The 43,505-nt window shown below is 58.5% G+C and carries 36 protein-coding genes (1 of these 36 running past the window's edge); 15 read left to right on the top strand and 21 right to left on the bottom strand.

Annotation, left to right across the window (positions count from 1 at the left end):
- Positions 1 to 104 precede the first annotated feature (104 nt).
- Complete coding sequence (locus B3Q33_RS05215; protein ID WP_273009874.1) at positions 105 to 1,187, top strand: glycosyltransferase family 9 protein; 1,083 nt, start codon at positions 105 to 107, stop codon at positions 1,185 to 1,187.
- A gap of 195 nt (positions 1,188 to 1,382) precedes the next feature.
- Here B3Q33_RS05215 and B3Q33_RS05210 read toward each other — a convergent pair whose 3' ends face one another.
- The 7 genes from B3Q33_RS05210 to bioB form a co-directional block, all read right to left on the bottom strand.
- Positions 1,383 to 3,494 (bottom strand): metallophosphoesterase, encoded by a 2,112-nt coding sequence (locus tag B3Q33_RS05210; protein ID WP_273009876.1) that lies wholly within the window; start codon positions 3,492 to 3,494, stop codon positions 1,383 to 1,385.
- The gene (locus B3Q33_RS05205; protein WP_035245068.1) at positions 3,491 to 5,215 is read right to left on the bottom strand and encodes an alkaline phosphatase D family protein; all 1,725 of its coding nucleotides are present in this window, start codon (positions 5,213 to 5,215) and stop codon (positions 3,491 to 3,493) included. Before B3Q33_RS05205 ends, B3Q33_RS05210 begins: the two co-directional genes overlap by 4 nt.
- 193 nt (positions 5,216 to 5,408) lie before the next feature.
- Positions 5,409 to 6,053 carry a dethiobiotin synthase gene (gene bioD, locus B3Q33_RS05200; protein ID WP_035245070.1) on the bottom strand — a complete coding sequence of 215 codons (645 nt, stop codon included), beginning with the start codon at positions 6,051 to 6,053 and terminating at the stop codon, positions 5,409 to 5,411.
- A gap of 107 nt (positions 6,054 to 6,160) precedes the next feature.
- Positions 6,161 to 7,000, bottom strand: coding sequence for a malonyl-ACP O-methyltransferase BioC (bioC, locus tag B3Q33_RS05195; protein ID WP_273009878.1), 840 nt, complete (start codon positions 6,998 to 7,000; stop codon positions 6,161 to 6,163).
- Positions 6,966 to 7,778, bottom strand: a complete 813-nt coding sequence (gene bioH / locus B3Q33_RS05190) for a pimeloyl-ACP methyl ester esterase BioH (protein ID WP_035245074.1) — start codon at positions 7,776 to 7,778, stop codon at positions 6,966 to 6,968. Before bioH ends, bioC begins: the two co-directional genes overlap by 35 nt.
- Before the next feature lie 135 nt (positions 7,779 to 7,913).
- Complete coding sequence (gene bioF / locus B3Q33_RS05185) at positions 7,914 to 9,074, bottom strand: 8-amino-7-oxononanoate synthase (protein ID WP_273009880.1); 1,161 nt, start codon at positions 9,072 to 9,074, stop codon at positions 7,914 to 7,916.
- 3 nt (positions 9,075 to 9,077) lie between these two features.
- Positions 9,078 to 10,241, bottom strand: a complete 1,164-nt coding sequence (bioB, locus tag B3Q33_RS05180; RefSeq protein WP_286827110.1) for a biotin synthase BioB — start codon at positions 10,239 to 10,241, stop codon at positions 9,078 to 9,080.
- Positions 10,242 to 10,445: 204 nt separating this feature from the next.
- Here bioB and B3Q33_RS05175 point away from each other — a divergent pair, with 204 nt between their 5' ends.
- From B3Q33_RS05175 to B3Q33_RS05135, 9 genes are all read left to right on the top strand, one after another.
- Positions 10,446 to 11,012 (top strand): ComF family protein, encoded by a 567-nt coding sequence (locus tag B3Q33_RS05175; RefSeq protein ID WP_286827108.1) that lies wholly within the window; start codon positions 10,446 to 10,448, stop codon positions 11,010 to 11,012.
- A 174-nt stretch (positions 11,013 to 11,186) separates the two neighbouring features.
- Positions 11,187 to 11,732, top strand: coding sequence for a hypothetical protein (locus tag B3Q33_RS05170; RefSeq protein WP_035245102.1), 546 nt, complete (start codon positions 11,187 to 11,189; stop codon positions 11,730 to 11,732).
- Positions 11,733 to 11,757: 25 nt separating this feature from the next.
- Entirely contained in the window at positions 11,758 to 12,441 is a 684-nt protein-coding gene (locus B3Q33_RS05165) for a 2-phosphosulfolactate phosphatase (protein WP_035245104.1), read from the top strand.
- Positions 12,442 to 12,546: 105 nt separating this feature from the next.
- Positions 12,547 to 13,788 (top strand): acyl-CoA dehydrogenase family protein, encoded by a 1,242-nt coding sequence (locus B3Q33_RS05160; protein WP_286827106.1) that lies wholly within the window; start codon positions 12,547 to 12,549, stop codon positions 13,786 to 13,788.
- A gap of 164 nt (positions 13,789 to 13,952) precedes the next feature.
- Complete coding sequence (locus tag B3Q33_RS05155) at positions 13,953 to 14,768, top strand: fatty acid desaturase family protein (protein ID WP_035245107.1); 816 nt, start codon at positions 13,953 to 13,955, stop codon at positions 14,766 to 14,768.
- Entirely contained in the window at positions 14,765 to 15,166 is a 402-nt protein-coding gene (locus B3Q33_RS05150) for a hypothetical protein (protein WP_035245109.1), read from the top strand. Before B3Q33_RS05155 ends, B3Q33_RS05150 begins: the two co-directional genes overlap by 4 nt.
- Positions 15,167 to 15,252: 86 nt before the next feature.
- Positions 15,253 to 15,963, top strand: a complete 711-nt coding sequence (locus tag B3Q33_RS05145; protein ID WP_035245111.1) for a hypothetical protein — start codon at positions 15,253 to 15,255, stop codon at positions 15,961 to 15,963.
- A gap of 174 nt (positions 15,964 to 16,137) precedes the next feature.
- Positions 16,138 to 16,470, top strand: coding sequence for a 4a-hydroxytetrahydrobiopterin dehydratase (locus B3Q33_RS05140; protein WP_035245113.1), 333 nt, complete (start codon positions 16,138 to 16,140; stop codon positions 16,468 to 16,470).
- A 215-nt stretch (positions 16,471 to 16,685) separates the two neighbouring features.
- Positions 16,686 to 17,144, top strand: coding sequence for a PaaI family thioesterase (locus B3Q33_RS05135; RefSeq protein WP_035245115.1), 459 nt, complete (start codon positions 16,686 to 16,688; stop codon positions 17,142 to 17,144).
- Positions 17,145 to 17,326: 182 nt separating this feature from the next.
- Here B3Q33_RS05135 and B3Q33_RS05130 read toward each other — a convergent pair whose 3' ends face one another.
- The 12 genes from B3Q33_RS05130 to B3Q33_RS05075 all read right to left on the bottom strand — a co-directional run bounded on the left by B3Q33_RS05130 (position 17,327) and on the right by B3Q33_RS05075 (position 33,840).
- A complete protein-coding gene (locus tag B3Q33_RS05130) occupies positions 17,327 to 18,109 on the bottom strand; it encodes a hypothetical protein (RefSeq protein WP_035245117.1) in 783 nt (260 codons plus the stop codon).
- 152 nt (positions 18,110 to 18,261) lie between these two features.
- Positions 18,262 to 19,323: a uroporphyrinogen decarboxylase gene (hemE, locus tag B3Q33_RS05125; protein WP_286827102.1), complete on the bottom strand. Its 1,062-nt coding sequence runs from the start codon at positions 19,321 to 19,323 to the stop codon at positions 18,262 to 18,264.
- A gap of 145 nt (positions 19,324 to 19,468) precedes the next feature.
- Positions 19,469 to 20,890: an FAD-dependent oxidoreductase gene (locus B3Q33_RS05120; RefSeq protein ID WP_272962928.1), complete on the bottom strand. Its 1,422-nt coding sequence runs from the start codon at positions 20,888 to 20,890 to the stop codon at positions 19,469 to 19,471.
- Between the two features lie 11 nt (positions 20,891 to 20,901).
- Complete coding sequence (gene gltB / locus B3Q33_RS05115; RefSeq protein WP_286827099.1) at positions 20,902 to 25,365, bottom strand: glutamate synthase large subunit; 4,464 nt, start codon at positions 25,363 to 25,365, stop codon at positions 20,902 to 20,904.
- 143 nt (positions 25,366 to 25,508) lie between these two features.
- A complete protein-coding gene (locus B3Q33_RS05110) occupies positions 25,509 to 27,095 on the bottom strand; it encodes an SPOR domain-containing protein (RefSeq protein WP_286827097.1) in 1,587 nt (528 codons plus the stop codon).
- The gene (aroB, locus tag B3Q33_RS05105; RefSeq protein WP_035245127.1) at positions 27,085 to 28,164 is read right to left on the bottom strand and encodes a 3-dehydroquinate synthase; all 1,080 of its coding nucleotides are present in this window, start codon (positions 28,162 to 28,164) and stop codon (positions 27,085 to 27,087) included. Before aroB ends, B3Q33_RS05110 begins: the two co-directional genes overlap by 11 nt.
- 130 nt (positions 28,165 to 28,294) lie before the next feature.
- Positions 28,295 to 28,828, bottom strand: a complete 534-nt coding sequence (aroK, locus tag B3Q33_RS05100) for a shikimate kinase AroK (RefSeq protein WP_035245129.1) — start codon at positions 28,826 to 28,828, stop codon at positions 28,295 to 28,297.
- Entirely contained in the window at positions 28,825 to 30,972 is a 2,148-nt protein-coding gene (pilQ, locus tag B3Q33_RS05095) for a type IV pilus secretin PilQ (RefSeq protein ID WP_272962153.1), read from the bottom strand. The genes aroK and pilQ overlap by 4 nt, the downstream gene beginning before the upstream one ends.
- 16 nt (positions 30,973 to 30,988) lie before the next feature.
- Positions 30,989 to 31,516, bottom strand: a complete 528-nt coding sequence (locus B3Q33_RS05090) for a pilus assembly protein PilP (RefSeq protein WP_052042465.1) — start codon at positions 31,514 to 31,516, stop codon at positions 30,989 to 30,991.
- A 7-nt stretch (positions 31,517 to 31,523) separates the two neighbouring features.
- Positions 31,524 to 32,210, bottom strand: coding sequence for a type 4a pilus biogenesis protein PilO (locus tag B3Q33_RS05085; protein WP_156964814.1), 687 nt, complete (start codon positions 32,208 to 32,210; stop codon positions 31,524 to 31,526).
- A complete protein-coding gene (locus B3Q33_RS05080; protein WP_035245131.1) occupies positions 32,207 to 32,776 on the bottom strand; it encodes a PilN domain-containing protein in 570 nt (189 codons plus the stop codon). The genes B3Q33_RS05085 and B3Q33_RS05080 overlap by 4 nt, the downstream gene beginning before the upstream one ends.
- Positions 32,773 to 33,840 carry a pilus assembly protein PilM gene (locus B3Q33_RS05075; protein ID WP_272962152.1) on the bottom strand — a complete coding sequence of 356 codons (1,068 nt, stop codon included), beginning with the start codon at positions 33,838 to 33,840 and terminating at the stop codon, positions 32,773 to 32,775. Before B3Q33_RS05075 ends, B3Q33_RS05080 begins: the two co-directional genes overlap by 4 nt.
- A 198-nt stretch (positions 33,841 to 34,038) precedes the next feature.
- On the opposite strand from B3Q33_RS05075, the gene B3Q33_RS05070 reads away from it, so the two are divergent.
- Entirely contained in the window at positions 34,039 to 36,618 is a 2,580-nt protein-coding gene (locus tag B3Q33_RS05070; RefSeq protein WP_272962151.1) for a penicillin-binding protein 1A, read from the top strand.
- A 128-nt stretch (positions 36,619 to 36,746) separates the two neighbouring features.
- Here B3Q33_RS05070 and B3Q33_RS05065 read toward each other — a convergent pair whose 3' ends face one another.
- Positions 36,747 to 38,021, bottom strand: a complete 1,275-nt coding sequence (locus tag B3Q33_RS05065; protein ID WP_035245137.1) for a malic enzyme-like NAD(P)-binding protein — start codon at positions 38,019 to 38,021, stop codon at positions 36,747 to 36,749.
- Positions 38,022 to 38,149: 128 nt separating this feature from the next.
- Positions 38,150 to 38,368, bottom strand: a complete 219-nt coding sequence (gene rpmE / locus B3Q33_RS05060) for a 50S ribosomal protein L31 (RefSeq protein ID WP_035245139.1) — start codon at positions 38,366 to 38,368, stop codon at positions 38,150 to 38,152.
- A gap of 158 nt (positions 38,369 to 38,526) precedes the next feature.
- On the opposite strand from rpmE, the gene B3Q33_RS05055 reads away from it, so the two are divergent.
- From B3Q33_RS05055 to hslV, 4 genes are all read left to right on the top strand, one after another.
- Positions 38,527 to 40,698 carry a primosomal protein N' gene (locus tag B3Q33_RS05055; RefSeq protein ID WP_272962150.1) on the top strand — a complete coding sequence of 724 codons (2,172 nt, stop codon included), beginning with the start codon at positions 38,527 to 38,529 and terminating at the stop codon, positions 40,696 to 40,698.
- 121 nt (positions 40,699 to 40,819) lie between these two features.
- Positions 40,820 to 42,574, top strand: a complete 1,755-nt coding sequence (argS, locus tag B3Q33_RS05050) for an arginine--tRNA ligase (RefSeq protein WP_286827091.1) — start codon at positions 40,820 to 40,822, stop codon at positions 42,572 to 42,574.
- Between the two features lie 21 nt (positions 42,575 to 42,595).
- Positions 42,596 to 43,225 carry an SPOR domain-containing protein gene (locus B3Q33_RS05045; protein WP_035245144.1) on the top strand — a complete coding sequence of 210 codons (630 nt, stop codon included), beginning with the start codon at positions 42,596 to 42,598 and terminating at the stop codon, positions 43,223 to 43,225.
- A 261-nt stretch (positions 43,226 to 43,486) separates the two neighbouring features.
- A protein-coding gene (gene hslV, locus B3Q33_RS05040) for an ATP-dependent protease subunit HslV (protein WP_035245145.1) crosses the window boundary here: on the top strand, positions 43,487 to 43,505 show its start. The gene runs 506 nt beyond the window's last position; only the first 19 of its 525 coding nucleotides appear in the window; its start codon is at positions 43,487 to 43,489; the stop codon falls past the right edge of the window.

The raw sequence follows: 43,505 nt of genomic DNA, 5'->3' as shown, positions 1-43,505 counted from the left end.
GGAACTTTCCAGACCTTCCCTATCCAACCAGCGTAGCTCGTAGCTCGTAACTGCCTGTTGTCATGTAACCGACACCCCATCCCTCTAGGCTGTTATGCCATGTTATGGATAACTACCAGCCTGTCATGTCTCGCCTGTTGATTCTGTTTCCCTGCAGCCACATGGGCAATCTGCTGATTGCTCTGCCCCATCTGCGTGCCATGCTGGCCGCACAACAGGACGCGTTGCTGGTGGTGAGTCAGCGCTATCAAGCGCTGGTGGAGCAAAGCCTGCCCGACGAAACGCGCCTGCTGTATTACCCGGAACAGTCACTCACCCGTCAGACGCCATTACTTCAGCGCGCGCGCAGTTACCTGCAACTGGTCATGGCCATGCGCCGCTTCAACGCGGAGGTAGCGGTGGATATCGAGGGGGAGCAAAAGTCCGCCACGCTGGCGCGGCTCAGTGGCGCCGGCGAGCGGATCGGCCCGCGCCGCCGCCATGGCCAGTGGCTCTACACCCGACAACAGCAAGCGGACTGGTCCGGCCATCGCTGGCAGGCCTATGCCAGCCTTAGCTGCCCCGCTGCGAAATCACCGGCACGCTACCTGCCACTGAAAGACACGGTGGCAGGCCAGGACGAAGCGAATCGCATCCTGGAGGGCACCCGCCAATCTGACACTCTGATCGTCATCCATGCCGGCGCCACCAAAACCTACAAGATCTGGCATGCGGAGCAATTCGCGGCCCTCTGCCAACGCCTGCGTCGTGCCGGCCTGACGCCCTTGCTGATTGGCGCCGGCCAGAAAGATCGCCAACAGATTGCCCGCATCCAGAGCTTTCTCTGCGAGCCGGTTATCGACCTGTGCGATCAGCTCAGCCTGAACGGACTGATCGCCTTGCTGAAACGCAGCCGCGGTTTTGTCGGCAACGACAGCGGTCCCATGCATCTGGCCGCAGCCTGCGGGCTTCCTACCGTGGCCCTGTTCGGGCCCACCGATGACACCCTCTGGCAACCACTCTCACCCGATGCACGGGTGCTGCGCTGGCAGCATTGTCATAAGAGTTGCGAACGCTGCAGCTGCGCCCTGGACAGTTACCCCTGCCTGCAGAGGATTACCGTGGACCAGGTGGTCAATACCCTGGAAGAGCTGGGAGTGATCCCTCTATCCCACTCGGGCCCGGTGAAGACGTTGCGCATTTCCTGAAGCGATACCGCTTACCCGTTGAAGCCTTGCTTGCAAGGCGAAGGTGTCAACAGAATCCGGAGATTTTCGGCCCTTCGCCTTGCAAGCAAGGCTCCAACGACCTCTTCCCTCTACCCTCTTGCTCTCTCAAAAAAACCGCGAGGCGTTTCCACCTCACGGTTTATGGACAAGGAAGACTGTCTGTTTTATTGGCAATCAGAAACCATCAAACAATCCAGCCAGCAACCCGGTAATCGGGGACAACAGATCCAGTAGTGGAGCCAGCGGGCTGAGCAGTCGCTCATCCAGTTGTTCGGTCACTTCCCGAACCACGATCAGCAGCCCTGAAGACAGCGCATCACCGGGCAAGGTCGCATAATCCTCCGCGCCGGGAATTTGATTGAGCCAGAGCACATCGTTGACCAGGTTCTCCAGGGTCTGCTGTACGGTGCCCACCAGTTGCTCACCTGTGGCACTGGTATCCAGCAGCACCAATTGCTCCAGGGTATTAGCCAGGCCCAGGGAAACGGTGGACAGCACCGAAGTCAGCCCGGCAAACACCGGCACCTCACCAGGCACCTGCTCTTCGATGCCATCAAGGATATTGTTCAGGTTGCGGGACAATGCCACCAGCGGGCCGGCAATAAAGGCAATGTCTTCCACCGTGCCGCCTTCACCGGCGTCACCACCACGGCCACCAAAACCGGCGGCCAGGGCATCGAACGCACCGCCCAGCTGATCAAAAGGGGCCGGCAGACCGCTGGTATCGATGGCCTGCAATTGCTCCGACGCCGCCAGCACCGCCTGAACGGACTGGGTGATTCCACTACTGTCGCCTTGCAGAATCGCAGCGGTGGCCGCATCCATGGCATTGAACAGGATATCGGTACCGGCAATCATCTGGTCGAACACCTGACGCTGGTCTTCAGGCAGGTTGGCACCGGCCTGGGTAAAACCGGACACCAGGGTTTCACGCAGCTCCTTGAGAGGCCCGGTAAAATCCCCATCAAAACCGTCCGGCAATGGCAGCGGCAAGGCGCCGTCACCAAGGGGCAGGCCGGAAAAATCATTGCCCGGCACCAGCCCCGCCATGGGCTGTTTGTCATAACAGTGAGTATAGGCCGGAGTCAGCTCGCCGTTGCTGATCACGCCCAGGCCTTCTGCCTCCGGGTCTACCACATAGGCATCCAGGCAGAGGGTGGCCGGCGCCAGGGTAACGGGGTCGGCTTCGGTGGCCTTCATCCAGAAGAACCCATAGACATCGCCTTGCTGGAAGCGCGCAGCATTACGTTCCGGATCATCAATGGAACGGGTCTTGCCGGCGGCGCCACTGACAACGAACTCGGTACGACCGCACTCCGGCACCGCTTCGAGAACCTGCAGATCATGATCGTGACCGGCAAAGAAAAAGTCGGTCTGATCACAGACTGCTTCTTCCATAAACGCCTTCCAGCGCTCGCCGGCCAGCACCGGCAGAATCTCGCTGGGCACACCATCATAGTTTCCGGCGTTGCCGTGAGTACCATTGGATAAATAAGGATGGTGGGCCATGGCGATCTTGAACACTGCATTGGAGCCGGCCAGAGTGTTCACCGTCCAGTTACGCTGATCAATCCCATAGGTGTGGTAGGCATAGGCGATATCCGGATCACCGAAACCACCGGCAATGGGGTTGGAATCCAGTGCCACGAAATCCACCAGCGAGCGGGGATTGGTGTGGGTGGTGCCGGCACTATGCAGGAAATATCGGTCCGGCATATTCCAGCGGTTGGACAGTTTGCCGTCGAAATAGGTGTAATCGACCTGGAATTCACCACGCGAATTTCCCGCGCCGTCGCCGCCCACATAGGCGGTATTGTCGTGGTTGCCCAGGACCATATAGAACGGCAGCTGCACCGGATCGAAAGGCTTCTCAAATTTTTCTGCGAATTGGGGATCATCCACACTGGTGACCCCGGACTCGTAGATGTTGTCGCCCAACCCGACAACCAGATCACAGCCCGGGAACGCCATGTCGTCCACGAACTCATCTTTACGCTGGCAGACTTCGGCGATGGCTTCACCCACCGCATACTGACCGGCGGAGCCACTGCCGGAATCGCCGATCACAATAAAACGCAGCGCCGCTGGCGGGTTGCTGGCCACCGGCCCTTCCCCGCCTTCATCTCCGCCATCCTCGCCCCCCGGTTCCGTTGGAGTATTGGGGGTCTCATCATTACCACCGCTATTGGCATCGTTAGCCGGACCGGAACCGGAAGATCCTCCGCCGCCACAGGCTGTCAGCGTCAATGCCGCCACCAGGGGCAGCAGTTTCCAGGGAAAAGTCATGACATCACCTCATCGGAATTCGGTACAGGAGGATGGAACACCGCAGTGCGCAGGGTGCGCGGGCGAGACGGGGGCAGGTCTTCGACAATGCGACTGTCGCCGCTTTTCACCGCCACCACCTTGGTCTTGCTGGTATCAATCTGGCCACGCAGATCGAAGGATTCGATGCTCTGCGCGTAGTAGAACTCGCCCTGGGTACGCTGGCGATCCACGTCCACCAGAATGAAACCGCGGGATTTGGCTTCTACATAACGGATATGCGGGTTAACCACTGGAATCAGCACACCGGCAACCTCTGCGGCGCCCTCCGGGAAGCCCGGACTGGTCACCGCCGGGGTGACCAGCTCCGCTGCCAGCGGCTTGTCGAACAGGTCACCGAGTAATGAGCCCGGGTTGCGATAGATTTCACTGGCCCAGGAGGTATGAATATCTCCGGTGAGAATCACCACATTGTCGATGTTGTTGTCGTCGATATGGTTGAGAATTTTCAGCCGGTCCGCCGCATAGCCATCCCATTGATCCATATTGATGGCCGACAGATTGCCGCGCAGTTGCGCCTGGTCTTCACTGAGACTGGGCAGCTCGGCGATATTGAGCTGGGCAAACATGACCTGCTGGCCGATGAAACGCCACTGGCTGGTGGAGGCGCTGAGACTGTCGAGCAGAAAGTCCATTTGCTCGGCACTGATCAGGTGGCGGTCTTCATCGTTGCGGGCCGGGTCAGCGGGAATCGTCAGTTGCTCGTCACGGCCTTCCAGGCGAGTGTCCAGCATGGTCAAATCCAGCAGATCCCCGAACTGGAAACGGCGATAGATAACGCTGTGATTGCCCGGCTCGCGGGGGCGAATGGGCAGCCATTCGAAGTAGGCCTGCTGGGCAATCTGTTTGCGGGTTTCCCAGTCGCCTTCGGTGAGCGGCTGGTGATTCTCGGCACCGTCGCGGTAGCTGTCGTTGCTGGATTCGTGATCATCCCAGACAGCGATCATGGGGAATTGCTGATGGATCGCCTGCAGATCCTGATCGGTCTTGTACTGAGCATGGCGTTGGCGGTAATCGCTCAACGACACCATTTCATGGGCAGGCAGCGGGTCACGGTCGGGAAAATCCCCATACTCTCCCGCGCCATATTCGTAGATGTAATCCCCAAGGTGGAGGACAAAATCCAGGTCCGGGTGATTGGCCACGGCCCGGTACACCGAGAAAAACCCGTTGGGGTAATTGGAGCAGGACACCACCGCGAAGCGGGCTCGATCAATAAAACGGTCGGATGCCGGAAAGGTCCGGGTACGCCCCACCGCAGAGGTCCTGTTCGCCACCGCAAACTGATAGTAGTACCAGCGGTCTGCCTGCAAGCCCGAGGCATCCACCTTTACGCAGTAGTCCGCTGCCGCCGTGGCCGTTGCCGCATAGGTAGCAACAATCTGCTGCATGGCCGGATCACTGGCCACGGTAACCGCCACCGCCACATCCTCACCATTGCCAAGGTCAGGTGTTACCCGCGTCCACAGAATAACCCGGTCGGACAATGGGTCCCCGGATGCCACTCCATGCAGAAAAGACGCAGTAGGCAGTGCATCAGGCTCATCCGGAACCTCGGGCTGATTCGGTGTCGGTGTATTAACCGGTGTCGGTGACGAGCTGCTACCGCCCCCACAACCCGCCAGCGCGAGCGTACTGCCTGCACCCAGCGCCTGTACCAGGCGACGTCGTTTGCGATCCATGGAACTTCCCCCTGATTGAACGCCATCGCTTCACGCGATGACGACTCAAGATTAGGCAGGAAATTGCATCGGCACAGTGGGCCTTGGGTAGTTGCACTGTAGTACTATGTAGCCTCCTGTAACCGCCCAGTTAAAGGTGACAGAGGCATGAATAACGGCTAAAAAAGCCGTGAAATCGGCCGGGAAAAACGCGCTACACCAGGGCAAACGCACCGGGCAAATGCTGGCGCAGGGTAAGTAGATTCTCCTCCTGCACGTCCATCTCCCCGAAGCAGTTGGCCATGGTCCCCGCATAATGCAGCCCATCTTTTTCAATCGCTTCTGCGGTCAACAGTGCATGATTGATGCAACCCAGTTTCATGCCCACTACCTGAATCACCGGTAGCTCCAGGGCACTGGCCAGGCCGGAGAGCATTTCCCGGTCATTGAGAGGCACCCGCCAGCCGCCCGCGCCTTCGATCAGAATCAGATCTGCCTTGTGGGCACTCAAAGCACCGCGCACATAGCCCACCAGGCGTGACAGGGTAATGGCCTTCCCCTCCTTTTGAGCAGCAATATGAGGCGCAACCGGCGCTTTCAACGCCACCGGATTGACCAGCTCGTAGGGTAATGTCACCGAGCTGGCCGCCATCAACTGTAAGGCATCATCATTGCGCCAACCCTCTGGAGTTTCCTCACACCCGGCGGCTATCGGCTTGAGACCGTAGCAACTCAATCCCGCTTCGCGGGCGCGCTCCAGAAGACGACAGCTCACCCAGGTCTTGCCGACTTCGGTGTCGGTGCCGGTGACAAAGAAAATGCCCTTGAGGGCGGGGAGGGGGGGTTTTTGGTTTTCCATAGCTATCCTTGGGTTGAGCTTATCGCTTTGATCGCCCTTCGGTCGATTCCGTGCTTCGCACGGTTCGTCCCTCAAGAGGAACTCCTACAAGCGGCTTTGTAGAAACATCAGACCCCCCGCGAACCTCCAAGCTTTTCCGATTCCAGGAACAGCACATTCCAGGTCAACGGTAGCCCTTGGCTGGTACGCCTGGTTTCGTATTCGGCCACCATGGCCTGCCAGGCATTCTTGCCGGTGAGGCCGCTGGCGCCATTCACATGATCGGCACCGGTGGCCTTGAGGCGGCGGGCTATCTGCTTGACTGAATCGTAGTATTCCACCATCACCTGTTGCTCCCATTGCCCATCGGCAAACCCGGCCTGGAGGGCAGCGTCCTGCCAGTCCTTCAGCGACGGCAAGGGATTCACATGGGGGCGGTGATTTACCCCCTGCCAGCTCTGAGTCAATTCCTGCAGGGAGCCAGCCAGGGGCACCGCCAGCAACAACCGGCCGCCCTGCGCCAGCACCCGCCACAGCTCCGCCATGACTCTGACCGGGTGGCACCACTGCAAGGCAAAACAGGAAAACACCAGTCCCTGGGACGACGCTTCCAGCGGCAGGGATTCCGCATCCGCGCACAGGGGCTGGTAATGGTCGTTGAGTCGGCCCCGTTCAGCAGCTTCGTTAAGCATCTCGGACGACAGATCCACCGCCTGCCATAACACCTCCGGCAGTGCCTGTTGCTGGGCACGGGCAAAGGGGGCGGTGGCACAGCCCAGATCGAGAGCCGCCGGCGTCACCAGTTGGCTGGGCAATCGCTGGACCAGCGAGCGCCCTACCGCCAGCTGCAGCTCAGCATGCGCATCGTAGCTGCGCGCGGCGCGGCTGAAATGCTGACTGACGGCAGTCTTGAGTGGCGACTCCATCGTCGGCTCAGTCAACCAGTCGATGGTCGCGATAGAAGTCATAGACGGCCCGGGTAAAGGTATCGGGGGCGGACAGGAAAGGCACATGGGCCACCTGTTCGATCAAGGCGGTGCGGCCGGTTTGAATCAGGGGCTCCACCGCCGCCATGGCAGCGGCCGGCACGATATGATCCTGTTCACCGAACACCATCAGTACCGGCATGGGCAGGGATTTCAGCGTGCCGCGCAGGTCTGCATCACGAAGAATATCGAGACCGCCACGCAGGGCCCGGCGCGCCGGCAAGCCGCAGAAATAAAGAATGTCTTTCAAGCGCGCAGTGTCTTCACGCATGGCCGCGCTGCCCTTGCAGTTTAGGGCCAGGAAGCGCACCAGGGTGCCCTCGTAATCCTCGTCGAACATCTCGGCAAACTTGGCCAGGATGTCCGCCTTCATGGCTGGCTGCCAATCTGCTGCCGCCGTGAAGCGAGGGGACGTGGCCACGGTGACGACAGACTCCACTCTCTGCGGCGCCTTCTCTGCCATGGCCAGTGCCACCAGCCCCCCCAGGGACCAGCCCAGCAAATGGGCCTGTTCCGGCATGATCGCCAACACCTGGTCGGCGAGAAAGTCCAGGGTGTAGTCATCATTGGGCAACGGGCTCTGCCCCATGCCCGGCAGATCCACCACGGTGACCCGGAACCGTTCCAGCAACGCCGGCACAATGTCGTCAAAGACAATGGCATGCAGACCCCAACCATGGATCAGCACCACATCCTGGGCATCCGCATCCGGGACGCCAGTGGCTTTGTAGGTGTTGTGGAAAGGGATCAACTTGGCCATTCAATTTCCTTTTTTACCACAGAGGGCACAGAGATCGCAGAGTGAAAACAAGACAGCCCAGCAGGGTGAGGGCGACCAGAAACACCCCCCTACGCTGTTATCGGTTTTTCTCAGTGATCTCTGTGTCCTCTGTGGTTAAACGTCTTTTCTTTGACACCGCGCCAGCGCCACCAGCAACGCATCCACGTCGTTTTCCTCATGGGCCGCCGACAGGGTGACCCGCAATCGTGCCTGGCCCTCCGGCACCGTGGGCGGGCGAATGGCGGTGACCAGAAAACCCTGCTCTCGCAGCTGCTGGCTGAGGGCCAGTGCCTGCTGATCGGCACCGATCAGCAAAGGCTGGATCGGGGTAGTCGAGTCCATCAGGGAGAAACCCAGTTGCTCGGCGCCGAGACGAAAATGCTGGATCAACGCCGCCAGTTTTTCTCTTCGCCACTGTTCTTCGCGGGCCTTGGACAGGCTCACCAGGGTGGCCGCCGCCACCGCTGCCGGCATGGCGGTGGTATAGATATAAGTGCGCGCGAATTGTATCAGGGTCTCGATCAAGGCGTGGCTGCCAGCCACGAAGGCACCGGCGCTACCCAGCCCCTTGCCGAGCGTGCCCATCAGTACCGGCACCCGCTTATTTACGCCCTGCGCAAAGACACTGCCACGCCCCTGTGCATCCAGTACGCCCAGGCCATGGGCATCGTCCACCATCAGCCAGGCATCATTGTCTTCGCAGGCAGTCGCATAGTCAGCCAACGGCGCCACGTCGCCGTCCATGCTGAACACCCCGTCAGTGACTACCAGCTTACGGCGCGCGCCACTGCGCTGCAGCTGGCCACGCAGGGCAGATGAATCGTTGTGGGAAAAACGGCGAAAACGGGCGCCACTGAGCAAGCCACCATCCAGCAGGGAGGCATGATTGAGGCGGTCGTGAAACACCGCATCGCCCTTGCCCAGCAAGGCGGTCATCACGCCCAGATTGGCCATATAACCGTTGGAAAACAGCAACGCTCTTTCACGACCGACATGATCGGCCAGCGCCTCTTCCAGTTGCTGATGGGGGCGTTGATGACCGCAGACCAGATGGGAGGCACCACTGCCGACACCCCAGCCTACCGCTGCCTCCTGAAAGGCGGTGATCACCGCCGGATCATTGGCCAGCCCCAGATAGTCGTTGCTGCAGAAATTCAGGTACTGACGCCCGTCCACCACCGCATAACGGCCACAGGGGCCGTCCTGAATCAAGGGGTGGCGGTAACGGTGCTGCTCATGGCGAGCCGCCAGGTCGGCGGCCAGATCGAAAGCCATGGCTCAATGTTCGGTGGCAGCGGGACGGCCGGTGTCCTTGTCCAGCACATGTTTGGCGGGGCGTTTGCCGCCGTCGTTCTGCGCCATGGCGTTATAGAACAGCCCGGCCTCTTCTGCCTGCTGCTCCGCCACCTGGGCCTTGATCACATCCTCATGGGCTTCGTCGGACGCTTCATGACGCAAATCCAGAGGATGAATGCCCAGGCGCTTGAACAATTGCTGATCGTGGTTGGCTTCCGGGTTGTCCGTGGTCAACAGCCGCTCGCCGTAGAAGATGGAGTTGGCACCGGCCAGGAAGCACAGGGCCTGGGCCTCATCGTTCATTTCCTGGCGGCCGGCGGACAGGCGCACATAGGATTGCGGCATCAGAATACGCGCCACCGCCACAGTGCGGACAAACTCGAACGGGTCCAGGTCATCCACCTCCGCCAGCGGTGTCCCTTCGATCTTCACCAGCATGTTGATGGGCACGGATTCCGGATGGTGCGGCAGATTGGCAAGCTGCTGCAGCAGACCGACCCGGTCATCGCGCTGCTCGCCCATGCCGACGATACCGCCACAGCACACCTTCATGCCGGCATCGCGTACATTGGCGAGCGTGGAGAGTCGGTCATTATAGGTGCGGGTGGTAATGACCTGGCCGTAGTATTCCGGCGAGGTATCCAGGTTGTGGTTGTAGTAATCGAGACCCGCGTCCGCCAACGCGTCCGCCTGGCCTTGATCCAGCATGCCCAGGGTCATGCAGGTTTCCAGACCCAGGGATTTCACCTGCCGCACCATGTCCAGCACATAGGGCATGTCTTTGTCGCGAGGGCTCCGCCAGGCAGCCCCCATGCAAAAGCGGGAGGCCCCCTTGTCGCGGGCCGCTTGCGCTTCTTCCACCACCCGCGCCACTTCCAGCAGCTTTTCTTTTTCCAGCTCGGTGTTGTAGTGACCGGACTGGGAGCAGTACTTGCAATCCTCCGGGCAGGCGCCGGTCTTGATGGACAACAAGGTGCTCACCTGGACGGCATTGGGATCGAAATGGGCCCGGTGCACATTGGCTGCCTGAAACAGCAAATCGTTGAACGGCAGGGCAAACAGGGCGTCGATCTCACTGCGTTTCCAGTCATGGCGTACAGCAACGTCAGAGGCTGGCGATTGGGCGGGGCTGGCGGTTGCGGGCATGCTTCTTCTCCATTCGGGAATTCAAGCAGGCTAGGGAGCAATATGACACCTGTCAACCTGATAGAGGCAACAAAAGTTTACTGCAGGCTTTTTTTTGATCAATCCTGCCGTTGCCTGTTCTGCGGACAAACCCAGAGCAACCAGGTATGTCCGTCCTGCCTGGTATTGCTGGCGCGCCTGGATGGCCCTCTGTGTCGATGCGGCTTGCAACATCCTGCTGGCAACGACGATGGAGGCATCCCCGCTCCGCTCTGTGGACGCTGCCTGCGTCAGCCTCCCCCCTTTACCGCCAGCCAGGCCCCTCTGCGCTACAGTTTCCCACTGGATCGACTAATTAGTCGTTACAAGTACCGCGGTGATCTGGTGGCGGAAAGAGGAATCGAACAGCTACTGGCAGACACTCCCTGCCCCTGGCCCGACATGGATGCCCTCTGCGCCCTGCCCGCACACTGGCGAAGGCGTTGGCAGCGGGGTTTCGACCAGAGCCAGCGACTGACCGATCGTCTCGCCGGCCTGTGGAAAATACCGTCCTTACCCGCACTGCAACGCCAACAATCAACCCCCATGCAGCAAGGACTCAGCCGTAGCCAGCGGCGACGCAATTTGCGTGGTGCCTTTGCCTGCACCCGGCCAGTCAGCGGGCTGAAGCTGGTACTGGTGGATGACGTCATGACCACCGGCAGCAGCGCCCGGGCCGCCAGTGAATGTCTGTTGCGCCATGGCGCCGCGGAAGTGCGGGTGTGGACCCTGGCACGGACTCCAGAGCGTTGAGACGCCTCTGAAAAAGGTCTCTTCTACTGTGGAAAGCGATACTTGCGTCGCGAATAACGGCGGTCCTGACGGCAGCTTCGCGATGCAAGTATCACTTCCCACAGAATCAGCTGCCCGGACTGTATTTCAACCGCCTGTTAGGCATAATGAATCCCTGTTCACGGAGGGATACCCATGAAAACAATAACAACCTTGATAACTCTGCTTTTACTAACAGCAGGCACCCTTGCCAGCCATGCCCATGCCGAAGATCGTTACAGCGGCGTCACCCTGATTCGCGGCACCGTTTTTTCAGTGGGCCGTGTCGACCCCACTGAAAACGTGGATACCGGTTTCTTTGTGGATGCCAACTACAGCAGCGTGGCCATCAACGCCGGCGTTGGCAGCAAGAAATTCGGCGATTCGCCGCTGCGCTCAGACCAGCGCGAGGACGACCTCTCCGAAGCTGATGGCGAACGGGTCAACAACGCCTATGCCGGCATCGGGTTCGGTCGCATCGTGCAGATCCAGTACGGCTACGGCAACCACGGCGACCTGCTGCGCTTCCGCTCCGATTTCAACTACCGCTCGGTGGTGGATTTCTTTACTGGAAAACGTACCCCCAAGGACCGCATGACCCTGGGCGACCGCATTACCTTCACCATTGCGGTGGAACAATACCAGGACAGTGACGAAGAGATTTTCGACAATGCCACCTGGGGTGTGGGTCTGTTGTTCTGAGCCAGCGATCAAGAAAGGATCATTGATGGAAGTACATATCGCCCAGGGACATAACCCGCCGCACAATATTCACGGCATCACCGTGATCATCGACGTGATCCGTGCGTTCACCACCAGCCACCATGCCTTCCGCAAAGGTCTGCGCTGCATCTGGCCGGTGGAGAACGCGGAACAGGCCTTTGCCCTGCGTGACGAGCACCTGCCCGACGCCTTGCTGGCCGGGGAAGTGGATGCCCTGCCGATCAAGGGATTTGATTTCGGCAACTCTCCCTGGGAAATCGATCAGGCGGACTTGCAGGACCGGGAATTGATTCTTCGCACCACCAACGGCGTGGCGGCCACCCTGAAAGCCCGGGACAGCAAGGAAGTGCTGGTTGCCGGGCTGGTGAATGCGCAAGCGACGGCCAACTATCTGCGCGAACAGAATCCACCCACCGTGGTGCTGGTGGCCTCTCATCCCACGGGCGATGAAGACGTGGCCTGTGCGGAATATATCCGCCATTTGTTGGGCGGCGAAGGCGTCAGCTATGCCATTGCCCGCGAACGCACCCTGAATGCCAGGGCCGCCAAAAAATTCTACGACGGCTCTCACCCCCGCCTGCGGCCCCAGGACATTGACGCTGCGGCGGCAAGCGAAGGCGACAACGCACTGATCATGCGAGTCAGCTTTGATCCTTTCCCCTGCATCACCGCCCACCCGGCTCCCTAGCAACCTGCTGACCCGGAACGTCAAGGTTTCCGCTCTTTTTGATCAATGCGGTGGGCCTGTCCGGCTTGTTACTGTTGAAACCACTTCAACAGACAGGACAGCCCCATGATCCAGTGGTCCGAACAACAACAGATGATCCAGAAGATGGTGCGCGATTTCGTGGAAAAGGAAATCGTGCCGCACCTGGATGACATCGAATACAACGGCGTGCCGCCCTACGACATCCTTCGCAAGCTGATAAAGACCTTCGGCATGGATGTGATGGCCCAGCAATCCTTCGAGAAACAGCTGGCCCGGGAGAAGGCCATTGCCGCCGGGGAAACCGTCGAGGAAAAGAAAAAGGATGGCCCTTCTGCCATGGCCGGCGAAGAGGCCGCCATGCGCATGATCCCCATTATCGAAATCTGCAAACATGCCCAAGGGCTTGTCACGGCCATGGGCGTGTCCATGGGTCTGGGCGGTGGCGCCATCATGAGCAAGGGCACCATCGAGCAGAAAGAACGCTGGGCACTGCCGCTGCTCACCCTGGAGAAGGTGGGCGCCTGGGCGATCTCCGAGCCCAATGCCGGCTCCGACGCCTTCGGACAGATGAAGACACTGGCCAAACGTGACGGCAATGGTGGCTACATCATCAACGGTAGCAAGACCTGGATCACCAACGGTCCCTACGCCGACACCATCATCCTGATCTGCAAGCTGGATGAGGAAGGGGTCCCAGCCGACCAGCGCAAGATCGTCTCCTTCATTCTCGACAGCGGCATGGAAGGCCTGGAGCAATCCAAACCCTTCAAGAAGATGGGCATCGGCTCCTCGCCCACCGGCGAACTGTTCCTGTCTGACGTCAAAGTGGGCCCCGACCGGCTGCTGGGCGGTAGTGAAGACGGCTACGGCCGCAGCGGCGCCAAGGGCACCTTCATGCAGGAGCGCGCCGGTGTCGCCGCCATGGCCCTGGGGATGGTAGAACGGGCGCTGCAACTGAGCACCCAATACGCCCACGACCGGGTCCAGTTCGGCCGAGCCATCGGTCAGAATCAACTTATCCAGCTCAAGCTGGCCAAAATGGAAGTGGCTCGCACCAACCTGCAGAGCATGGTGTTCCGCTATATCGAAATGACCGCCGCCGGCCAGCAGATGACCCTGGCCGAGGCCTCCGCCATGAAGCTATACGCCGCCCAGGCTGCCATGGAGGTGGCCACTGAAGCGGTACAGATCCATGGCGGCTACGGTTACATGCGCGAATCGCGTGTGGAACAGCTGATGCGCGACGCCAAGATCCTGCAGATCTACGCCGGCACCGACGAAATGCAGATCATCGCCATCGCCCGGGACTTGCTGGGCCGCGTGTAAGAGATTGACCATAAAGCCTGTAAGCTTTTGCCGGGTGCAATGTCAGCATATTGACCATCGCGCCCGGCAAAATGGTTTTTGTGGTCTTCATCACACTCTAAGTTTCAATATACACTCAACCATTATTCGTAGTAGGGGCTGATACATCAGTCTAGGTGGTTGAAATGTTAGTACGCTATAGGGCTGATTTCGCCGCAGTTGCCCTGGTGTTGGCGGTGTTTTCCATTCAACTGGGCCTGTTTTTCTATAGTGACGGCCTGACAACCTGGCTGGCCATGCTGGCCCTGTTACCGGTTCAGGTATCCTGTGGCGCCATCTGCCACAACCATCACCATGTCAATGTGTTCGTCAAAAAACCGCTGAACCGACTGTTCGAGTGCATCCTCTACCTCCAGACCGGCACCAGCCCCCTGAGCTGGACCCTGCATCATAATATCGGCCACCATAAGTACTATTTAGAGCCGGAACAGGATCCCTCGTCCTGGCAGCAAGCGGATGGCTCGCTGATGCCCCGCTGGCGTTATGTGCTTATCAATACGCTGAAGGTCTACCCGGAAATCCATCGTATCGGCAAGCAGCACCCCCAGCTTTACCGGCGCTTTCTCCGTCTGTTAGTACTTGCAAACATTCCGCTTCTGCTGGCGATGCTCCATGACCCACGCAACGCCCTGATCCTCTTCATTCTGCCCATGACGGCAATGCTGTTCATGCTGCTGGACAACACCTACGGCCAGCATGCCGGCACCGGTTTCGAGGACCATTATCACGCCTCGCGCAATGTGGAACTGAAACGCTACAATCTGCCGTCCTGGAATCTGGGCTACCACACGGCCCACCATATGCTGCCCGGGATTCACTGGAGCCAGCTGCCGGCATTACACGACAAGATCCGCCATCGCATCCCCGAGCACCTGATTACCGACAACATCCTGCTGCAGTGGGAACCCGCCCGCCAGCAACGAGGAGGATTGCCCTCATGATACGTGGCCTGCTTGTATGCCTGATCATGGGCTGCGCCGCCATGGCCCGTGCGCAGGACTGCTACTATTACTGGGTGCACCAGTGCATCGAAGTGGTCGATGCCAGCCAGAGACAGCTGCAGCAGTATGTGCTGATCTCCCCGGCGGTGAACTACCTGCAAGCTGAAGGCCAGCAATGCAGCGACGCGGTCACCGAGCGGCAGCAACCCATCGCCGTCGAACTGCTGGCCCGCTTCAACCAGGCTGCCAGCAAGATCAGCGCCTGCCGGACCCCCGTCACGGAACTGCCCGCCCGGGTGTATGACAAACCCCACCAGGCCACCTGGCACTACAACCGCAGCCGCAAGGCCAGCCCACAGAAAATCGTGATTCCCCTGGCGGATTTACCTGTCCTCTGATATTAAGCCTTGAAGATCACTGCCAATCGCTGCACATCCGGTTGGGTGTGCTATGATCGACGGGCTTTTTCTATCCGGGGCGAATAATGAAAACAATTAAAACTGCCGCGTTACTGATCTGCATCCTACTGCTCGCCAGCTGCCAGAATCTGCAGGGCGAACGGCAAGGGGATTACTATTTCTCTCCCGCCGGCGCCTATATTCTGGACATGAGCATCAACACCTTCCGGGGTGAAGTGGTGCTTGATGAACGCTGCGACCGCCATGGTGGCTCAACCACCTTCTGGGACGGCAGTGGCCGTCTTTTCCGTGTGGACTACCTGAGCGCGGAAAACCATCCGATGATCCAGGCACCGCGGTTTGCCTCGGATCTGACCCTGCTCAACCTGACCCTGAACAGTTACTTGCGTGAGGTGGTGGCCAAGGCCCCCATGATCACCAGTGCCGAAGCCTCTTACCGGGAATTCCTGGAAGACGCCGATCCCCGTGCTCTGTTCGCCATCATTGGTATCAATGTGGATGCCGCCCAGGTGAAAGACAGCGAGGTGGAAAGCGGCACGTACTACTATGGTTTCATGCTGTTCAAGCGTGGCGACCGCATCTATGTGCTGCAGCACCGCCAACCGGTACTGATGCCTGAAAAAATGAAGGCTGTGCTGCTGAATCTGGCCGACGGCATGGAAATTCCCGGCCGCGTCCGCGACGACACGGATATGGAAAAGCTGCGCCGGCTATTGAAGAAAATGGCCCCGGGCGGCACCGATGGTGATCCGGTCCGACTGTGCGAACCCGCCTGAGAACATTAGCCAGTTGGAAGTTGCAACGAGCAACAGGCTTGGTGTGTACTGGATAGGCAGAACCCCGCGCTTCATGACAATGGCGCGGGTCCTATGCACTTCGGGAAACAGCACCCAAAACTGACTTTTGGGTTTTCGCTGTTAACTATTCACTATTAACTATTAGCTGCTGCTATGACTTCCCTGACAACACAGAGCTGCGAAGCATGCCGGGCTGACGCACCCCGGGTAACCGACCAGGAACGCCAAGAGCTGCATCCTCAAATCCCTGAGTGGATTCTGGTAGAGGAAGACGGCATCGAGAAACTGCAACGGCATTTCTCGTTCAAGAATTTCGTCGACGCCTTGGCTTTTACCAATCAGGTTGGCGAGCTGGCCGAAAAAGAGGGCCATCACCCGGCCATCCTCACCGAGTACGGCAAGGTGACGGTGACCTGGTGGACCCACAAAATTGGCGGTCTGCACCGCAATGACTTTATCAGCGCAGCCAAGACCGACGCGCTTTAAGCACGAGCTACGCTTTTGGATAGTGGCGGCGTGAGAAGTTCCCGGCTTCCCTTTCACCGTCAAACATGGGCCAGGCTCACTCGGTTAGGCGTTGAAGTTTGAGGCTTGCCGCTTGAAGCTCTCTTTGACCATTTCCTCCACCGCCATGATCAAAACGGCTTGCGGCAACCGTCCCGGCCTTTGCTAGCATTCTTCTCAACCGAAGGAGAAACAGCATGGCCCTTTCCGAAGAACAGAAAACCCTGATCAAAGCCGCTAGCGACAAGACCTTTCCATTTGTGGAGCGCTGCGGGGTAAAGACCCTGGATGTGGAACGAGGTTACTGCAAGATGGTGATGCCTTTTGAGCCCAACATTAATCATGTTGGCATCATGTATGCGGGCGCCCTCTACACCATCGCCGAACTGCCCGGCGGGGTGATCTACCTGACGTCCTTCGACACCAAGCGTTGCTACCCCATCGTCAAGGACATGTCGATCCGCTTCCGTCGCCCGGCTACCACCGATATCACAGTGGAGGTCACCCTCAGCGAGGAAGAGATCGCACGCATCGAAAAGACCACCGAAGAGGTGGGTAAATGCGACTTCGAATGGGACGTGGAATTGAAAGACGCCAATGGCGAGGTGGTTGCCATCACCCATAACGTCTATCAGATGCGCAAGATCGGCGGGTGAATCGAGTTAAAAGTGCAAAGTTGAAAGTTACAAAGCGCGGGCAAGGGTAATGCCACATGACAAAGGCGATGCCCGCGCTCCAAGAAAGGCTTATCAACCCACCTGCAATGAACGCGGCCACCCAGATTTCAGAGCAAGATCAGGTAGTTCGCGTTTCAACTTTTAACGTTCAACTCGGTTTGTTATTCCGCCTGCTCACAGAAGCCGTTCGGCCCCATATTGACGGTGGTTGAGCATTGCCACTCCAGCCCACGCACCCCACCTTCCACCGGCCAAGTGGTCAGTTCATGGCCCTCCAGACGGCCAGCGAGCTCCAGCTTCAGCATGCCCTCGCGGAGCATATAGGCCCGTTTGATACGCTGATCCACCACCTGCTCAGGCGCAATCTCCATATCATTCAGGCTGCCCGGCCACTTGCCGCTGGACAGGTAGTACTCACTGATCCGCATGCGCAGCACCGACACGGTACTGAATGCTTGTGATAGAGAGGCCCGATCCCGGCTAGTGCTGAAAAGCTGCCAGGTTTTCCGGTCGATACCTGGCGGCGGCTCGTCCTTGTGCTGCGGACCACTTGCCTGCGATTTCTCGGGAATCGGCACCCGCCGGGCCAGGGCATCAATATCAGCTTCGTAACGCGCCCGCAGCGTGCAGCGCGAACCACTCCAGCGCCGCCCCTGCAGCGAGGGCTTTTCTTCCTGCAACTGGCTTAGATAGGCATCCCGGAGCAGGAATTCAGACCGGTCCTGCTGTTTGTAGGCCAGCTTACGTTTCTGATAATCATCGGTAGCAGCAATAACGCTCAGCAAGCTGACATGCAGCTCTTCTGTCATCATCTGCAAGGCCCGGTCGCAGACCTGCTGCTCGCTCTCCCCCTCCCCGGCCCGCTCCACCTTGGCCAGAGCCAGTGACACAGCGATTACAGGTGCACCCCACACCAGCAACAGGACCGCTATAACAGTGCGCACTCTATTTCCCCTTGGGACCTCAAGCTATAACGCGATTGAATATTTTATCTGTGCTGAACCCAACAGCCCGCCTCCAAAGCCCCGGCGCTGCACCTGCAACGCAAACCAGACAAGCCCCTGATTCGCGTTGCAGCTTCAAGCTTATCGCTCTCTTACTTCCTGCTGAATTCCTGCACCGCGTCGATAAAGACACCCGCATTGGCAGGGTCCACCTGCGGCGTAATGCCGTGCCCCAGGTTGAAAATATGCCCGGGGTGATCACCGAAATCCGTCAGGATGCGTTTTACTTCCGCACGGATGGCATCCGGAGACGCATACAGCACCGCCGGGTCCATGTTGCCCTGCAGGGCCACCTTGTTGCCGACGCGGCGACGGGCTTCGCCGATGTTGATGGTCCAATCCAGGCCCAGGGCATCACAGCCACTCTCCGCCATGGACTCCAGCCACAGCCCACCGTTCTTGGTGAACAGGATCACCGGCACCTTGCGGCCTTCGTGGTCACGAATAAGGCCATCGACGATTTTCTTCATGTATTTCAGGGAAAACTGCTGGTAGGCCTCGGCGGACAGGGCCCCACCCCAGGTATCAAAGATCTGTACTACCTGGGCCCCATGACGAATCTGGGCATTCAGATACGAGGTGACCGATTGGGCCAGCTTATCCAGCAGGGCATGAGCCAACTCTGGCTGGCTGTAGACCATGGCTTTGAGATGACGGAAGTCCTTGCTGGAGCCGCCCTCAACCATGTAGGTCGCCAGAGTCCAGGGGCTACCGGAAAAGCCAATCAGGGGAATCCGGCCATTGAGAGCCCCACGAATGGTGCTGACCGCCTTCATCACATAACCCAGATCGCTTTCCGCATCGGGAATCGGTAACGCCGCCACGTCTTGTTCGGTGCGCACCACCTTGCGGAATTTCGGCCCTTCTCCGGTCTCGAAATACAGCCCCAGGCCCATGGCATCGGGAATGGTGAGGATATCGGAAAACAGAATGGCGGCGTCCAGCGGGTAACGCTCCAGCGGCTGCAAGGTGACCTCGCAAGCCAGGTCCGCATTCCGGCACAGATCCATGAAAGAGCCGGCATGCTCGCGGCTGGCCCGGTATTCCGGCAAATAGCGCCCGGCCTGGCGCATCATCCACACCGGTGTCTGATCCACAGGCTCGCGGTTGAGGGCACGGAGAATACGGTCGTTTTGTAGAGGAGCGAAAGTCATGTGGGTTCCTTTGGAAACGCTCCACGCATCACGCTGCACGCAACACGCGAAAATCAAAAAATCCTCAATATCATATAGAAAAAGGGCCTGCAAAAGCAGGCCCTGATGTTGCGTGTCGCATGCACCGTGTTGCGTGCTACGTCAATCACACATCCAGATAATCGAGAATGCCCTTGGCCGCTTCACGCCCTTCCCAAATGGCGGTTACCACCAGGTCAGAGCCGCGAACCATATCGCCACCGGCAAAGATCTTCTCGTTGCTGGTCTGGAACGGGAATTCCTGTTCTTCAACAGCCTGAACACGGCCGGAATCATCAGTCGCCACATTCTTCGGCTCGAACCAGTCCGCCGGGCTGGGACGGAAACCGAAGGCCACGATGACCGCATCCGCCGGTAGAATTTCCTCGCTGCCAGGGATCGGTTCGGGACGACGACGACCATTGTTGTCTGCCTCGCCCAGCTTGGTTTCCACCACTTTCACGCCAGTGACCTTGCCATCTTCACCCACGACTTCAATGGGCTGACGGTTGAACAGGAACTGGACGCCCTCTTCCTTGGCGTTCGCCACTTCCTTGCGGGAACCAGGCATGTTCTCTTCGTCACGACGGTAGGCGCAGACCACGCTGCCAGCCTGCTGGCGAATGGAAGTGCGGTTACAGTCCATAGCGGTATCACCACCACCCAGCACCACAACACGCTTGCCCTTCATGTCGATGAAGTCAGCCGGGTCTTTCTCAAAACCCAGGTTGCGGTTGGCATTGGCCACCAGGAACGGCAGCGCTTCGTGCACACCATCCAGATCCTCACCTGGGAAACCACCCTTCATATAGGTGTAGGTGCCCATGCCCATGAAGACGGCATCGTAGTCGGCAAGCAGTTCATCAATGGTAATGTCCTTGCCCACCTCCACGCCCAGGCGGAATTCCACGCCCATGCCTTCAAACACTTCACGGCGCTTGGCCATGACCGGTTTTTCCAGCTTGAACTCAGGAATGCCGAAGGTCAGCAGACCGCCGATTTCCTCGTAACGATCGAAGACTACCGGCTTCACACCGCTGCGTACCAGCACATCTGCACAGCCGATGCCGGCGGGGCCGGCACCAATCACGGCGACCTTCTTGTCAGTCCACACCACCTTGGACATATCCGGACGCCAACCCATAGCCAGGGCGGTGTCGGTAATGTATTTCTCGGTGGCACCGATGGTGACTGCACCAAAGCCGTCATTCAGGGTACAGGCCCCTTCACAGAGACGATCCTGCGGGCATACGCGACCACAAACTTCCGGCAGGGAGTTGGTCTGGTGACTCAGCTCCACTGCTTCCATCAGGTTGCCCTCACTGATCAGCTTCAACCAGTTAGGGATGTAATTATGGACAGGACACTTCCACTCACAGTACGGATTGCCACAGTGCAGGCAACGGTGCGCCTGATGCTCCACTTCCCGTGTGTCGTACGGGTGGTAGATTTCCTCGTACTTGTGTTTGCGGTCGTCAATGTCCTTTTTCTTCGGATCGTGCCGGGGCACGTCGAGAAACTGGAAGTTATTGCTCAAACGTTCAGCCATGGTCTCCCCCGTTATGCCGGATTGGCACGCGTGCTCTTGAGCAGGTTTTCCAGGCTTGCAGCCTTGGGCTTAACCAGCCAGAACTTGCGGCTCATGGCATCAAAGTTATCCAGAATGTACTGGCCCCATTCGCTGCCGGTCTCTTGCACGTAATCGGAGATCACGCCACGCAGGTGGCTGCGGTGAGACTCGGTAGCTTCGGAACTGATGCGATGCAATTCGATCAGTTCCGGGTTGATGCGGTCGAAGAAATCATTGTCCTCGTCCAGTACAAAGGCGAAACCACCGGTCATGCCGGCACCGAAGTTGTGCCCGGTGCGACCCAGCACGGTGATGGAACCGCCGGTCATGTATTCACAGCAGTGATCGCCAGCGCCTTCCACCACGGCGTGGGCGCCGGAGTTACGTACCCCGAAGCGCTCGCCAGCGGTACCCGCAGCCATCAACTTGCCGCCGGTAGCACCGTACAGACAGGTGTTACCGATAATGGCCGTTTCCTGGCTCTTGAACGGGCTGCCATTGGGCGGACGAATCACCAGCTTGCCACCGGCCATGCCCTTGCCCACGTAATCGTTGGCATCACCTTCGATGTACATGTGCAGGCCACCGGCGTTGAACACACCGAAGCTCTGCCCGGCGGTACCGGTGAAGCGCACCTTGATCGGCGCGCTGTCCATGTCCAGGTTGCCGTGACGCTTGGCGATTTCGCCGGACACCCGGGCCCCCACGGAACGATCACAGTTAGTGATCTCGTAGTGGAAGGAGCCGCCGGACTTGCTGTCGATGGCCGTCAGCATGTCCTCAACCATTTTCTGGTTCAGCACCGCCTTGTCGAACGGCTCATTGCGGCTGACCTGGCAGTGGGTAGGCTTGTCTGCGGGCACCAGATCATTGCGCAGGATCGGCGTCAGATCCAGCTTGCCCTGACGCACGGTTTCGCCTTCCAGCACTTTCAGCAAGTCGGTGCGGCCGATCAGCTCGGGAATGCTCTTCACACCCAGCAGCGCCAGCAACTCACGGACTTCCTTGGCCACGAAGGTGAAGTAGTTGATCAGCAGTTCCGGAGCACCAATAAAGTGCTCCTTGCGCAGGTCTTCACGCTGGGTCGCCACACCGGTGGCGCAGTTGTTCAGGTGACAGATACGCAGGTACTTACAGCCCAGCACGATCATCGGCACAGTACCGAAACCGAAGGACTCGGCACCCAGGATAGCGGCCTTGATCACGTCCAGGCCGGTCTTCAGGCCACCATCGGTCTGCAGACGGATCTTGTCGCGCAGATCATTGCCACGCAGGGCCTGATGGGCTTCCGCCAGGCCCAGCTCCCAGGGGGAGCCGGCATAGCGGATGGAGGTCAGCGGGCTGGCCGCGGTACCGCCGTCGTAACCGGAAATGGTGATCAGGTCCGCGTAGGCCTTGGCCACACCGGAAGCCACGGTACCCACACCGGGCTCGGACACCAGCTTCACGGACACCTGGGCGTCCGGGTTGACCTGCTTGAGGTCGAAGATCAGCTGGGCCAGATCCTCAATGGAGTAGATATCGTGGTGCGGTGGCGGCGAAATCAGGGTTACGCCGGGCACGGAGTGACGCAGGCGCGCGATCAGCGCATTCACCTTGCCACCGGGCAGCTGACCGCCCTCGCCGGGCTTGGCGCCCTGGGCCACCTTGATCTGCAGCACCTCGGCGTTGACCAGATAATGCGGGGTCACACCGAAACGGCCGGAAGCAATCTGCTTGATCTTGGACACCCGCTCGGTGCCGTAGCGGGCCGGATCTTCACCACCCTCACCGGAGTTGGAGCGACCGCCCAGACGGTTCATGGCGGTGGCGATGGCCTCGTGGGCCTCCGGGCTGAGAGCACCGAGGGACATGCCCGCGGAGTCAAAGCGCAGCAGGATGTTCTCCAGCGGCTCCACCTGCTCCACATCAATGGCTTCCACGTCATCGCGCAGGGCAAAGAGATCACGCAGGGTGGCCACCGGGCGCTTGTTGACCAGTTCGGCATACTCTTTGTAGGCGTCGTAGTCACTGTCCTGGGTAGCCCGGTGCAGGGCATAGATCACGTCCGGGTTGAAGGCGTGATATTCCTTGCCGTGGATGTACTTGAGAATACCGCCGGCATCGATGGGCTTGCGCTGCTTCCAGGCATCCTTGGCCAGGCTCTTCTGGTCCGCTTCGAAATCCTCGAAGCTGGCACCCTGGATACGGCTGGGCACACCACGGAAACACAGATCCACCACATCGCGGGCAACGCCCACGGCTTCGAACAGCTGAGCGCCGCGGTAGGACGTAATAGTGGAGATCCCCATCTTGGAGAGGATCTTCATCAGGCCCTTGTTGATGCCCTTGCGGAAGTTCTTCTGCAGCTCCACCGCATCGCCGAGCAGTTCGCCGGAGCGCACCATGTCGGAGATCACGTCATAGGCAAGGTACGGGTAGACGGCAGTGGCGCCGAAGCCGAACAGCACAGCAAAGTGATGGGAATCACGGGCGGTAGCCGTTTCCACGATGATGTTGGCGTCGGAGCGCAGACCTTTTTCGGTCAGGTAATGGTGCACGGCACCAGTGGCCATCAGGGCGTGGATGGTCAGCTGATCCTGGGCGATACCGTGGTCGGTAAGCACCAGAATGACCTTGCCATCACGGACTGCCTGGGCGGCCTGCTCGCAAAGATTTTCCACCGCCTGACGCAGGCCGATCTGTGGGTCGTAATGCAGGCTCAGCTTGGCCACATCGTACCCGGGACGATCGATCTTCATCAGGTTGGTGAATTTGGAATGAGACAGCACCGGGGTGGACAGAATCGCCCGGTCGGCATGATCCGCTGTTTCTTCGAACACATTCCGCTCGGCGCCCACACAGGTTTCCAGGCTCATCACGATCGCTTCGCGCAGCGGATCGATGGGCGGGTTGGTCACCTGAGCAAACTGTTGGCGGAAGTAGTCGTACAGGGAACGCTCGCGACGGGACAGCACCGCCATGGGCGTATCATCGCCCATGGAGCCGGTGGCTTCCTGGCCGGATTCTGCCAGCGGGCGAAGCACCTGATCGCGCTCTTCAAAGCTGATCTGGAAAAACTTCTGGTAGCTGAGCAGATCCTGTTGATCCACCTCGTCGGTACGCTCCACTTCGTGGTCGTAATCCGCTTCGATACGCAGGGCGTTGCCTTTCAGCCAGTCCCGATAGGGGTGGCGCACCTTGAGACGGTTGTCGATGTCCTTGGTGTGCAGCACTTCACCGGTTTCGGTATCAATGGCCAGGATCTGGCCCGGCCCGACCCGACCCTTGGCCACCACGTCTTCCGGCTTGTAGCCGTAAACGCCGATTTCTGAAGCCAGGGTAATAAAGCCGTTCTTGGTCACTACCCAGCGGGCCGGACGCAGACCGTTACGGTCGAGCATACAAACCGCGTAACGGCCGTCGGTCATTACCAGGCCGGCAGGGCCATCCCAGGGCTCCATGTGCATGGAGTTATATTCGTAGAAAGCCCGCAGATCGGAATCCATGGTTTCCACGTTCTGCCAGGCCGGCGGGATCATCATGCGCACGGCGCGGAACAGATCCATGCCGCCAGCCAACAACACTTCCAGCATGTTATCCATGCTGGAAGAGTCGGAGCCGGTGCGGTTAACCAGCGGGCTCAACTCTTCCAGACCGGGCAACAGTTCATTTTCGAACTTGTTTTCCCGGGCCAGTGCCCAGTTACGGTTGCCCTGTACGGTATTGATTTCCCCGTTGTGAGCCAGATACCGGAACGGCTGGGCCAGCGGCCACTGCGGCGAGGTATTGGTGGAGAAGCGCTGATGGAACACCACAATGGCGGTTTCCATGGCACTGTCACCCAGGTCCGGGAAGAACGCCGGCAGGTCCACCGGCATCATCAGACCCTTGTAGGAAATCACCGAGGCAGACAGGGAGCAGACGTAGAAGTAGCCATCGCTCTCCAACGCCTTCTCCGCATGACGACGGACAAAGAACAGGCGGCGGTTAAGCTCCTGCTCGGTATTGCCGTCAGCTGCCACCAGCACCTGCCAGAAGCCGGGCAGAGAGGCACGGGCCAGATCACCGAGACAGGCGTCGTCGGTGGGCACTTCGCGCCAGCCCAGCACCTGCACGTCCTGCGCTTCCAGGGCCGTATTGATGGCGGCTTTCTGCTGTTCCGCCTGGTCGGCATCCGGGTGGGTAAAGATCATCCCCACGCCATAGTTGTCCGGCAGACTAATGGATTGAGCTTCCGCAACCTTGCGGAAGAAAGAATCGGGTTTCTTGAGCAACAGACCGCAGCCATCACCGGTTTTTCCATCGGCATTAATGCCGCCCCGGTGAGTCATACATGTCAGTGCTTCGATGGCCGTTTGCAAAAGCTCGTGGCTGGCGTTGCCCTCCATATGGGCAATCAGACCAAAACCACAGTTGTCCCGGAATTCTCCGGGCTCAGTGAGCCCCCGCACCAGCGTTGAGTTCTGCTGCATCAAAACCTTTCCTCTTGAAATTCAGAGACTTACAGAAGGCGAATGGCGTCAGGATAGTGGTGACGGCAAAAAAGGGATATGCATTCTACACATTGCGCCCTTGGGCGACAAATTGAACAGTCACCCAAGGGGTATTTTCGTTTTCAAAGTTCGCTGCGAATGTCGGCTATATTGCGGGGAAATGGGCCTGCAGAGCGCAACTTTGCAGGTAACGTCGACTTTGCATCCAGTGCCGCCTGACGGCTGGAATAGTCCCCGGAAAGCACTAGATAGACCGCTTTTCCGTTACGCTCGGCGCGATAATATGCCCCCTTGCGCTCCAGCTGGTCCAGCACCCCGCGAGCATTTGCCTCCTGGCTGGTCACGGTAATCTGCAGGAACCAGCGGCTATCATCCAGCGTTGCCAACCAGTCTTCCCGCTGGTAGCCCAATTCCGCATCCAGGCCGCTCAGAGCCGGCTCGCTGGCGGGCACTGTATCTGGTTCGGCAGGCATTTCCTGCGATTGCTCTTCCTGTTTCGGCTCTGGCGACGCCGCCTCCGCAGACTCCTGTGCCACACGCACTTCCGGCTCCTGCCGGGCAGGCGCTGACTGCATGACCGGATCCGTTACCGGCGTCAAGGACACACTTCCAGCATCACCATCCGTCTTTGGATCAGGCTCGGGATCCTGGCGATCGGGAAGGTCTTCCAGTCTGGCAACGGGCTCCATGGATGACGCCAACGGGCGAGTCTGAGGCTCTTGGGCTTCGGCAGCAGCACCTTCTTCAGCGCCGGATTGCTCCGGAACCGGAAGGGCAAGCTGACGAGATTCTCCCTGCCCGGAGCCGTCATCGCTACCGCCGGAGAAAACCGACCAGATGATGACCACCACGGCCAGAAGACCAACCACTGCCGCCACGTGGCGCCATGGTGGAGTCACTGCGGCACGCCGCTCCTGCTCGCCATCCTCATGATCATCGCCAGTCTCAGCAAAACTCTCGGCCTCATCATCAGCTGCGGATGAAAAAAGATGAAACTCTTCCTGCGAGCCCTCATCAACCGGGCGAGATGCAAATACGGCAGCGGGTTCGGAGTCATCCTCCTCTTCAGCAGCAGCGGACATCATCACCGGGGCGCCGACTTCACCGTTACTCAGCAACTCAATCAACCGGGCAATATTGCCGTCACTGTCATGACGGAGACGCTCCGCCTGGGCCTCATCCAGCTCCAGCCCCAGCACAAACCAAGCAAAATCCTGAATATCATCAGCAACCAGCGAAGGCAGATCGAGCACATCGTCCAGGGCCAGATCCGCCCCCTTCAGTTTTTCCACTGTGCCGGGCAAGCCACCGAACAGATAACCCAGGCGGGCGCCCAGTTTCTGCTTAAGGGCGGCCATGGTTGCAATCGCCTCATCCAGCAGATCTTCGCTGTTATCCACTACTACCAGAATCCGGCTGTCAGCCAGGGTTTCCCGAAGTTTGTCAGGCAGTGCAGCCCGGTCAATATCGAAGTGCCGCAGTAGGGACTCGACGACCACATTGGCATTATGTTCAGCCGCGCCATCAATCCGGACGATCTCCATGTCACCAAGCAACGCCATCACCGTGTGACCAAGCAAGGTAGACACGCCGCTACCACTATCCCCTTCCAGCGCCACCACGGAACCCAGGCCAGCATGGGCAGTCAGCGCATCCAGATAATCGCCCCGGGATGCACCACTGAAAAAACGATCATCATCATGTTCCACAAAAAGCCTCCAGCGTCTGCCGTAATGCCACTGCATCATAGTCTGCTGTGACCACAGCCTCACCCAGCTGCCTCAGCAACACAAGACGAAGCCGACCATTCTGCACTTTCTTGTCCAGTGCCATCAGGTCAATGAACTGATCCGGGGTCATCCCCGGGGGAATCGTGACCGGCAGCTGCCACTGCGCCAACACACCCGCAAGACCTGGCTCCAGCGCCGCATCCACCCAGCCAAGCCTGACCGACATATGCACCGCCATCAGCATGCCAACGGCTACCGCTTCACCGTGGAGCCACTGACTATAGCCCGTGGCCGTTTCTATGGCATGGCCGAAGGTGTGGCCCAGATTCAGCAGGGCGCGGTTACCCTGCTCGGTTTCATCATCGGCCACCACCTGCGCCTTGTTCTCACAACTGCGATAGATGGCTTCGGATAATGCCTCATTGTCTCTGGACAACAGCTTGTCATTGTTGGTTTCCAGCCAGTGGTAAAAATCCGGATCGCGAATCAGGCCATACTTGATCACTTCCGCATAGCCTGCCGCCAGTTCACGTTGCGGCAGGGTGGCCAGCACATCAGTGTCTATCAACACCAAGCGCGGCTGATGGAACGCGCCAATCATGTTCTTTCCACGGGGGTGATTGACCGCGGTTTTGCCACCCACAGAGGAATCTACCTGGGCCAGCAACGTGGTAGGCACCTGAATAAAGTCCACCCCGCGCTGATAACAGGCCGCCGCGAAACCGACCATATCTCCGATCACACCACCACCCAGCGCAATCAGGGTGGTGGTGCGCGAATGGCGCCTGGCCATCAGAGCATCAAAAATACTCTCCAGGGTTTCCAGGTTCTTGAACTTTTCCCCGTCCGGCAGGACCAGGGTATCGCACTGGGAGGCAGCAAAATGTCGGGTCAAACGTTCCAGATACAGCGGGGCAATGGTCTCATTGGTAATGATCATTACCTGATTGCCGCGCACCTGCTCGGCAAGGGGAAAGGTGTCGAGCAAGCCGGCACCGATATGAATCGGGTAACTACGCTCGGCCAGGGCCACCTGAAGTGTTCGCATTGGGTCTCCGACAGACATTTGGTTCGATGCAAGGGCAAGGGGGGATCGAGTCATTCTTGCAGACAGGGTGAGGCGTCGCTAAACATGCCACCACCCAGTCGCGATGCGAACATCGCCTCTCACGACCACATTATCCTTGCCGGTGAGACACCAAACAAGCCAACACGTCATCCGCCACCTTTTTCAGGTTTCCTGAGGCCGTGGATACCACGTGATGAGACACCTGTCTGTAGAGAGGGTCCCGCTCGGCAAACAACGCCTCCAGCTTGGCGCGCGGGTCCGCCGTTTGCAGCAGAGGGCGATTCTTGTCATTGCGGGTACGGGCAAGCTGAACGTCCACAGGGGTCCAAAGATAGACCACGCAGCCGCGATCATGAAGCATATCCCGATTTTCGGGCGTCACCACGACACCACCACCAGTGGCCAACACGATACCGTTCTGACGGGTGAGCTCGTCAATCGCTTCCTGCTCACGGCGGCGAAAACCGGCCTCGCCTTCCATATCGAAGATCCACGGGATATCTGCTCCCGTCTTTTCCTCAATAACCCGATCAGAATCGAAGAAGGGATAATCCAGTATCTGGGAAAGGTGGCGACCCAGGGTGCTTTTCCCAGCACCCATGGGGCCAACCAGTATCAGAGAGGGGTTAGTCGTCTTGGTCACCGATTCGCCAAAGCATCCTTCATCAGCCTAGGAGTAATAAAAATCAACAACTCCTGCTTGTCATCCACTTTTGTAGTTCGACTAAACAACTTACCAATCCAGGGCAAGTCACCCAGGAACGGCGTTTTCGCAACAGAATTTCTTTTCTCCTGCTGAAAAATACCACCAAGAACAACTGTCTCGCCATCACTCACCAAAACAGAGGTCTCGACTCGATTTGTGTCGACCACCGGCGTATCCGCTACAAAACCACTTATCGCATCATTGAACACTTTCAGAGTCATTATGATATTGCCATCCGGAGTGATGTGAGGAGTTACCTCCAAACGAAGCTCCGCATCGATAAATGCCACCGCTGTCGCACCAGAGGATGTCGCCTTTTCATAAGGAACTCGCTGGCCAGCAGCGATAACAGCCGGCTGCTGATCCGCTGTCAAGACCTTGGGCGTGGCCACAAGCTCACCATGACCTTCAGCCTCCAGAGCGGACAATTCAAGCTCAATCAACCCGGACGCCAAAGAGGTAAAGCCGACAGCAAAACGAGATGCCTCGCTAGACTCAACCCCCAAATCAACGATCAGATCATTATTGGTATCTACATTGAACTCTTCAATTTCACCAAGAGAGCCATCGTCATCACGATCAATATTGGCATAATGAAGCTGGCGAAGACTGGTTAGACGGCCGGAGAACATTGAAGTTTCACCTTCATTCGCCAGCTGAGAACCATCATAGCCAAGCCCGCCCCAGCGAACACCGAATTCTTTAGAGACATCATTTGAAGCCACAACCACTCTGGCCTCAATCAGCACCTGCTGCACAGGGATATCCAACTGCTCAATAAGATCACCAATATCATTCAGTCTGGCCTGGGTATCCTGAATAATGAGGGTATTGGTTCGCTTATCAACAACCACAGAACCACGCTCACTGAGCAAAGAGCCCACTTCTTTGTCGGCACCACTGATCAAGGTTTTAATTTCAGCGGCATTCGCATAATTCACATTTACATACTGCGTACGCAAAGGTGCCAAAGAGGCAATCTGCTTTTGACTTTCCAGCTCAAGCTGCTCACGAGCTGCAATTTCGTCTGCAGGCGCCACAAGCAAAACGTTACCCACTTTGCGCTTATCAAGACCTTTGGTTTTAAGTATCAGCTCCAGTGCCTGATCCCAAGGAACATTTTGCAACCGCAAAGTGATGCGACCATCCACCGTATCCGAAGCGACCAAGTTAAGTCCGGTAAAATCAGCAATCAACTGAAGCACTGAGCGAACCTCAATATCCTGAAAGTTCAGTGAAAGCTTCTCTCCTGTGTACTCAAACGCATCCTGTTTTTTCCTTTCAGCCGCATCGTTGGAAACAGGCTTCACATTAATACTGAAAAGCTCGTCAGCCTGATAAGCCAAATACTCCCACGCCCCTGAAGACTGAATCTCAATAGTTGTAGATCCATCTAACGCCTTAGTTTCAACTAACTTTACCGGGGTTGCGAAATCGGTAACATCCAGCTTCCTTACCAGCTCATCCGATACACCTGCACCGACAAAGCGAGCAACAATTTTATCGCCACTTTCTTGTACATCTACCGGGATCGACGCCTGAGACAACTTAACGAGCACACGGCCCTCACCATCATCTCCCCTGCGAAAATCAACCCCGGTCACAGCCGCCTCAGCGTCAGCAACAACATCAGAAGCAGTACCGACTCCCCCTGACCCGGCAGGCAAATTGTCACCGATCAAAACAACCAAGGTGTCGCCATCTACATTCGTCGAGTAACCCGCCAAGGAATCCAGATTGAAAATCAATCTCGTACGATCTTTTGCCTCAACGATGGTGACGCTGCGAACATTGCCTGCCCCCATATTTTGACGTTTTTCATCAACAACGCTATCAGCCCCGATTAAGTCGAGAGCGATACGCGCTGGCTTTTCTATACCGTAACCTTTTACCTCAGGCACAGCTCCGCTGAATGTCAGGCGCACCTCAAGACTATCACCAGATAGAGCATTGGCCTGAACCGACTTAAGAGTGCTTGCCTGGGCAGAGGATAAAGCCCCGAACAGAAGAACAGAAAGGAAAAACCCCGTCACACGCCGGGACATACCATTTTTTGTTTTAAAATCTATATTTATCATCATTGATCCCCAGCGATCATTATTCAGCAATAGAGACGGAGTTGGCGCGCTCTACCCAGCCATCTCGTCCATCTGGAACGATTTCCACAAGCTGAACTTTCGTTTCACTGACAGCCTGCACTTCACCGAAATTTTTCCCTAAATAACTGCCTGGCCTCACTCGCGTAACAGCCCCACCTGGATCAGCGATGAGCGCTTCAAGCTCCCCGCCAGGCCGGGAAATCGTACCAACCATTGTCAAGGCGTCCAGAGAGAAACGCTCCAAGTACTCTCTTGGCCTTCCCATGTCAGGCTCCACATTGCGCCCGTCGGGAATAAACGCTCCAGTTTCGTCTACCGGCTTACTGAACGGTGACCGAAGTTTATGTGCGGCATATGAATAAGTCGCAATTGGCTTGAATTCGGGTGGCGGCTCTATTCTCCCTCTGGGACGAGCTTTGATTTCTTCAAGTCGAGACTCCAAGCCCTGCAGCCCGCTTCCGCCGCTACATCCTGCAAGACCAAAGGCAGCAAAAATCGCCACACTGAAAGCTATTAACTTACGCATACCCCACCTATTTATTTTTACCTGCGGAGGCATTCTTTGTGACAGCCCCGTCATTGCTGGAATAGCGATAAGTTTTCGCTGTGACATCTAGGCGGAGAAGGCCAAGAGAAGCCATCTCTTTTTCTTTGCCCTTCCCCTCATCAGGAACAGATATAGAAAAATCATGCAGCGTCACGATTCTGGGCAACCCGGAAACACCAGAAACAAAAGCGCCAAAGGAATGATAGTCGCCGATAGCGGTGACCTTGATTGGGAGCTCTGCATAGAACTCCTGCTCAACCTCATCTTCCAGTTTTATCTCTTCAAACTCCAAGCCACTACCGAGACCTGTGTGAGTGATATCTTCAAGAAGACCGGGAACCTCAGTTTCTTTGGGCAGCTGCTTGAGCAACGCCCCAAAAGTCTGCTCCATATCGACGAGCTGCGCCCTGAACTGATCCAGATTATGGGCTTCAAAAGCTTTTTTCTCATAGCTCTTCAATAACGATATTTCTTCGTTTCGCTGTTGCTCTAACAGCTGGTTCGCATCTGCGATAAAGAAAAAATACCCCAAACCCAAAACAACCAATAAGACAAGAGTAGCCACACCCGCTTTAGCCGGTGCTGGCCAGCCCCCTACATTTTCAAAATCAAGAGAGTTAAGTTGGTCGATTAACTCCCTCAAATCCATATCTTTCAGCTCAGAGGTTTTCATTGTTTTTCTTCCTCATTTTTGCTGTTTGGAGTGTCCTGCAAGACCGTCAGCACAAAACTATTTGCTCCTGACTGATTCTCTTGTGCAACAACGCTCTGCAATGCTGCTTGCCGGAACCATGCGGACTTATCAAAATTTCGCATCAACCTGGAAATGCGGTTATTGCTCTCCGCCACACCTTCAATCGTATACTCCCCATCCTTTCGCTCTATTCGACTGTAATGGACGCCATCCGGAAGGGTCTTAACAAGCTGGTCAAACACATAAACGATTGTAGGCCGATTACCTTGCAAGCTCTGAATCACTTCCATACGAGCAACAAGTTCCTCTCGCCGAGCTTTTAGCTCTTTGATTTCCTTGATTTTCTCCTCTAATTCTGCCGACTTCGTCTGGATAAAACTGTTTCGAGCTCGCTGGTCCGAGATCTGCTGATCCACATACCCCTTCCACAACCAGAAAATGAGTCCACCCGCGATAGCAGCAAGCACCAGCATCATGACAAACTCTTGCTGCTGCTGCTTACGACGCTCTTCTCTCCACGGCAACAGGTTAATTGTTGTTGTCATTGGTCAAAGCTCCTCAATGCCAGGCCGCAGGCGATCATCAGTGCTGGCGCATCATTGGCAATGGCAGAGGCTCCCACCTTGTTTGCCAGTGCCATATCACTGAACGGGTTGGCCACGGAACAGTTGGCACCAACCTTCTCCTGGATTAGCTCTGCCAGATCCTGGATAGAAGCCGACCCGCCGGCCAACAGGATATAGTCCACCTCATTGAACTGGGTGGAGCCGTAGAAAAATTGCAAGGAGCGATTGACTTGCTGAACGACAGCATCTTTGAAAGGCTGAAGGACTTCAGCCTCATAATCATCGGGCAATTCACCGGTTTTCTTGGCCAGGCCAGCCTCCTCCATGGAAATACCATAACGCCGCTGAATTTCTTCGGTCAGCTGCTTACCACCAAACAACTGCTCACGTGTATAGACGCTGCGACCCTGATGAAAGACGTTCAACGTGGTCATGGTGGCACCGATATCAAAGACCGCCACGGTCTCCAGCTCCTCAGCGTTGGGCAGACCCGGCAGCACAAGCTGGAAAGCCCGCTCCATGGCATAGGCTTCCACATCCACCGCCTTGGCCTGCAAGCCACCAATCTCCAGAGCGTCGGTCCGCATTTCCACGTTTTCGGTGCGAGACGCTGCCACAAGCACTTCCACGCGCTCGTCATTACCTTCAACAGGCCCCATGACCTGGAAGTCCATACGCACTTCATCCAGCGGGAAAGGGATGTACTGATCCGCCTCCACTTTCAGCTGGCTTTCCAGCTCGTCTTCGTTGAGAGAGGCGTCCATTTCAATCAGCTTGGTGATCACGGCAGAGCCGGACACCGCCACCGCCGCGGCTTTGACCCCGGGACGGGCGCGGCTCACCAGACGGGCGATAGCATCCCCGACGCCCTCCACGTCACTGATGTTTTTTTCGACAACCGCGTTGGCCGGCAGGGGCTCAACCCCATAGCTTTCGACCTTGAAGCGGTTCCCCGATTTCGACAGCTCGAGCAGCTTCACCGCCGTGGAGCTTATGTCGATCCCCAGTAGTGTCTGGGCCTTTTTTCTGAGGAAAGGCAGCACTGTTGTCGTCCCGTCTGGTTATTATTAAAGTGTTTTTTCTTGATAAAGATACACTTACACGTTTTTTATGTCGAATCACTTTAGGTGTAGTAATAGCAGAACAGATATTAGATCACAACAACCTTTCCACCATATAATGACCCACTTCACGGGCCCGCTAGGCCTTTCTACCGATACCAGCCAGTAGTTGTCGAAAACATGCGCTTACCCTCCTGGACCCGATACCTGCTCCTTCTCCTGATTGCCGGCGCCGGTAGCGGGCTATCCATTCTGGCCGCCAGCTATCTGTATCTGGCCCCACAACTGCCACCAGCCAGCCAGATCCGCGAGGTGGAATACCAGATTCCCCTGCGCATTTATAGCAGCGATATAAAACTTATTGCTGAATACGGGGAAAAACGCCGACAACCGGTATCCTACGGGGAATTGCCGGAAACCCTGGTCCAGGCGGTATTGGCTGCCGAAGATGAGCGTTTCTTCAGACACAATGGCGTTGACCTGAAGGGTCTCGTACGAGCCGCCGTGGAACTGGCCCGCTACCGGGAAATCCGCTCCGGTGGCTCCACCATCACCATGCAGGTGGCGCGTAACTTCTTCCTCAGCCGGGACCAGCGCTTTCTGCGCAAATTCAACGAGATTGTCCTGGCCATCCAAATCGAGCGGGTACTCAGCAAGGAAGAGATACTTGAGCTATACCTGAACAAAATCTATCTGGGGCACCGGGCCTACGGCGCCGAAGCCGCCGCCCAAGTCTATTACGGCAAATCGGTGGGAGAACTCAATATCGCCCAGCAGGCCATGATCGCCGGCCTCCCAAAGGCCCCTTCAGCCTATAACCCGATCACCAACCCGGAACGGGCGCGGGTGCGGCGCAACTGGATCCTGTTTCGCATGGAAGAAACCGGTGTTCTTACTCCTGAGGCTCGCAAGGTAGCTCAGGCCGAACCGGTAAGCGCCCGCTTCCATGCCGCCCAGCCCGAGGTGGACGCCGCCTATGTGGGCGAAATGGTCCGCCTGCAGGCTGCGAAACTGGTGGAGCAGGATATTTTTACCGATGGCATTCGCATCATCACCACCATCGACAGCAAGCGCCAGACAGCGGCCGTTCAGGCACTGCGCACCGGCCTGCACAGCTACGATGAGCGCCATGGCTATCGCGGCCCCGTAGTGCAGCAGGATATCAGCGAAGCCCCGGCATTATCAGCCATCGACGTGTCAGACAGCGAACAACCTCCAACAGAAGAGAGCGAACTGCCTGCTCAGGCAGAAAAAGCGGAAATCGAGAAAACTATTACCGGACTGGATCCGAACGTCGCCCGCTGGGTAAAGATGATCCGCGACCAGCAACGAATCGGCCCCCTGCAACCGGTCATCGTCACCCGCGTTGGCGAACAGGATGCAGACATACTGTTCCGCGATGGTAAGCGCGCCCAACTGGCCTGGAATGATATCCGCTGGGCCCGCCCCCAGCTCAACAACAAATATGTCGGCGAAGAGCCCCAGAAAGCCGCCGATGTACTAACCCGGGGCGACATCATCCGCGTCCGTCCGGTGGGCCCCGACGATAACCGCCGCTGGCGCCTGGCCCAGTTGCCCGTCGCGCAATCCGCCCTGGTCTCACTGGACCCGGCCACCGGCGCCGTGCTCGCCATGCAGGGCGGCTACAGCTTTTCGGCTTCCAACTTCAACCGAGCCGTGCAAAGTGAGCGCCAGGCAGGCTCCGTATTCAAACCCTTTATCTATACTTCGGCCATGGAGAACGGCTTCACACCTGCCTCCATCATCAATGACGCGCCCGTGGTGTTCGATGACGACAAACTGGAAACCGCCTGGCGCCCCACCGGCGCCAGCGGCAAGTTCTACGGCCCCACCCGCATGCGCGAGGCCCTGTATCGCTCCCTGAACCTGGTCTCCATTCGCATTCTGCGTCAGATCGGCATCAGCCAGGCCATGGGCACTCTGAAGCGCTTCGGCCTGCCCGCTGACGGCTTTCAGCGTGACCTGTCGCTGGCACTGGGTAGTGCCAGCGTCACTCCGATGGATATCGCCAGCGCCTACAGCATCTTCGCGAACGGTGGCTACCGGGTGACCCCCTGGGCCATTCAGCGCATTGAAAATGCGGATGGCGACATCCTCTGGCAGGCAGCGGACGTCATTCTGTGCGAGCCCCCTTGTCTGCCGCCCCTCAAACTGGAGGACGAGATCCCCGAACTGGCGTCGTCGCCGGAGCCATCGGATCCGGACAACAAGGACAGCGCCGACAAACCGGGCACACCAATTCAGCCAGAACCGGTCATGGCCCCCCGGGTACTGGATCCGCGCATTGCCTGGCTGATGAACTCCATGCTCCAGGACGTGATTCGGGTAGGCACCGGCAACAAGGCCCGTGCCCTGGGCCGTGACGACCTGGCCGGCAAGACAGGTACCACCAACGACCAGGTGGATGCCTGGTTCTCCGGCTATTCTCCGGACCTGGTGGCCACTGTCTGGGTAGGCTTCGACAACCCGGCCAACCTGGGCTGGGGCGAATACGGCGGTAAGGCGGCCCTGCCAATCTGGATCGATTACATGGGCCCTGCCCTGCAAGGGGTTCCGGAACGACAGCTGGAACAACCCTCCGGCATCTCCACCGTGCGGATCGACCCTGACAGCGGCCTGCTAGCGCGCCCGGACAACCCCAATGCCATCCGCGAGTACTTTATTGAGGACCAAGTGCCGGAAATAGAACCCCAGCGCGGCCCCGGCGGCAGCAACAGCGCGCCGGAACAGATATTTTAATGCCTGACGCCTGACGCCTGACGCTAATCACTTTAAGGACAGCGTTTTCGCGTCAAGCATCAGGTTCGACAGGCCCATAAAAAAACCGCCTTTCGGCGGTTTTTTCGTCTTGCATCAAGCGCGCCCCATCACAACTCCGGGAAAATCTCATCCAGGGAGCTCAACGGATAGTGCGAGGGATACCCCTTGCGAGCCACACCACAATCCACCGCCGCACGAGCCACCGCCGAGGACACACGGCCCAACAGACGAGGATCATTGGGCTTGGGAATGATGTAGTCGGCGCCAAAGGTCAGCGGCTCACCGCCATAGGCGTCCAGTACTTCCTGAGGCGGCGCTTCGCGCACCAACTCGGCAATGGCGTGCACCGCAGCGATCTTCATTTCCTCGGTGATCGAGGTGGAGCGCACGTCCAGAGCACCACGGAACATGTACGGGAAACACAGCACATTGTTCACCTGGTTGGGAAAGTCGGAACGCCCGGTAGCCACGATCGCATCCGGGCGCGCCGCCTTGGCCACCTCCGGGCGAATTTCCGGATCCGGGTTCGCCAGGGCAAAGATGATGGGCCGAGGGGCCATCTTCTTGACCATTTCCGGGGTCAGCATGTCCGGGCCGGACACACCGATAAACACATCCGCATCTTCCACCGCATCGTTCAGGGTGCGCTTGTCGGTATCGTTGGCCAGCGCCGCCTTGTACTGATTGAGATCGTCGCGACGGCTATGAATCACGCCCTTGCGATCCAGCACCAGGATATTTTCCTTGCGCGCACCCATCTCGATCAGCAGCCGCACCGATGCCACGCCAGCGGCACCGGCACCCACGCAGACCACCTTGATGTCTTCGATACGCTTTTTCTGGATTTCCAGTGCATTGATCAGGCCGGCACCCACCACGATGGCGGTACCGTGCTGATCATCGTGGAAGACCGGCACATCGCACTGTTCTTTGAGGATGCGCTCAATCTCGAAACACTCCGGCGCCCGGATATCTTCCAGGTTGATACCGCCAAACGTGCGATGGATACGCACCACAGTGTCGATAAAGGCCTGGGAGTCTTCCGCGTCCACTTCGATATCGAACACATCAATACCGGCAAACAGCTTGAACAGAATCCCCTTGCCTTCCATCACCGGCTTGGACGCCAGCGCACCCAGATTGCCAAGGCCGAGGATGGCAGTGCCATCACTGATCACGGCCACCAGATTGCCCTTGGCAGTAAAGCGGTAGGCCAGCTCCGGCTCCCGGGCGATCTCGCGCACCGGTTCCGCCACACCCGGACTATAGGCCAGGCTCAGATCACGGCTGGTTGCCGCCGGCTTGGTCACCTCAACGCTGATTTTCCCTGGCCGCGGTTTGGCGTGGTATTCCAGGGCCGCCGTTCTCAAATCCTCAGACATGCTGGTCTCCGCTGGTCCCTAGTCGGGCTAAACTGTCAGGCTAAACACTGTGTACGCAAGATCTCAAAGCAAAAAGCACCCCGCAGGGTGCTTTTTAAAGGCTACATAAACTGCGGTGAAAACGCTGTTTAGTCCTTCTTGCTGCGCATCATGCCGAAGCGCTGCTTGAACTTGTCGATCTGGCCACCGCTGTCGGCTTGCTTCTGCTTGCCAGTATAGAAAGGATGGCAAGCGGAACAAACGTCCAGGTCCATCGCACCACCGCGGGTGGAATGGCTTTCAATAACGTTACCGCAGCTGCAGGTATAAGTCGCTGCCTGGTATTCGGGATGAATCTCTGGTTTCATGGCTGAGCTCCAATATGTGTCGCTACCTGGCTCTACGACAGGCACCACACGGCTTGCGTCTGGGAAAAAGAAGGCGAATCATAACAGCTTAATCCCAATCCGCAAGCGCTGAGGGCCTATTTGAAGGCTCTTTGGCGCAGCAGTCTTCAGGAACGCCCTTGTCAGCCAAGAAAACCCTGCAAATTGCCCTGCCGGTCCCGCTAACAGGCTGCTTTGACTACCTGTACCCGGGCGACACCCCGCCTCCGCGCGGCTGCCGGGTACAAGTGTCTTTCGGTCGGCGAACCCTGGTGGGCCTGGTCCACGGTCACGGCAACAGCGATTACCCCAAACTCAAAGCCGTTCAACGGGTACTGGACGACAGCCCTGTCCTGCCGACAGAGCTTTACCAGCTGTGCGAACGGGCCGCCCGCTACTACCACCACCCCCTCGGCGAGGTCCTCAATTACGCCCTGCCGGCCCTGCTGCGCCAGGGCAACGACGCCGAAGCGAGCCAGGAAAAGCGCTGGCAGCTTACCGAACGGGGCCACCATGTCAGCGACGACCAGGTCAGCCGGGCTCCCCGCCAGCGCCAGGCCCTGCACACCTTGCGGGATCACCCCAAGGGGCTGAGCAGCGCCATGCTCGCCGCCCTGGAGGTTCCCTCAGCCGCCCTGGCCAGCCTGCGAGACAAGGGCTGGGCGGAGCAGGTGGCTCTGGACGATGACGCGCCGCCCAAGGACATTCTGGCCCAGCCGCCCCTGGCCGCCAACGCAGAACAGCGCAAGGCCATCCGTGCCCTGCAGGAAGCCAGGGGGTTTACCCCCTTCCTGCTCGACGGTGTCACCGGCAGTGGCAAGACCGAGGTCTACTTACAGGCCATGACCGCGCATCTCACCGCCGGCAAGCAGGTACTGGTGCTGATTCCGGAAATCGGCCTGACACCGCAGACCGTGCAACGCTTCCGCCAGCGCTTCGCCGTGCCGGTGGTCACCCTGCACTCCGGACTCAGCGACCGGGAACGGCTGGACAACTGGCTGGCCGCCCGGGATGGCAAGGCACGCATCATCATCGGCACCCGTTCTGCCATCTTTACCCCGCTCGCCGACCCGGGCCTGATCATCGTCGACGAAGCCCACGACGCCTCGCTGAAACAACAGGATGGCTTTCGCTTCCACGCCCGCGACCTGGCCACCTGGCGAGCCCAGCAACTGGACATCCCGGTAGTACTCGGCAGCGCCACCCCAGCCCTGGAAACACTGCAGCTCGCTCGGCAAGAGCGCTTTCAATGGCTGAAACTGTCGCAACGGGCCACGGATCAGGGACGCCCGCCCATCGAAATCCTCGATGGCACCCTGGCCGCCCCCGGCCAGCCACTGCTCCCCCAGTCCCTGCAGGCGATAAAACACTGCGTAGAGCAGGGCAACCAGGCCCTGGTCTTTATCAACCGGCGCGGCTACGCCCCCATGATTCTCTGCCAGGATTGCGGCTGGCAGGCGGAATGCCGCCGTTGCGACAGCTTCCTCACCTGGCACCGCAGCGAAGGCAGTCTGCGCTGTCACCACTGCGACTATCAGCAACGGGTGCCATCGCGTTGCCCGGACTGCGGCTCCAGCGCCATCCATGAAGCTGGCAGCGGCACCGAAAAACTCACCGAATTGCTGGAACAGTCAATACAGGTGCCGGTAATCCGCATCGACCGGGATGCCACCCGCCGCAAGGGCAGCCTGGACGCCCACTTGGCCACCATCCAGCAAGGCAACCCGGTGGTAATGGTGGGCACCCAGATGCTGGCCAAGGGGCATCACTTCCCGAAACTGTCTCTGGTAGTGATTCTGGATATGGATGCCGGCTTTCTCAGCGCCGACTTTCGCGGCCCGGAACAGGCCGCCCAACTGCTGCTGCAAGTGGCAGGCCGCAGCGGCCGGGAAAACCAGGGGCGGGTACTGCTGCAGACCCGCCACCCGGACCACCCACTCCTGCAACTGGCCGCCAGCGGCGACTACCCGGCCCTGGCCAGCGCCTTGCTGGAGGAACGGAAGATGGCCGGCCTGCCCCCCTTCGGCCACCTGGCCCTGTTCCGCTGCGAAGCCATGAGCATGAACAAGGCCATGGAGTTTCTGCAGCAGCTTGCAGGTATTCCCCTGCCCCCGGACGTGCACCTGCTGGGCCCGGTCCCCGCCCCCATGGAAAGACGCGCCGGCCGCTACCGCACCCAGATGTTGCTGCAATGTACCAGCCGCCCCCCCCTGCACCAGGCCATCAGCCTGTTGCTGGAACAGGCCCGCACCCTGCCCACCGCCCGCCAGTGCCGCTGGCATCTGGATGTGGATCCAATTGATATGTTGTGAGAAGGCAGCATGCTGTGGACCGCGGGGCGCGCGCTGCGTGTCCCGTGCTGCGTAATCCCGCCATTTCCCGTACAATCGCCGCCCAATCGAACGGCCCAGATGCCCTCCACAAAAGAATGCCATGAAAGAACGCCTGATTACCCTGATCGACAGCGCCCTGGACACCCTGATTGCCGAGGGGGCTCTGCCCGCCGAGGCCAAGCGCCCGGCGCAGATCGACCGCACCAAGGACAAGAGCCACGGCGACTTCGCCACCAATATCGCCCTGATGCTGGCCAAACCCGCCGGCATGAAGCCCCGCGATCTGGCAGAAAAGCTGATCGCTGCCCTGCCGGCAGACAATGCCGTGGCCAACGTGGAAATCGCCGGCCCCGGCTTTATCAACTTCTTCCAGGCCGACGACTGGCTCACCGCCCTGCTGGATCTGGCCCTGGCAGACGAGCACCTGGGCGTGGCCCGCCCGGCGCAGGCACAGACCGTGGTGGTGGACTATTCCTCCCCCAACCTGGCCAAGGAAATGCACGTGGGGCACCTGCGCTCGTCCATCATCGGCGATGCGGTGGTGCGCACCCTGGAATTTCTCGGTCACCAGGTGGTCCGCCAGAATCACGTGGGCGACTGGGGCACCCAGTTCGGCATGCTGCTGGCCTACCTGGAAGAACAGAAAAGCGAGGAAAGCGACAGCGAGCTGTCCCGTGAGCTGGGAGATCTGGAAGGCTTCTACCGCGCCGCCAAGCAGCGCTTCGATGAATCCGCCGACTTCGCCACCCGCGCCCGCAGCCTGGTGGTAAAACTACAGGCCGGCGACGAACATTGCCTGGCCCTGTGGCGGGAATTCAACAGCGTGTCCCTGAGCCACTGCCAGGCCGTCTATGACCGCCTGGGTGTGAGCCTGACTCCGGCGGATGTTCGCGGTGAAAGCGCCTACAACGATGACCTGGCGCAAGTGGTCAGCGATCTGGACGCCAGAGGCCTGCTCAGCGAGGATCAGGGCGCCCAGTGCGTGTTCATGGACGAATTCAAGAACAAGGAAGGTGCCCCGCTGCCGGTGATCGTGCAGAAAGCCGACGGTGGCTATCTGTACGCCACCACCGACCTGGCCGCCCTGCGCTACCGGGCCGGCACCCTGCATGCCGACCGCATGCTCTACTTCGTGGACCAGCGTCAGGCCCTGCACTTCCAGCAGATGTTCAGCCTGGCCAAACGGGCCGGCTTTGTGCCTGAGCCCACCGAGCTCGAACACATGGGCTTCGGCACCATGAACGGCCCAGACGGTCGCCCGTTCAAGACCCGCGACGGCGGCACCGTGAAACTGATTGATCTGCTCGACGAAGCTGAAGAACGCGCTTATACCCTGGTCAAGGACAAGAACCCGCAACTGGACGACCAGGACCTGCGAACCATCGCCCACTCCGTGGGTATTGGCGCAGTGAAATACGCGGACCTGTCGAAGAACCGCAGCAGTGACTACATCTTCAATTTCGAGCAGATGCTCAGCTTCGAAGGCAACACCGCCCCCTATTTGCTCTACGCCTACACCCGGGTGGCCAGCGTATTCCGCAAGGCCGGTCTGGAGATGGCCCAGGTCAGCGGTGACTTCCAGCTTCAGGAAGACGCGGAGCAGGCACTGGCCGCCCGCCTGGTGCAATTCGGGGAAGTACTGGAAAGCGTGGCCGAAAAAGGCCTGCCACACCTGCTCTGCACCTATCTGTATGACGTGGCCGGCCTGTTTTCCACTTTTTACGAGCATTGCCCGATCCTCTCCGGCGACAATGAGACCCTCAAACAGAGCCGCCTGAAGCTGGCAGCCCTTACCGCCCGCACCCTGAAACAGGGCATGGAACTGCTGGGCCTGAGCCCGCTCGAACGGATGTAGCCGAGAACCACAGGACACCCCATGGCAAAGAACACCAGCAAACGAGGGGCCAGCCGCGGCCCGGTACGCAAGAAGACGCAACGCCAGGTCCCGGGCTGGGTGTGGCTGTTCACCGGGCTGATGGTGGGCCTGTTTGTGGCGTTCCTGTTTCACCTGGGCAAGACCCAGCTGGAGCAAGGAAATAACGGCAAGGTGGCACAGAAGCCGGAGCAGCCCGCCAAACCGGCCAAGCCAGCACCGAAAAAGGACAGCAGCGACGATTCCCCGCAATTCGATTTCTACGCAGTCCTGCCGAAGATGGAAGTGATCGTGCCGCAGAATGAAACCGATTCTGGCAGCCGGGACAGCCGCAAACCCGCTCAGGACAAACCGACCAGCGAACGCAAACCGGACGCCGGCACACGCTCCAGCAGCGAGCGCTATCTGCTGCAAGCGGGCAGTTTTCGCCGCAACGAGGATGCCGACCGCCGCCGTGCCGAGCTGATCCTGAAGGGCTTCGATGCCTCCATTCAGTCCGTGGACCTGGAAAGCGGAGACAGCTGGCACCGGGTCATGATCGGCCCCTACGACAACCTTAACGCCATGCACCGGGCCCAGGATCAACTGGCCGGCAATGGCATTGAGACCCTGCCGATCAAGATGAAGAAGTGAGGACGTTCCAACTGCAGGAGCTTGCCCGCAAGCGAGGCGGGATCAAGCTCCTGCGGCTAATGGATAATTGATAACGACCCAATCCATGGCTGTGACTCTCAAAGCGCAGACGTCGCAACGAAACCATGAGCGCACCCTCTGCTGGCCCGGCACCAAACCCCCTCGCGAGCTATCCACTATCAATCATCAAATGCCCTCTCTTCCCTTGAATCCCTTATCGCCAGCCCCACATCTGCAAAACCACTATAAAAGGAGCTTACCGTGACCACTATCGTATCCG

The sequence above is a fragment of the Alcanivorax sp. UBA3183 genome (assembly GCF_002364155.1).
Classification (GTDB): domain Bacteria; phylum Pseudomonadota; class Gammaproteobacteria; order Pseudomonadales; family Alcanivoracaceae; genus Alcanivorax; species Alcanivorax jadensis.
Note: the sequence above shows the minus strand (reverse complement) of the source record. Positions and strands in the feature narration are given on the sequence as shown.

Excerpts from the sequence above, each read along its gene's own strand:
- B3Q33_RS05215 (WP_273009874.1), top strand. The coding sequence starts at position 105 with ATGGATAACTACCAGCCTGTCATGTCTCGCCTGTTGATTCTGTTTCCC.
- B3Q33_RS05210 (WP_273009876.1), bottom strand. The coding sequence starts at position 3,494 with ATGACTTTTCCCTGGAAACTGCTGCCCCTGGTGGCGGCATTGACGCTG.
- B3Q33_RS05205 (WP_035245068.1), bottom strand. The coding sequence starts at position 5,215 with ATGGATCGCAAACGACGTCGCCTGGTACAGGCGCTGGGTGCAGGCAGT.
- bioD (WP_035245070.1), bottom strand. The coding sequence starts at position 6,053 with ATGGAAAACCAAAAACCCCCCCTCCCCGCCCTCAAGGGCATTTTCTTT.
- bioC (WP_273009878.1), bottom strand. The coding sequence starts at position 7,000 with ATGACTTCTATCGCGACCATCGACTGGTTGACTGAGCCGACGATGGAG.
- bioH (WP_035245074.1), bottom strand. The coding sequence starts at position 7,778 with ATGGCCAAGTTGATCCCTTTCCACAACACCTACAAAGCCACTGGCGTC.
- bioF (WP_273009880.1), bottom strand. The coding sequence starts at position 9,074 with ATGGCTTTCGATCTGGCCGCCGACCTGGCGGCTCGCCATGAGCAGCAC.
- bioB (WP_286827110.1), bottom strand. The coding sequence starts at position 10,241 with ATGCCCGCAACCGCCAGCCCCGCCCAATCGCCAGCCTCTGACGTTGCT.
- B3Q33_RS05170 (WP_035245102.1), top strand. The coding sequence starts at position 11,187 with ATGAAAACAATAACAACCTTGATAACTCTGCTTTTACTAACAGCAGGC.
- B3Q33_RS05165 (WP_035245104.1), top strand. The coding sequence starts at position 11,758 with ATGGAAGTACATATCGCCCAGGGACATAACCCGCCGCACAATATTCAC.
- B3Q33_RS05160 (WP_286827106.1), top strand. The coding sequence starts at position 12,547 with ATGATCCAGTGGTCCGAACAACAACAGATGATCCAGAAGATGGTGCGC.
- B3Q33_RS05155 (WP_035245107.1), top strand. The coding sequence starts at position 13,953 with ATGTTAGTACGCTATAGGGCTGATTTCGCCGCAGTTGCCCTGGTGTTG.
- B3Q33_RS05150 (WP_035245109.1), top strand. The coding sequence starts at position 14,765 with ATGATACGTGGCCTGCTTGTATGCCTGATCATGGGCTGCGCCGCCATG.
- B3Q33_RS05145 (WP_035245111.1), top strand. The coding sequence starts at position 15,253 with ATGAAAACAATTAAAACTGCCGCGTTACTGATCTGCATCCTACTGCTC.
- B3Q33_RS05140 (WP_035245113.1), top strand. The coding sequence starts at position 16,138 with ATGACTTCCCTGACAACACAGAGCTGCGAAGCATGCCGGGCTGACGCA.
- B3Q33_RS05135 (WP_035245115.1), top strand. The coding sequence starts at position 16,686 with ATGGCCCTTTCCGAAGAACAGAAAACCCTGATCAAAGCCGCTAGCGAC.
- hemE (WP_286827102.1), bottom strand. The coding sequence starts at position 19,323 with ATGACTTTCGCTCCTCTACAAAACGACCGTATTCTCCGTGCCCTCAAC.
- B3Q33_RS05120 (WP_272962928.1), bottom strand. The coding sequence starts at position 20,890 with ATGGCTGAACGTTTGAGCAATAACTTCCAGTTTCTCGACGTGCCCCGG.
- gltB (WP_286827099.1), bottom strand. The coding sequence starts at position 25,365 with ATGCAGCAGAACTCAACGCTGGTGCGGGGGCTCACTGAGCCCGGAGAA.
- aroB (WP_035245127.1), bottom strand. The coding sequence starts at position 28,164 with ATGCGAACACTTCAGGTGGCCCTGGCCGAGCGTAGTTACCCGATTCAT.
- pilQ (WP_272962153.1), bottom strand. The coding sequence starts at position 30,972 with ATGATGATAAATATAGATTTTAAAACAAAAAATGGTATGTCCCGGCGT.
- B3Q33_RS05090 (WP_052042465.1), bottom strand. The coding sequence starts at position 31,516 with ATGCGTAAGTTAATAGCTTTCAGTGTGGCGATTTTTGCTGCCTTTGGT.
- B3Q33_RS05085 (WP_156964814.1), bottom strand. The coding sequence starts at position 32,210 with ATGAAAACCTCTGAGCTGAAAGATATGGATTTGAGGGAGTTAATCGAC.
- B3Q33_RS05080 (WP_035245131.1), bottom strand. The coding sequence starts at position 32,776 with ATGACAACAACAATTAACCTGTTGCCGTGGAGAGAAGAGCGTCGTAAG.
- B3Q33_RS05070 (WP_272962151.1), top strand. The coding sequence starts at position 34,039 with ATGCGCTTACCCTCCTGGACCCGATACCTGCTCCTTCTCCTGATTGCC.
- B3Q33_RS05065 (WP_035245137.1), bottom strand. The coding sequence starts at position 38,021 with ATGTCTGAGGATTTGAGAACGGCGGCCCTGGAATACCACGCCAAACCG.
- rpmE (WP_035245139.1), bottom strand. The coding sequence starts at position 38,368 with ATGAAACCAGAGATTCATCCCGAATACCAGGCAGCGACTTATACCTGC.
- argS (WP_286827091.1), top strand. The coding sequence starts at position 40,820 with ATGAAAGAACGCCTGATTACCCTGATCGACAGCGCCCTGGACACCCTG.
- B3Q33_RS05045 (WP_035245144.1), top strand. The coding sequence starts at position 42,596 with ATGGCAAAGAACACCAGCAAACGAGGGGCCAGCCGCGGCCCGGTACGC.